This window comes from Nonomuraea sp. NPDC059007 (assembly GCF_042740555.1).
Classification (GTDB): Bacteria; Actinomycetota; Actinomycetes; order Streptosporangiales; family Streptosporangiaceae; genus Nonomuraea.
The window spans coordinates 130,866-185,884 of the sequence record NZ_JBHYJD010000019.1 but is presented as its reverse complement, the minus strand read 5'-3'; the positions used below and the strand labels follow the sequence as shown (position 1 = coordinate 185,884).

At 62.5% G+C, this 55,019-nt stretch carries 70 protein-coding genes and 2 pseudogenes (2 of these 72 cut by a window edge); 34 read left to right on the top strand and 38 right to left on the bottom strand.

Going from position 1 to position 55,019, the window contains the following annotated elements; translation table 11 throughout:
- Both ACFWY5_RS29990 and ACFWY5_RS29985 read left to right on the top strand, forming a co-directional pair.
- A protein-coding gene (locus ACFWY5_RS29990; RefSeq protein ID WP_379635880.1) for a glucarate dehydratase family protein crosses the window boundary here: on the top strand, positions 1-95 show its 3' end. 1,177 nt of this gene lie to the left of the window's left edge; the window shows 95 of its 1,272 coding nt (coding positions 1,178-1,272); its start codon lies beyond the left edge, outside the window; it ends in the stop codon at positions 93-95.
- A gap of 55 nt (positions 96-150) precedes the next feature.
- Positions 151-1,284 carry a hypothetical protein gene (locus ACFWY5_RS29985; RefSeq protein ID WP_379618242.1) on the top strand — a complete coding sequence of 378 codons (1,134 nt, stop codon included), beginning with the start codon at positions 151-153 and terminating at the stop codon, positions 1,282-1,284.
- Between the two features lie 562 nt (positions 1,285-1,846).
- On the opposite strand, the gene ACFWY5_RS29980 is transcribed toward ACFWY5_RS29985, so the two are convergent.
- The 3 genes from ACFWY5_RS29980 to ACFWY5_RS29970 form a co-directional block, all read right to left on the bottom strand.
- On the bottom strand, positions 1,847-2,338 hold the full coding sequence (locus tag ACFWY5_RS29980) for a DUF402 domain-containing protein (RefSeq protein ID WP_379618240.1): 492 nt from the start codon (positions 2,336-2,338) through the stop codon (positions 1,847-1,849).
- 11 nt (positions 2,339-2,349) lie between these two features.
- Entirely contained in the window at positions 2,350-2,991 is a 642-nt protein-coding gene (locus ACFWY5_RS29975) for a response regulator (RefSeq protein ID WP_379635878.1), read from the bottom strand.
- Between the two features lie 197 nt (positions 2,992-3,188).
- Positions 3,189-4,310 (bottom strand): sensor histidine kinase, encoded by a 1,122-nt coding sequence (locus tag ACFWY5_RS29970; RefSeq protein WP_379635876.1) that lies wholly within the window; start codon positions 4,308-4,310, stop codon positions 3,189-3,191.
- Positions 4,311-4,444: 134 nt separating this feature from the next.
- On the opposite strand from ACFWY5_RS29970, the pseudogene ACFWY5_RS29965 reads away from it, so the two are divergent.
- From ACFWY5_RS29965 to ACFWY5_RS29955, 3 genes and pseudogenes are all read left to right on the top strand, one after another.
- Positions 4,445-5,086 (top strand): annotated as a pseudogene (locus ACFWY5_RS29965) (ABC transporter ATP-binding protein); the annotation flags it as partial.
- A 74-nt stretch (positions 5,087-5,160) separates the two neighbouring features.
- On the top strand, positions 5,161-5,925 hold the full coding sequence (locus ACFWY5_RS29960) for an ABC transporter permease (protein WP_379635874.1): 765 nt from the start codon (positions 5,161-5,163) through the stop codon (positions 5,923-5,925).
- Between the two features lie 84 nt (positions 5,926-6,009).
- Positions 6,010-6,768 (top strand): ABC transporter permease, encoded by a 759-nt coding sequence (locus ACFWY5_RS29955; protein ID WP_379635872.1) that lies wholly within the window; start codon positions 6,010-6,012, stop codon positions 6,766-6,768.
- 115 nt (positions 6,769-6,883) lie between these two features.
- Here ACFWY5_RS29955 and ACFWY5_RS29950 read toward each other — a convergent pair whose 3' ends face one another.
- Together ACFWY5_RS29950 and dapA are read right to left on the bottom strand one after the other, a co-directional pair.
- Positions 6,884-8,569, bottom strand: a complete 1,686-nt coding sequence (locus tag ACFWY5_RS29950; RefSeq protein WP_379618230.1) for a ribonuclease J — start codon at positions 8,567-8,569, stop codon at positions 6,884-6,886.
- Positions 8,570-8,623: 54 nt separating this feature from the next.
- On the bottom strand, positions 8,624-9,541 hold the full coding sequence (gene dapA, locus ACFWY5_RS29945; protein WP_379635870.1) for a 4-hydroxy-tetrahydrodipicolinate synthase: 918 nt from the start codon (positions 9,539-9,541) through the stop codon (positions 8,624-8,626).
- A gap of 1,100 nt (positions 9,542-10,641) precedes the next feature.
- Here dapA and ACFWY5_RS29940 point away from each other — a divergent pair.
- From ACFWY5_RS29940 to ACFWY5_RS29930, 3 genes are all read left to right on the top strand, one after another.
- A complete protein-coding gene (locus tag ACFWY5_RS29940) occupies positions 10,642-12,198 on the top strand; it encodes a recombinase family protein (RefSeq protein WP_379635868.1) in 1,557 nt (518 codons plus the stop codon).
- Positions 12,199-12,394: 196 nt separating this feature from the next.
- Positions 12,395-12,544 carry a hypothetical protein gene (locus ACFWY5_RS29935; protein ID WP_379635866.1) on the top strand — a complete coding sequence of 50 codons (150 nt, stop codon included), beginning with the start codon at positions 12,395-12,397 and terminating at the stop codon, positions 12,542-12,544.
- 625 nt (positions 12,545-13,169) lie between these two features.
- On the top strand, positions 13,170-13,493 hold the full coding sequence (locus ACFWY5_RS29930) for an HNH endonuclease (protein WP_379635864.1): 324 nt from the start codon (positions 13,170-13,172) through the stop codon (positions 13,491-13,493).
- 9 nt (positions 13,494-13,502) lie between these two features.
- On the opposite strand, the gene ACFWY5_RS29925 is transcribed toward ACFWY5_RS29930, so the two are convergent.
- Positions 13,503-13,631 carry a hypothetical protein gene (locus tag ACFWY5_RS29925; protein WP_379635862.1) on the bottom strand — a complete coding sequence of 43 codons (129 nt, stop codon included), beginning with the start codon at positions 13,629-13,631 and terminating at the stop codon, positions 13,503-13,505.
- Between the two features lie 264 nt (positions 13,632-13,895).
- Between ACFWY5_RS29925 and ACFWY5_RS29920 the strand changes: the two genes are divergently transcribed.
- The 23 genes from ACFWY5_RS29920 to ACFWY5_RS29810 all read left to right on the top strand — a co-directional run bounded on the left by ACFWY5_RS29920 (position 13,896) and on the right by ACFWY5_RS29810 (position 33,840).
- On the top strand, positions 13,896-14,120 hold the full coding sequence (locus tag ACFWY5_RS29920; protein ID WP_379635860.1) for a hypothetical protein: 225 nt from the start codon (positions 13,896-13,898) through the stop codon (positions 14,118-14,120).
- A 22-nt stretch (positions 14,121-14,142) separates the two neighbouring features.
- Positions 14,143-15,693 carry a terminase TerL endonuclease subunit gene (locus tag ACFWY5_RS29915; RefSeq protein WP_379635858.1) on the top strand — a complete coding sequence of 517 codons (1,551 nt, stop codon included), beginning with the start codon at positions 14,143-14,145 and terminating at the stop codon, positions 15,691-15,693.
- Positions 15,694-15,773: 80 nt separating this feature from the next.
- A complete protein-coding gene (locus ACFWY5_RS29910) occupies positions 15,774-17,246 on the top strand; it encodes a phage portal protein (protein ID WP_379635856.1) in 1,473 nt (490 codons plus the stop codon).
- A 72-nt stretch (positions 17,247-17,318) separates the two neighbouring features.
- Positions 17,319-17,891, top strand: a complete 573-nt coding sequence (locus ACFWY5_RS29905) for a hypothetical protein (RefSeq protein ID WP_379635854.1) — start codon at positions 17,319-17,321, stop codon at positions 17,889-17,891.
- A gap of 18 nt (positions 17,892-17,909) precedes the next feature.
- Positions 17,910-18,911, top strand: coding sequence for a hypothetical protein (locus ACFWY5_RS29900; protein WP_379635852.1), 1,002 nt, complete (start codon positions 17,910-17,912; stop codon positions 18,909-18,911).
- A gap of 26 nt (positions 18,912-18,937) precedes the next feature.
- Positions 18,938-19,522, top strand: coding sequence for a hypothetical protein (locus ACFWY5_RS29895; RefSeq protein WP_379635850.1), 585 nt, complete (start codon positions 18,938-18,940; stop codon positions 19,520-19,522).
- A 23-nt stretch (positions 19,523-19,545) separates the two neighbouring features.
- A complete protein-coding gene (locus tag ACFWY5_RS29890; RefSeq protein WP_379635848.1) occupies positions 19,546-19,911 on the top strand; it encodes a hypothetical protein in 366 nt (121 codons plus the stop codon).
- Positions 19,904-20,233, top strand: coding sequence for a hypothetical protein (locus ACFWY5_RS29885; RefSeq protein WP_379635846.1), 330 nt, complete (start codon positions 19,904-19,906; stop codon positions 20,231-20,233). Before ACFWY5_RS29890 ends, ACFWY5_RS29885 begins: the two co-directional genes overlap by 8 nt.
- A 117-nt stretch (positions 20,234-20,350) precedes the next feature.
- Positions 20,351-20,677 (top strand): hypothetical protein, encoded by a 327-nt coding sequence (locus ACFWY5_RS29880; RefSeq protein WP_379635844.1) that lies wholly within the window; start codon positions 20,351-20,353, stop codon positions 20,675-20,677.
- Between the two features lie 73 nt (positions 20,678-20,750).
- On the top strand, positions 20,751-21,332 hold the full coding sequence (locus ACFWY5_RS29875) for a hypothetical protein (RefSeq protein ID WP_379635842.1): 582 nt from the start codon (positions 20,751-20,753) through the stop codon (positions 21,330-21,332).
- A gap of 45 nt (positions 21,333-21,377) precedes the next feature.
- Complete coding sequence (locus ACFWY5_RS29870; protein ID WP_379635840.1) at positions 21,378-21,653, top strand: hypothetical protein; 276 nt, start codon at positions 21,378-21,380, stop codon at positions 21,651-21,653.
- A 74-nt stretch (positions 21,654-21,727) separates the two neighbouring features.
- On the top strand, positions 21,728-22,066 hold the full coding sequence (locus ACFWY5_RS29865; RefSeq protein ID WP_379635838.1) for a hypothetical protein: 339 nt from the start codon (positions 21,728-21,730) through the stop codon (positions 22,064-22,066).
- 7 nt (positions 22,067-22,073) lie between these two features.
- Positions 22,074-26,102 (top strand): hypothetical protein, encoded by a 4,029-nt coding sequence (locus ACFWY5_RS29860; RefSeq protein ID WP_379635836.1) that lies wholly within the window; start codon positions 22,074-22,076, stop codon positions 26,100-26,102.
- A 43-nt stretch (positions 26,103-26,145) separates the two neighbouring features.
- A complete protein-coding gene (locus ACFWY5_RS29855; RefSeq protein WP_379635834.1) occupies positions 26,146-27,045 on the top strand; it encodes a hypothetical protein in 900 nt (299 codons plus the stop codon).
- On the top strand, positions 27,038-28,621 hold the full coding sequence (locus tag ACFWY5_RS29850; protein ID WP_379635832.1) for a hypothetical protein: 1,584 nt from the start codon (positions 27,038-27,040) through the stop codon (positions 28,619-28,621). Before ACFWY5_RS29855 ends, ACFWY5_RS29850 begins: the two co-directional genes overlap by 8 nt.
- Before the next feature lie 5 nt (positions 28,622-28,626).
- The gene (locus ACFWY5_RS29845; protein WP_379635830.1) at positions 28,627-29,841 is read left to right on the top strand and encodes a hypothetical protein; all 1,215 of its coding nucleotides are present in this window, start codon (positions 28,627-28,629) and stop codon (positions 29,839-29,841) included.
- A gap of 8 nt (positions 29,842-29,849) precedes the next feature.
- On the top strand, positions 29,850-30,857 hold the full coding sequence (locus ACFWY5_RS29840) for a hypothetical protein (protein WP_379635828.1): 1,008 nt from the start codon (positions 29,850-29,852) through the stop codon (positions 30,855-30,857).
- Between the two features lie 15 nt (positions 30,858-30,872).
- Positions 30,873-31,901 carry a hypothetical protein gene (locus ACFWY5_RS29835; protein ID WP_379635826.1) on the top strand — a complete coding sequence of 343 codons (1,029 nt, stop codon included), beginning with the start codon at positions 30,873-30,875 and terminating at the stop codon, positions 31,899-31,901.
- Between the two features lie 3 nt (positions 31,902-31,904).
- Positions 31,905-32,126: a hypothetical protein gene (locus tag ACFWY5_RS29830; RefSeq protein WP_379635824.1), complete on the top strand. Its 222-nt coding sequence runs from the start codon at positions 31,905-31,907 to the stop codon at positions 32,124-32,126.
- A 43-nt stretch (positions 32,127-32,169) separates the two neighbouring features.
- On the top strand, positions 32,170-32,898 hold the full coding sequence (locus tag ACFWY5_RS29825; protein ID WP_379635822.1) for a peptidoglycan-binding protein: 729 nt from the start codon (positions 32,170-32,172) through the stop codon (positions 32,896-32,898).
- Between the two features lie 10 nt (positions 32,899-32,908).
- On the top strand, positions 32,909-33,307 hold the full coding sequence (locus ACFWY5_RS29820) for a hypothetical protein (RefSeq protein ID WP_379635821.1): 399 nt from the start codon (positions 32,909-32,911) through the stop codon (positions 33,305-33,307).
- A gap of 3 nt (positions 33,308-33,310) precedes the next feature.
- Entirely contained in the window at positions 33,311-33,541 is a 231-nt protein-coding gene (locus tag ACFWY5_RS29815; protein WP_379635819.1) for a hypothetical protein, read from the top strand.
- Positions 33,542-33,552: 11 nt separating this feature from the next.
- A complete protein-coding gene (locus ACFWY5_RS29810) occupies positions 33,553-33,840 on the top strand; it encodes a hypothetical protein (protein WP_379635818.1) in 288 nt (95 codons plus the stop codon).
- Between the two features lie 749 nt (positions 33,841-34,589).
- On the opposite strand, the gene ACFWY5_RS29805 is transcribed toward ACFWY5_RS29810, so the two are convergent.
- The 20 genes and pseudogenes from ACFWY5_RS29805 to ACFWY5_RS29710 form a co-directional block, all read right to left on the bottom strand.
- The gene (locus ACFWY5_RS29805) at positions 34,590-34,928 is read right to left on the bottom strand and encodes an Lsr2 family protein (protein ID WP_379635816.1); all 339 of its coding nucleotides are present in this window, start codon (positions 34,926-34,928) and stop codon (positions 34,590-34,592) included.
- Positions 34,929-34,956: 28 nt separating this feature from the next.
- Positions 34,957-35,217 (bottom strand): hypothetical protein, encoded by a 261-nt coding sequence (locus tag ACFWY5_RS29800; protein ID WP_379635814.1) that lies wholly within the window; start codon positions 35,215-35,217, stop codon positions 34,957-34,959.
- A 2-nt stretch (positions 35,218-35,219) separates the two neighbouring features.
- A complete protein-coding gene (locus ACFWY5_RS29795) occupies positions 35,220-35,828 on the bottom strand; it encodes a hypothetical protein (RefSeq protein WP_379635812.1) in 609 nt (202 codons plus the stop codon).
- Positions 35,829-35,832: 4 nt separating this feature from the next.
- Positions 35,833-37,356, bottom strand: coding sequence for a DUF3987 domain-containing protein (locus ACFWY5_RS29790; RefSeq protein ID WP_379635810.1), 1,524 nt, complete (start codon positions 37,354-37,356; stop codon positions 35,833-35,835).
- 79 nt (positions 37,357-37,435) lie between these two features.
- Positions 37,436-38,182 (bottom strand): hypothetical protein, encoded by a 747-nt coding sequence (locus tag ACFWY5_RS29785; RefSeq protein ID WP_379635808.1) that lies wholly within the window; start codon positions 38,180-38,182, stop codon positions 37,436-37,438.
- Entirely contained in the window at positions 38,179-39,024 is an 846-nt protein-coding gene (locus ACFWY5_RS29780; RefSeq protein ID WP_379635806.1) for a hypothetical protein, read from the bottom strand. The genes ACFWY5_RS29785 and ACFWY5_RS29780 overlap by 4 nt, the downstream gene beginning before the upstream one ends.
- Before the next feature lie 62 nt (positions 39,025-39,086).
- A complete protein-coding gene (locus ACFWY5_RS29775) occupies positions 39,087-39,386 on the bottom strand; it encodes a hypothetical protein (RefSeq protein WP_379635804.1) in 300 nt (99 codons plus the stop codon).
- 142 nt (positions 39,387-39,528) lie between these two features.
- Positions 39,529-39,867: a hypothetical protein gene (locus ACFWY5_RS29770; protein ID WP_379635802.1), complete on the bottom strand. Its 339-nt coding sequence runs from the start codon at positions 39,865-39,867 to the stop codon at positions 39,529-39,531.
- Positions 39,864-40,067 (bottom strand): hypothetical protein, encoded by a 204-nt coding sequence (locus ACFWY5_RS29765; RefSeq protein ID WP_379635800.1) that lies wholly within the window; start codon positions 40,065-40,067, stop codon positions 39,864-39,866. Before ACFWY5_RS29765 ends, ACFWY5_RS29770 begins: the two co-directional genes overlap by 4 nt.
- Complete coding sequence (locus ACFWY5_RS29760; protein WP_379635798.1) at positions 40,060-40,446, bottom strand: hypothetical protein; 387 nt, start codon at positions 40,444-40,446, stop codon at positions 40,060-40,062. The genes ACFWY5_RS29765 and ACFWY5_RS29760 overlap by 8 nt, the downstream gene beginning before the upstream one ends.
- Positions 40,447-40,708: 262 nt before the next feature.
- Complete coding sequence (locus ACFWY5_RS29755) at positions 40,709-41,110, bottom strand: hypothetical protein (protein ID WP_379635796.1); 402 nt, start codon at positions 41,108-41,110, stop codon at positions 40,709-40,711.
- Between the two features lie 94 nt (positions 41,111-41,204).
- Positions 41,205-41,612: a hypothetical protein gene (locus tag ACFWY5_RS29750; RefSeq protein ID WP_379635794.1), complete on the bottom strand. Its 408-nt coding sequence runs from the start codon at positions 41,610-41,612 to the stop codon at positions 41,205-41,207.
- Between the two features lie 98 nt (positions 41,613-41,710).
- The gene (locus ACFWY5_RS29745; RefSeq protein ID WP_379635792.1) at positions 41,711-42,061 is read right to left on the bottom strand and encodes a hypothetical protein; all 351 of its coding nucleotides are present in this window, start codon (positions 42,059-42,061) and stop codon (positions 41,711-41,713) included.
- A gap of 510 nt (positions 42,062-42,571) precedes the next feature.
- Complete coding sequence (locus ACFWY5_RS29740; protein ID WP_379635790.1) at positions 42,572-42,766, bottom strand: hypothetical protein; 195 nt, start codon at positions 42,764-42,766, stop codon at positions 42,572-42,574.
- Between the two features lie 981 nt (positions 42,767-43,747).
- The gene (locus ACFWY5_RS29735; RefSeq protein WP_379635788.1) at positions 43,748-44,770 is read right to left on the bottom strand and encodes a methyltransferase domain-containing protein; all 1,023 of its coding nucleotides are present in this window, start codon (positions 44,768-44,770) and stop codon (positions 43,748-43,750) included.
- Between the two features lie 113 nt (positions 44,771-44,883).
- Positions 44,884-45,840: an MvdC/MvdD family ATP grasp protein gene (locus tag ACFWY5_RS29730; RefSeq protein WP_379635786.1), complete on the bottom strand. Its 957-nt coding sequence runs from the start codon at positions 45,838-45,840 to the stop codon at positions 44,884-44,886.
- Positions 45,840-46,097, bottom strand: coding sequence for a hypothetical protein (locus ACFWY5_RS29725; RefSeq protein WP_379635784.1), 258 nt, complete (start codon positions 46,095-46,097; stop codon positions 45,840-45,842). Before ACFWY5_RS29725 ends, ACFWY5_RS29730 begins: the two co-directional genes overlap by 1 nt.
- Positions 46,098-46,264: 167 nt before the next feature.
- Positions 46,265-46,477, bottom strand: coding sequence for a DUF397 domain-containing protein (locus ACFWY5_RS29720; protein ID WP_379635782.1), 213 nt, complete (start codon positions 46,475-46,477; stop codon positions 46,265-46,267).
- The gene (locus ACFWY5_RS29715) at positions 46,468-47,010 is read right to left on the bottom strand and encodes a DUF5753 domain-containing protein (protein ID WP_379635889.1); all 543 of its coding nucleotides are present in this window, start codon (positions 47,008-47,010) and stop codon (positions 46,468-46,470) included. Before ACFWY5_RS29715 ends, ACFWY5_RS29720 begins: the two co-directional genes overlap by 10 nt.
- A gap of 84 nt (positions 47,011-47,094) precedes the next feature.
- A pseudogene (locus ACFWY5_RS29710) lies at positions 47,095-47,289 on the bottom strand (helix-turn-helix domain-containing protein); the annotation flags it as partial.
- Positions 47,290-47,470: 181 nt separating this feature from the next.
- Here ACFWY5_RS29710 and ACFWY5_RS29705 point away from each other — a divergent pair.
- The 3 genes from ACFWY5_RS29705 (at position 47,471) to ACFWY5_RS29695 (ending at position 48,781) form a co-directional block, all read left to right on the top strand.
- Positions 47,471-48,037: an ATP-binding protein gene (locus ACFWY5_RS29705; protein WP_379635780.1), complete on the top strand. Its 567-nt coding sequence runs from the start codon at positions 47,471-47,473 to the stop codon at positions 48,035-48,037.
- A gap of 191 nt (positions 48,038-48,228) precedes the next feature.
- A complete protein-coding gene (locus ACFWY5_RS29700) occupies positions 48,229-48,405 on the top strand; it encodes a hypothetical protein (protein ID WP_379635778.1) in 177 nt (58 codons plus the stop codon).
- Between the two features lie 70 nt (positions 48,406-48,475).
- A complete protein-coding gene (locus ACFWY5_RS29695; protein ID WP_379635776.1) occupies positions 48,476-48,781 on the top strand; it encodes a hypothetical protein in 306 nt (101 codons plus the stop codon).
- A 313-nt stretch (positions 48,782-49,094) separates the two neighbouring features.
- On the opposite strand, the gene ACFWY5_RS29690 is transcribed toward ACFWY5_RS29695, so the two are convergent.
- From ACFWY5_RS29690 to nrdJ, 12 genes are all read right to left on the bottom strand, one after another.
- The gene (locus tag ACFWY5_RS29690) at positions 49,095-49,652 is read right to left on the bottom strand and encodes a deoxycytidylate deaminase (protein ID WP_379635887.1); all 558 of its coding nucleotides are present in this window, start codon (positions 49,650-49,652) and stop codon (positions 49,095-49,097) included.
- A gap of 230 nt (positions 49,653-49,882) precedes the next feature.
- Positions 49,883-50,026: a hypothetical protein gene (locus ACFWY5_RS29685; protein ID WP_379635774.1), complete on the bottom strand. Its 144-nt coding sequence runs from the start codon at positions 50,024-50,026 to the stop codon at positions 49,883-49,885.
- Positions 50,026-50,214 (bottom strand): hypothetical protein, encoded by a 189-nt coding sequence (locus ACFWY5_RS29680; RefSeq protein WP_379635772.1) that lies wholly within the window; start codon positions 50,212-50,214, stop codon positions 50,026-50,028. Before ACFWY5_RS29680 ends, ACFWY5_RS29685 begins: the two co-directional genes overlap by 1 nt.
- Complete coding sequence (gene thyX / locus ACFWY5_RS29675; RefSeq protein WP_379635770.1) at positions 50,211-50,918, bottom strand: FAD-dependent thymidylate synthase; 708 nt, start codon at positions 50,916-50,918, stop codon at positions 50,211-50,213. Before thyX ends, ACFWY5_RS29680 begins: the two co-directional genes overlap by 4 nt.
- A 104-nt stretch (positions 50,919-51,022) precedes the next feature.
- Positions 51,023-52,867 carry a DNA polymerase gene (locus tag ACFWY5_RS29670; RefSeq protein ID WP_379635768.1) on the bottom strand — a complete coding sequence of 615 codons (1,845 nt, stop codon included), beginning with the start codon at positions 52,865-52,867 and terminating at the stop codon, positions 51,023-51,025.
- Positions 52,868-52,934: 67 nt separating this feature from the next.
- Positions 52,935-53,441, bottom strand: a complete 507-nt coding sequence (locus ACFWY5_RS29665) for a hypothetical protein (RefSeq protein ID WP_379635766.1) — start codon at positions 53,439-53,441, stop codon at positions 52,935-52,937.
- Positions 53,442-53,557: 116 nt separating this feature from the next.
- The gene (locus tag ACFWY5_RS29660) at positions 53,558-53,776 is read right to left on the bottom strand and encodes a hypothetical protein (protein ID WP_379635764.1); all 219 of its coding nucleotides are present in this window, start codon (positions 53,774-53,776) and stop codon (positions 53,558-53,560) included.
- Positions 53,763-53,894 (bottom strand): hypothetical protein, encoded by a 132-nt coding sequence (locus tag ACFWY5_RS29655; RefSeq protein ID WP_379635762.1) that lies wholly within the window; start codon positions 53,892-53,894, stop codon positions 53,763-53,765. Before ACFWY5_RS29655 ends, ACFWY5_RS29660 begins: the two co-directional genes overlap by 14 nt.
- Positions 53,895-53,904: 10 nt before the next feature.
- Positions 53,905-54,054 carry a hypothetical protein gene (locus tag ACFWY5_RS29650; protein WP_379635760.1) on the bottom strand — a complete coding sequence of 50 codons (150 nt, stop codon included), beginning with the start codon at positions 54,052-54,054 and terminating at the stop codon, positions 53,905-53,907.
- Positions 54,047-54,181 carry a hypothetical protein gene (locus ACFWY5_RS29645; RefSeq protein ID WP_379635758.1) on the bottom strand — a complete coding sequence of 45 codons (135 nt, stop codon included), beginning with the start codon at positions 54,179-54,181 and terminating at the stop codon, positions 54,047-54,049. The genes ACFWY5_RS29650 and ACFWY5_RS29645 overlap by 8 nt, the downstream gene beginning before the upstream one ends.
- 25 nt (positions 54,182-54,206) lie before the next feature.
- On the bottom strand, positions 54,207-54,416 hold the full coding sequence (locus ACFWY5_RS29640; RefSeq protein WP_379635756.1) for a hypothetical protein: 210 nt from the start codon (positions 54,414-54,416) through the stop codon (positions 54,207-54,209).
- Between the two features lie 11 nt (positions 54,417-54,427).
- Positions 54,428-55,019 carry the 3' portion of a ribonucleoside-triphosphate reductase, adenosylcobalamin-dependent gene (nrdJ, locus tag ACFWY5_RS29635; RefSeq protein ID WP_379635754.1) on the bottom strand. 1,466 nt of this gene lie beyond the right edge of the window, so only the last 592 of its 2,058 coding nucleotides appear in the window; its start codon lies off the right edge, out of view; the stop codon is at positions 54,428-54,430.

Below are 55,019 nucleotides of genomic sequence, written 5' to 3'. Positions count from 1 at the left end.
AGCAGTACCTGACATGCGGACTCACCTCCCGGGACGACACCGGCTACATGCGACGCTTCGACCCCGAGTTCGTGGTGAAGCGAGGCCACTGGTGACCACCCCAAGGCCACTCGTGACCATCCCAAGGCAGTCGACGGAGAGGAACCCCCGGTGAACATCGCCTACCTCTACCCCTGGGACGTCGTAGGCGACCCCACCGCCCCCGGCCGCATCGCCGACCTGGGCGTCGAGGCAGTCGCCCTGGCCGCCTCCTACCACTCCACCCGCGCCGCCACCCCCTACCACCCGAACCACCGCGTTCTGGACGTAGCCCACTCAGCCTTCTACCTGCCGGTTCGCGAGGAGGCCTGGGGCCGTCTGGTCCCCGCCTCCCCCACATGGACAACCCCCGACGCCTACCTCACGGCCCGGGACGCCCTGAAGGCGGCCGGCCTCAAGGTCCTGGCCTGGACCGTCCTCACCCACAACTCCTTCTTGGGCACCAAGCACCCAGGCATCGCCACCCACAACGCCTTCGGCGACCTGTACCCCCACGCGCTCTGCCCCGCCCACCCCGAAGTCGTCGACTACTGCGAACGTCTGGTCCGCGAAATCCTCACCGTCGGCGAACCCGACGGCCTCATCCTCGAATCCTGCGGCCCCATGGGCTTCGGTCACCAGAACATGCACGAGAAGACCGCCGGCGCCGACTGGAACGGCCCGCTTGGCGACCTCCTCTCCCTCTGCTTCTGCACAGCCTGCGCCCCCCGCTACCCCGAAGGCACCCAAGAGCACATCAAACAAGTCGTCGACACCCAGCCCAACCCCGTCACGACAGAACAGGCCCTGGCCGACCACGCTCAGGCCATCAAAGAGGTACGGCTCAGCCTCTCCACCCACCTACGCCAACACCTGATCACCGTCGCCCGCGAGCTCTCCCCCGAAACCCCGATCACCCTCCATGCCAACCCCGACCCGTGGGCCGCAGGCGCCTTCGCGGCCCTCCCCAACGGCGAACCCGGCGCGGACGTCCTGGTCGGCAACTGCTGGGGCGACCCCACCTCCGACGCGCACCGCCTCACCACCCTGGCCAACATGGCCACCACACGGGCCAAGACCACCACGGCCCCCCAGCGGATCGGCGCCTACGTCCTCACACTCCCGCCCCGCCCAGCCGACGCCACGGTCCTAGCCGACCAGATGGCCACGTACGCCAAGGCAGGCGCCACCGAGTTCCACCTCTACCATGCGGGTCTCGCCTCCCCCGCCCGCCTGTCCGCCCTCCGCAAGGCCCTCAACCGCTGAACAACACCACCAAGCCCCCAGCCGCTTCGCCCCTGCCCGCCTATATCCCCGCAGGCCAAGCAACCCCGGCCAACCGGCACGGGCCAACTCGGCACGGGCCAACTCGGCCCGGGCCAACGGCCCCACCTAGACAACCGCGGCTGGCCCACGCTCTGCCCCAGACAGCAAGTGCAGCCGGATGGCCGGGTCCGGCCGACCAGCACAGGCCAACAGCCGGAGCCCTGCGCTGACCAGCGTCGATCGGCCGGCAAGCAGCCAGGACCACCGACCGTGACCGGTGAAACCCGATCAGCCGGTCACCCCGCGCGGAGCAGCTCAGGCCCCAGCCAAGCGAGCGACCGACACCGAACAGGCGGTGCCCAGCACCCAAACACAGGTGACCCGGTCAGCGCACCGACCTCGCACAGGTGACCCGCAGTCGCCAACGCGCAGAGCTCAGGCGCCCAGCTCTGCCAAGCGGACCGAACCCACGCAGGTACCTGACGATAGCCAATCCACGCAGCCTCGGCCCCGCAGGCACACGACCAGCACTCCAGCCCCGAATCCCTGCAGGTGGCCAACCTCAGCCCGTGACCTGGCTCATCCATCGCTCATGCGCCCCACCGAACGGCCCCTCGCCCTCGGTGACCGCCTTGAGTACCCACCGGGCCGACTCCTCAGCCGCCGCGATCACTTCAGCCGGATACCCGAACCGCACCTGATGCTCGGCGAACTCATCCTCATCATCCAGATAGATAACCCCGGTCCGCTTCTTCACCACGTCGAGATCCAGATCCACCATGGTCACGATGCCGTCCCGCCATTCAGGCACCGTCGTGACATCCACATAGATGGCGGTCCGGTGCGGTTCGGCGTTGAACAGCGCCACCCACCACTGATCCCGCGGAAACAACATCACGAACGGCTCTTCCCACACCACCGGCGGCTCGTGTCCCTTCGCCCCGACGGTTCCGGCCCCGGCGCCCACCCAAACGCCGTGGGCGTCTTCCCCGAGCCGTCGGGCCGCATGGTGCCAATGGAGCGAACCATCAAATTTCCGGAATTCCACCCTCATGTCACGTGACGCTATCGTGCCGCTCCGACGAGGCCGCTCTCGTATGCGGCGATGACGAGTTGTGCCCGGTCACGAGCGTCCAGCTTGGTGAGCAGGCGACCGATGTGTGTCTTGATCGTGGCCAGGCTGAGGTGCAGGTACCCGGCGATCTCATGGTTGGAGAGGCCTCGCGCGATCAGCGTCAGCACTTCCCGTTCCCGTTCGGTGAGCCCGTCGAGCCCTTGGAACGCGGGCGCGGCAGGCGTCCTGGCGAACTCCTCGATCAACCGCCGCGTGATGGTCGGCGCGAGCAGCGCCTCTCCCGCCGCCACCACGCGGATCGCCGACAACAGTGCGGCCGGAGGCGTGTCCTTGAGCAGGAACCCACTGGCCCCGGCCCGCAAAGCCGCATACACATACGCATCAAGGTCGAACATCGTCACGATCAGCACCCTGGCTCCGCCCCCGAGCCGCCGGGTGGCCTCAATACCATCCATTTCCGGCATCCGCACATCCATGAGGACGACATCCGCCTGCACCACCGCGGCCAGCGTCACCGCCTCGAGCCCCGTGGCCGCCTCGCCGACGACCTCCAGGTCGGGCTCGGAGTCCACGAGCAGCCGGAAGCTCCCTCTGAGCAACGCCTGATCGTCGGCCACCAGCACCCGGATCACGGACTCTCCCTGCTCACCGGCCCCGCTCGCAGAACTCCCCACCCCGGCAGCCCGTCCCCCTTCGGCAACCTCACGCACTGAGCGACTCGTCTCCTCCCCGGACCCTCCAGCCAACTCTTCGGACGACTCCCCCATGCCCACGCCCGACCTGTGCTCCATGGGATTCCGTGCGGCCGACCGCGCCCTGACCGCCCCGCTCATGGAATCTCCCCATACGGCAGGGCCGCCCGCACGCGAAAGCCCTTCGCTCCCGGCCCGGCCTCGAAGGCTCCGCCGTACATCATGACCCGCTCCCTCATTCCGACCAGCCCGTGCCCCGCACCCGTCGCCGGCAGCACACGCCAGCCGGGGCCGTCGTCCGTGACCTCGATGCGCACCTCCCGCCCGTCGGCGGCCACCGACACGCGGGAGCGAGCGGGGGCCGCGTGTTTGACCACGTTGGTGAGCGCTTCCTGGACGATTCTGTAGGCCGACAGACTCACTCCTTCCGGCACTTCACTGACATCACCGACATCGAGCTCGACCTCGACGCCGCCGAGCCGGGCCCGTTCGGCGAGTTCGGGCAGGCCGTCCAGACCGGGTGCCGGGCCGAGGTCGGGTTCCTCGGCGGAGCGCAGCACCCCAAGCACGTGGCGCATCTCGACCATCGCGTTTCTGCTGGCCGTCTCGATCACGCCCAGCGCTTCGCGCGCGTCTTCAGGGCGGGTGGAGAACACGTGTCTGGCCACGCCCGCCTTGACCGCGATCAGCCCCACGCTGTGGGCGACGACATCGTGCAGTTCTCGGGCGATGCGCAGCCGTTCCGCTGTGACGGCTTGTTCCGCTTTGCGCGCCGCGTCTCGCGCGGCGAACGCACGGCGCTCGCGGATGGCCAATCCAAAGGTGAACGTGGTGCAGACCGCGGCGAGGCTCGACGCGGTCTCGCCCATGACCCAGGTGACGCCGCCCGGTACGCCGGCGATGAGCAGTGTGACCAGGACCAGGACGCTGAAGATCGCGATGGAGTTGATCGGCAGTCTTCGTGAGGAGGCGGAGGCGACCAGATAGGCGGCGTAGGCGGGCGAGACGTACGCCAGGCTCGGGAAGCCTGTCATGATGGCGAACACGACCGTCGGCGTCACCACCGCGAACACCGCGAGCGGCCACACCCGGCGCACCGCCAGCGGCACGGCGAGCGCGAGGGGCAGCGCGAGCCGGATCCAGCCGGGTGCGTCGGCGTCCGCGGTGTCGGCCAGGTAATACAGCACGCACACCCATGCGAACGCGCAGTCGAGCGCGATGAGCTGGGCGCGGCTGAGCCGCCTGGCGAACAGGTCCACGCGAAGAAAGGTATCCGGAGGTCAGGCCGGGCGCGTCATCCCACGGTCTGACTCTGCGAGCCCCGAATGACACCGTGGTCTGACGGATCCCAGTCCGATGTGCGAACGGCCCGCCGTACCGCACCCTTGATCGCGTGATCGAACTCAGGCAACTGACCAAACGATACGGAGACACGCTCGCCGTCGACGAGCTGAGCTTCCGCGTCGAGCCGGGGCACGTGACCGGCTTCCTCGGCCCGAACGGCGCGGGGAAGTCGACGAGCATGCGGCTGGTGCTCGGCCTCGACGCGCCCACCTCTGGCCAGGCGCTGGTGAACGGCGGCCGCTACGCCGACCTGCGCCGCCCGCTCCACGAGGTGGGTGCGCTGCTCGACGCCGGCGCCGTGCATCCGGGCCGGAGCGCCTACAACCACCTGATGTGCCTGGCACTCAGCAATGACATAGGTGCGCGCAGGGTCGCGCAGGTCCTGGAGCTGGTGGGCCTGAGCGGCGTGGCGCGCAGGAAGGCGGGCGGGTTCTCGCTCGGCATGAAACAACGGCTCGGCATCGCGGCGGCGCTGCTGGGCGATCCGGGGGTGCTGATGTTCGACGAGCCGGTCAACGGCCTCGACCCCGACGGCGTGCGCTGGATCCGCGGCCTCATGCGCGGGCTGGCCGAGGAGGGCAGGACCGTCCTGTTGTCCAGCCACCTGATGAGCGAGATGGCGCTGACCGCCGACCGCATCGTCATCGTCGGCCGCGGCCGGCTCGTGGCGGACGCGACCGTGGCCGACCTCACCGCCGGATACCCCTCTCTCGAGGAGGCGTACATGGCGCTGACCGCCTCCAGCGTCGAGTACGGAGCCGCGCGATGAGGGCGGTCCTCGCGTCGGAGTGGCTGAAGCTGCGCTCGGTCGGCTCCACCGGCTACGCGGTCGGCGCGGCCGCGCTCACGATCGTGCTCGGAATCGTCTGGACCCTCTATGTCGCGAGCCTGGCCGACGCACGCGGCTCGATCAGGGCCGCGGCTCCAGAAGCGGGATTCCTGCCACTGGTACAGGTCAGCCTGGCCGTCCTGGGCGTGCTGGCGATCACCTCGGAGCAGGCGAGCGGCATGCTCAGAACCAGCCTGGCCGCCGTGCCGCGGCGTGGACGCCTGCTGTTCGCCAAGGCCGCGGTGGTCGGCGGCGTGACGCTCGCGGCGGGCACCGCCGTCCTGATCGCCACCTACACCATCAGCCGTCTCATCGCCGGCGACCGTGCCCTCGGCTTCAACGACATCGGCCTGCTCGACGGCCTGCCCACCGTGCTGGTCTCCGCCCTGTCGGCCGCGGTGCTGGCGCTGGTCGGCCTGGGGCTGGGCGCCGCCACCCGCTCGACGGCCGCAGGCATCGTCTCGGTCGTCTCGCTGCTGTTCGTGCTCCCCGGCATCGCCACCCACCTGCCCGCTCCGTGGAACACGCGCTTCGCCTCGATCATGCTTCCCAACCTGGTGCCGCAGATCGCCGGCGACCGCCTGTCCCGCCGCCTCGGTGACGGCGTCCTGCCGCCGTGGGCTGCGCTGCTCGTCCTCATCGCGTACGGCGGCGCCGCGCTGCTGGCCGGATACCTCCTGTTGAGGAGGCGCGATGCGTGAGCCGGTACCACCTGGCGAGCGGGCAGGACCCGTGAGCCGGAGATCCCGCCCGGAGCACGCGTGCCCAGGAGAAAGGAGATGTGGATGAGTGTGCTGGCCGCCGAATGGCTCAAGGTCAGATCGGTCCGCTCCAGCCATCTGATCGTCGGCATCGGGCTGGGTTCCGTCCTGCTCGCCGCAGGGCTGGCCTGGATGGCGATCGGCATGTATGACGACGCGTCGCCGTCCATGCGGGGCAGCGCCCGTATCGCGGAACTGGAGGAGGTGGTGGTGATCGTTCCGCAGTTGTGCCTGGGCATCCTGGGCGTGCTGTCGTGGACGTCGGACCGCGTGCTCCAGACCAGCCTGACCATCGTGCCGCGCCGCTGGCCCGTCCTGGTGTCCAAGGCTGCTGTGGCCGGCGGGCTCGGGCTCGTGGTGGGCGCGGTCACGGTCTTCGGGACGTTCTTCCTGTCCCGCGGAATGCTTGACGGACGCTACCCGGTGAGCGGCTTCGCCGAGTCCTGGCCGATTCTGGTGCCGACCGGCTTCTCCGTGGCGGTCTTCGCTCTGCTCGGGGTCGGGCTGGGCGTGATCATGAGGTCTGCGGCCGGAGCGGTGGCCGTCCTCGTCGGACTTGTCTACGTTCTTCCGATGATCAGCGGCAATCTGCCCGAGCCGTGGAGCGAGCGGCTGGGTTCGGTGATGATCGGGGCGCTGCCCAGGGAGATCGCCGGCGCCTCACTGGCCTCGTCGGTCTACGGAGAGCTGCTTTCCCCGGTCGCCGCCGCGCTCGTCCTGGCGGCCTATGCCCTGCTACCTCTGCTCGCGGGTGCCTGGTTGTTAAGGCGTCGCGACGCCTGACCGGCGTCGGAACACCCGCACGACCTGACCACCGTCAAACTCGAAGCAGAAGGACACAGGCATGGCCCGAGGAGCCGGGCAGGGGTACGGCGTCGCCGTACCCCTGGAGAAGGTGCTAGACCTCCACCACGACCGGGATGATCATCGGACGGCGACGGTAGGTGTCGCTCACCCAGCGACCCACCGTGCGGCGCACCACGCGGCGGATCTCCTGCATGTCGACGACCCCGTCGGCCGCCTTGGCCTCGAGGGCCCGTTCGATCTGCGGGATGAACTCGTCGAACTGCCTCGGGTCGATCCCGGAGCCCCTGGCGTATATCTCCGGGCCGGCGGTCAGTTTGCCGGTCTGGGAGTCGACGACCACGACCACCGAGATGAAGCCCTCGTCGCCGAGGATCCTGCGGTCCTTGAGCGAGGTGTCGGTGATCTCGCCGACGGACGAGCCGTCCACGTAGACGTAGCCGGCGTGGACGGCACCAACGATCTTCGCCCGGCCGTCGATGAGGTCGACGACGACGCCGTCCTCGGCGATCACGATGTGATCGTCGGGAACGCCGGTGAGCGAGGCCAGCCTGGCGTGGGCACGCAGGTGGCGCCATTCACCGTGGACCGGCATGAAGTTGGAGGGCCTGGTCAGGTTGAGCACGTACAGCAGTTCGCCCGCGGCGGCGTGTCCCGAAACGTGCACCTTGGCGTTGCCCTTGTGCACGACGCGAGCGCCCCAGCGGGTCAGGCCGTTGATGACCTTGTTGACCGCTGTCTCGTTGCCCGGCACCAGCGAGCTGGCCAGCAGCACCGTGTCGCCCTCCGCGATGCGGATGGGGTGGTCACGGTTGGCCATGCGCGACAGTGCCGCCATCGGCTCGCCCTGGGAGCCGGTGCAGATGAGGACGACGTCCTCCGGCGGCCATTCCTCGATGTCGCGGGAGTCGACGATCAGCTCCGGCGGCACCTGCAGATATCCGAGGTCACGGGCGATGCCCATGTTGCGCACCATGGAACGGCCGACGAGCGCGACCTTGCGGCCGTACTTGGCGGCCGAGTCCATGACCTGCTGCACGCGGTGGACGTGGGAGGCGAAGCTCGCCACGATGACACGCTTGTCCGAGGTACGGATGACCTCGTCCACGACCGGGCCGATCTCGCGTTCGCTGGTGACGAACCCGGGCACTTCGGCGTTGGTCGAGTCGGACATCAGCAGGTCAACGCCCTCGGAGCCGAGCCTGGCCATGGCGCCCAAGTCGGTCAGCCGGCCATCGCTGGGCAGCTGGTCCATCTTGAAGTCGCCGGTGTGCAGCACCAGCCCGGCGGGCGTGCGGATGGCGACCGCGAGCGCGTCCGGGATCGAGTGGTTGACGGCGAGAAACTCGCAGTCGAACGGCCCGAAGCGGTCGCGCTGCCCCTCCACGACCTCGATCTTGGCGGGCTGGATGCGATGCTCGGTGAGCTTGGCCTCGATGAAGGCAAGCGTCAGCTTGGACCCGACGAGCGGAATGTCGCGCCGCTCGCGCAGGAGATACGGCACGGCGCCGATGTGGTCCTCGTGGCCGTGCGTCAGGATGAGCGCCTCGACATCGTCGAGCCGGTCCCTGATGTATTCGAAGTCGGGCAGGATCAGATCGACGCCCGGCTGGTCGGGCTCGGGGAACAGAACCCCGCAGTCGACGATCAGCAGCCGGCCGTCGTATTCGAAGACGGCCATGTTGCGGCCGATCTCACCGAGACCGCCCAGCGCGACGATGCGCAGGCCCCCGTCGGCCAGCGGCGGCGGGTCCGGGAGTTCCGGATGCGGATGGCTCATGGTCTACCCGCCTGGAGACGTAGTGTTCGCAAAACTTCCTTGTCCTCCCCGTTCCTATGTATCTGTCAACTTCACCCCGCCGGCCACCAGGCAGGCCCGCAGCTCGGCGATCTGCTTGTCGTCCGCTTCCACGAGCGGCAGCCGTACCGGGCCCACGGGCATTCCGACCAGGCCGAGAGCGGCCTTGGCCATGATCGCCCCGCCGGCGCGCAGCATGATGCCGTCAACCACCGGAATCAACTGGCGGTGGATGGCGCGCGCTTGCTCGGCATGGTTGTTCCGGAACAGCTGGATCATCTTGGCCAGCTCCGCGCCGACCACGTGCCCGACCACGCTCACGAACCCGGCCGCGCCCACCGACAGCCACGGCAGGTTGAGCAGGTCATCCCCCGAGTAGAAGGCCAGGTCGGTGGCGAGCATCACCTGACCGGCGGCGAACATGTCGCCCTTGGCGTCCTTCACCGCGACGATGCGCTCGTGCTGCGCCAGCCGGATCAGTGTCTCGGTGGCGATCGGAACCCCGCTGCGGCCCGGGATGTCGTAAAGCATCACGGGCAGCTGGCTCGAGTCCGCCACCTGCGAGAAGTGTCGGTAGAGCCCCTCTTGCGGAGGCTTGTTGTAGTACGGCGTGACGACGAGCAACCCGTGGGCGCCCGCCCGCTCGGCCGCCTTGGCCAGCTCGACGCTGTGGTGGGTGTCATTGGTGCCCGCTCCGGCAAGAACGGTCGCCCGATCACCCACAGTTTCCAGCACCGCCTCCAGGATGCGAGTTTTCTCCTCATCCGAGGTGGTGGGGCTCTCGCCGGTCGTCCCACTGACGATCAGTCCGTCATTGCGCTGCTCATCGACCAGGTAGGTCGCGAGCCGCCGCACAGCGGCATAGTCGACGGCGCCGTCCCGAGTGAACGGCGTGACCATCGCGGTCAGCATGTGACCGAAGGGGGCGTCGGTGGTTCCATTGGGCGAAGCCATAGTGCGAACGCTACCTGGATTCCCCAAACGCCACCGACAGCGCCACCCCGATAGTGGCCTCTGCTGGGGTTTGAGGTCTATCCGTTACGCCAGCGTGTGCTCTCCCTGACGTCCCTCATCTACCCAACTGCACCCATATATTACGGCAGAGCCAAGTGAACACCTCCCGCCGACGCGGGCGCGCCCCGATCATCCGCACGCTTCTCACGTCGGACGTGGTAACCCGCCGTAACGACGCCCCTGACCCAGCCAAGTGGTTCACCGCAATCCAGAGGCACATCCTTGTCCATATCTCTTCGAGCAAGACAGCCGCACCCGGCAATCCCTGGCCTGGCCGGTCTGGCCTGAGCTGGTTCGGCTGGGTCCGGTTTCAGCCTCGCCCGACTGGATATTGGCCGAGGCTTGGCCTGAGTGTCACTGCTAGATGGCCGGCCTGGCATGCCACTTGAGGGCGCGTCCTTGCTACGCGGCCCGCGTGGCTCGGACTGCTAGCCGCGAGGCTGCCCGTTGGCGGCCGCCGTCTGGCTGGCGTTCTTGCCGACGCCGCGACCCCCTGGGCGCTGGCGAGGTTGACGCCTCGAGCGAGAGCAGTACCTCCACACCTCACAGCCCACAGCCCACAGCCCACAGCCCACAGCCCACAGCCCACAGCCCACAGCCCACAGCCCACAGCCCACAGCGACAGATTGTCCGTAGCCCACAGCTCATGGTGTAGAGCCCGAGCCCATCCCCAGGTGGGCACCACCGCCCACGACCAGGAACAGGTTCTGATATGGCTATCGCTTCGTTCACGCGGCTTGGCCGAATCCGCAGGTCATGGCGTGATGCCGTCTACCTGCTGGTGCAAGCGGCCCTGGACCGGTTCCGGTGCCTGGTCAGGGGTTGCGGTTGGTGGTGGATGTTTGTGGCCAGGGTGGGGGTGGTTACCGGGGGCCCGTATCGCCACATGGAGGGTTTCGGCAGCGCGTCCGGTCGTGTCCTGGAAATGGAAGAGGCCGCCGATATGTGCTCGGGGGTACACGTTCAGGACACACAACCATCCAAACCACCCATGACATGCACATACGGTGCATCACGGTACAGCGGTCTGGAAGGTTGGCATGGCAGGTCTCAAGCTAGTCGGGGTCATCCGTCAGTCCCGAACCCAAGGTGACGACATCAGTGACAAGATCCAGATGTCCGTCATCGAGGACGAGGCGAAGCGCAACGGTGACGAGATCATCGGGTGGGCAATCGACCTCAACACATCAGCCAGCGTCTCCCCGTGGAAGCGCAAAGAGCTTGGCCCTTGGCTCCGGGGCGAGAAGGGGCCGTACGACGGACTCATGGCCTACAAGCTCGACCGCTTCATCCGGTCCATGCTCGACTTCGCCAAGGCCACCAAGCAGTTTCAGGACGAGGGAAGGGTCCTGATCGCGGTCCAGGACCGCATTGACCTCTCAACCCCCATCGGCAGAGCCCTGGCCTCGATCCTGGCGATTCTGGCTGAGCTTGAGCTAGAGAACATTAAGACCCGGAACCGGGACATGAAGCGCCGCCTTATGTCCAGCGCGCGTTGGGCTGGTGGACCGCCGCCCTACGGATATCGCATCGTCCGCAAGAACGGCGAATCCCACCTTGAAGTGGATGACGCTCTCGTTCCGACGATTCTCATGATGGTGCGGCTCGTAACGGATGGTCGGTCCTTTGATTTTGTGGCCAGGCTTCTGGAAGAACAGGGCGAACCCACGCCCAAGGACCATCACCGCGACCGCGATGGCGCGGACTGGCCAGAGAAGAAATCGAGCTGGCACCCCGTGACCGTAGGCAAGATCCTGACCAACCGCGTGCTCATCGGCGAGCGTGAGAGCAAGGGGCAGATCTTCCGCGACGAGATGGGGTTCCCCGTCAAGCTGTACCCAGCCATCCTGACCGAGCAGGAATGGAAGGACCTCCAGGCGGCCATTCACTCCGTTCCTCGGCGCGGACGGAAGGCGGACAAGAGGCACGATCGGGCGGAGCTGAATGGCGTCGGCTTCTGCCCGCGTTGCCACCTCGCCTTCCATATCTCGGGTGGCACCGTGCATAAGACTGGGCGGAAGGCCGGAAAGCAAGACCCGTACTACTACCGCTGCGCCTCGTACCGGCTCCCCAAGGACCAGTGGTGCAACAACCGCGTTCGGGCAGACCTCCTGGAGGCGACGCTTGAGGACGCCCTGCTGAGCCTCTACGGCGATGACCCCCGCCTCCAGCAAGACACGACCTCAGCCGATCATTCCCAAGAGCTGGACCGGGTGATGGAGGCTATTCGGAGCCTTCGACGCGAGAAGGACGAAGGACTGATCTTCGAGGACGAAGAGGAGGAGTACTTCGAGCGCCTGCATCGACTGACCGCCCGACGCAAGGAACTCCTGGCCATGGTCGAGGCGAGCAAGCAGGGGCCGACGTTCCGCAAGACCGGCCAGACGGTCAGGGAGTACTGGGGGACGCTGGATCGCCTGGCCCGCAACGAGTTCTACCGGGAGATGGGGGTCAAGATCTTCTTCGATCGCGGAGAGACGTTCCCGGATGGCAGCCGAAGCGAAGGCTTCCCCCGGCCCCACATCGAATGGGGCGAACTTGAGAGGCTTCACGAAATCATCCACGGTGGCAAGCTCGAAACCCTGAACACCCTCTAGCCGTGTACACGGCCTAGCTGGGCAAACAGGCACATTTCGATTGACAAGGGCAAGGGCAGGACGTAGCGTCCTGCCCTCTCTGTTGCGAGATGGGCAGGCATGGGCGACCAGATCATTTGGGCCTGGCGGGGCATCCAAAGCCGGCGAAGTACTGTGGACGATGAGAGTAGAGAAGAGCAGGTCAATGGAGCAGCAGATGATGACCTTCAGTTGCGACCAGATGACGGGCCAGGAGTACATGAGGCGGGTCCAGGAGGCGAAGCTAGCCGGAGGAGACCCGACGATCTACATCCCCAACATCGTCTACGCGATGGTCACGGAGGGCTACCCGATCACGTTCGAGTAGCAGGCGGGGCCTGAGTGCTCGTACCACCCAGGTCCCTGCCTCAGGGCAGCCATGCAGACCCCGGCCAAGGGCCGGGGTTCTGCGTTGCGCAGGGATGACCCCCAGGCGGCCATGAGAGGCACGCTCGTCGGCGTTTTGGCACTTCCTCAACTCATGCAGCGGACACGCCGCCCCAAGGCCCCAAGGGGCCTTCAGGGAGGTGATCAAACCGTTATCAATCAAGATGGTGTCCTCCAGGACACTCCTCCCTCTATTGGTTTAAGCCGAAGGGGGTAAGGGGGTTGGCTCTGAAGCCAACCCCTATTACCTAATAACTAATAGAACCACCTAGTTCTATTAATAAGCGGCCGACAGGCCGCTAATAACTAGTCATTCGCTAGTTCCACCAAGACTTGATCCCCGTGCCGTCCTACTCCCGGCACGGTGGTCATGGGGTACCCGAGACCACCAAACCCCCTGGCCCGCTACGGCGGGCAACCACCTCTAGAGGTCTTGGGTACTCCGCCAACATCAAGGGCGATCCAGCTAGGCCGACAGCTCACGGTCGGCAAGTTCTGGGCTGGACAGCAGTGAGCGGGTTGGGTGCATCACTGCAACATCCCCGAAGGGATGATGAGAGAACACATTGCCACGAGCTAAAGCCATCTGTTCAACGTCCACTTGCCGGAAAGTAGTCGTATCCGAGGGTAAATGTCAGGACCACAAGCGTCCCGCTTGGCAGAACACCTCAGCCCATAACAAGCATCGTCCGCGAGACTGGAAGCGCCGTAGAGCCTTCGTCCTCGCCCGCGATCGGCGTGAGTGCTACATCTGCCACCAGCCGAAAGCCACCGAGGTTGACCACGTGATCCCGGTGAGTCGCGGTGGCTCCCACGACTACAACAACCTTCGGGCCGTCTGCCCGCTCTGCCACCGCTTGAAGACGCTCTCCGAGCGTCGCGCCCCATGACCCTTCACGCTACGTCGTCTCCGTGGTGAGACGGACAACGAGCCAGGTCAGACGATCACTGAGCCAGTCAGCCCGGTTCCGGATCAGCTCCAGCTCGTCGGCAATGTCGTTGAGTTCAAGAAGGTGTTCGCTGTGCATGCGAGGACAGTCGCATGCATCCCAACTACGAAGTCAAATCCTTGACGGGAGGCATAGATGGCTGGTAGGGGACCGGCGCCGAAGACGAATGCTGTGCGGCGCAATACACAGCCGTCTGTGCCCATCTCGGGCGAGGCTCCCGACGAGGCGCCCAAGCTGCATAAGCGTGCTCGGTACTCCGCGGCGACCCAACGTTGGTGGGATACCTGGGCTTCTAGCCCGCAGGCCGAGGCATTTCTTGCTTCCGACTGGGAGCGGCTACAGATGCTCGCTCCCCTCGTTGAGGCGTACTGGGAAGAGCCCAAACCTTCGATCCTCGCTGAGATCCGGCTGAACGAGGAGCGCCTTGGAGCAACGATCCGAGACCGCCAGGCGCTCCGGATGAACATCACGAACGAGCCCGGCCCCAAGGCCGGCGAAGTACCCACCCTGCCTGACGAGAACGTGGTCGACATGGAGCTGTTCCGGGAGCTGAACGAGGCGGGCTAACTGAATTCTGGGAGGTGGTTCCTTGCAGACCGGGAACCTTCCCGATCTAGCTGTACCTCCTCAGCGATCACTCGGGTACTCGATCCTGCGCTGGGCGCAGGACTACATCCTTCAACCGGATGGTGAGAACGCCGGTGAGCCCTGGCAGTTCACGACCGAGCAGAAGAAGTTCGTCATTGCGCTCTATGCCATCGACGAACACGGCAAATGGCTCTACTCCACGGCGGCCCTTCGTCGCTCGAAAGGATGGGGCAAGACACCGCTTCTGGCGGCCCTGAGCATCATCGAATTCATCGGCCCCTGCCGATTCAGCCACTTCGACGCCAACGGCTTCCCCGTGGGCAAGCCGGTGGCACTCCCCCTTGTGCAGCTCGCCGCTACGTCGCTCGACCAGACCGCGAACACGCGGGACATGATCCGCGGAATGCTCGCCGAGTCTCCTGCGGAGGAGACGTACGGCATCGAGATCGGCAAGAACATCATCCAGTTTCGGGATGGGCGACCTGGCCGAATTGAGCCGGTCACCTCGTCGTCCCGAGGGCTGGAAGGTGCTCGTCCGACCTTCGTTCTTTGCGACGAGACCCACCACTGGATCTCCAGCAACCAGGGCATTTACGTCTGGGAAGTCCTTGACCGTAACGTCCGCAAAACCTCCGGCGCTGGTAGCCGCTTGGTCGAGACGACCAACGCCTACAACCCCACCGAAGAGAGCATCGCTCAGCGGACGCACGAGGCCGTTCTAGCCGGTGCCGAAGGCATCCTCTACGACTGCATTGAGGCTCCCGCTGGCTCCGTGGATCTGAAGGACGCCGAGAGCATCCGAGCAGGTCTGAAGGTCGCCTACAACGACTCATATTGGGTGGACCTGGATGGCCTGGTGAAGGCCATCCAGGACCCTCGAACAACCGAGGCCAACGCCTTCCGCTTCTACCTGAACAACATCAGGGAAACGGCTGACACGTGGATTGAGCGCCACGTATGGGATGAGTGCTTCCACGAGGACGACCCGATCAGGCCAGGCGACCAGATCGCCCTTGGCTTCGATGGTTCGGTCAGGCATGACTCGACAGCTCTAATCGGTGTACGGCTGCGCGACGGCAAGTTGTTCGTGGCTGGGCTGTGGGAGTCGGACGGCTCCCAGGGCTGGGAAGTCGATGTGCTGGACGTGGATGTCCGCGTGGCCGAGATGTTCAAGCGGTATCGCGTCGAGTGGATGTACTGCGACCCGTATTTCTGGCAAACCACGGTCGGCCAATGGGCCGTTGAGCATGGCGACAATTACGTCTTTGAGTTCGCCACCAACCGCGACAAGCCCATGAGCGAGGCGGTTGAGCGCTTCCACACCGACGTTTACGGCCAGGCCCTCAAGCACGGCGGGGACAAGGACCTCACTCGTCATGTGATGAATGCCCGCACTCGGGAAACCCGCGTGGGCTACGTACTTCAGAAGGAATCTCCCAGGTCCAAGCGCAAGATTGACGCCGCTGTCGCGTCCGTCCTGGCCTGGGAAGCCAGAGCCGATGCCATCGCTGATGGCCGACTCAGGCGGCGCAAGAAGATCCTCGGCCTATAGGGGATCTCCATACAACTAAATAACAACTGAATACATAATCGAATAATAACTGAATAATAATTGAATAGCGGTGGTGTCTCTTGCCCACTCCGGGGATTACGTCCGCCCCGGTCACGCCCATTGAATGGATTACGTGGCTGGAAGGCCGACTCACGGCCCGCGCGTCCCAGGTACGGAAGTACCGCACGTATTACGACGCCGAGGAGACAACACTTGGCTTCGCTCAGACGAAGTTCAAGGAAGAATTCGGATATTTGTTCCGGGAGTGGCGGGACAATTTCTGTTCGATCGTCGTTGACTCGCTCTCCGAGCGACTGACGGTGCAGGGCTTTCGGCTTGGCGACGACCCTGAGGCCGACTCCGATGCCCATGAGATCTGGCAGCGGAACTTCCTTGATGCCGACTCGAACGCGGCTCATATCGAGGCTCTGACCGCTGGTGAAAGCTACCTGGCCGTCTGGGGCCACGAGGACACGGCCAAGCCCATCATCACGCCGGAGACGGCTGATGAGGTGGTGGTCCAGTACGCCCCCGGTTCCCGTCGCAAGCTGGATGCCGCGCTCAAGCGCTACTGGGATGACTGGGGTACCGAGCACGTCACGTTGTGGACGCCGAAGCTCGTGTACACGGCCCAGCGTGGCAGTACGTATGACTCGTGGACCGAGCCGCGGCCGGCAAAGAATCCCCTCGGCGTGGTTCCGATCGTTCCCCTCGTCAACCGGCAGCGCCTTGGCCGCAAGAAGCCCTTCTCTGAAATCGCCCCCATCGTCCCGCTTCAGGACGCCGTCTCGAAGATCGCGGCTGACGCGATCGTGGCCTCGGAGTTCGGAGCCTACCCGCAAAGAATTTTGAGCGGCATCGAGATTCCGGAGGACGAGGACGGCAACCCGGTCGCGCCGATCAAGGCCGCGATTGACCGGATGCTGCTGTTTGAGGATGAGAACGTCAAGTGGGGTCAGTTCGCCGCCGCTGAACTTCAGAATTACGTCCACCTGATCAACCTGTTCGTCCAGCACATCAGCACCATCAGCCGTACTCCCCCGCACTACCTCTTGGTCAACGGCGGCCAGGCCCCCAGCGGCGAGAGCATCCAGTCCGCGGAGGCAGGTCTTGTGGCCAAGGCCCGCGAGAGGATGCTCCACTTCGGGGAGAGCTGGGAGACCGCGATGCGGTTGGCCTTCCTGGTCAAGGGCGACAAGGCCAAGGCGGAAGCCTGGCAGGCCGAGACCATTTGGGCTGACCCCGAGTTCCGCAGCGAGGCGCAGCGCGCCGACGCCATGGTGAAGCGGGCTCAGGGCTTGGGCGTTCCTCAGCGTCAGCTCTGGGAGGACGCGGGCTATACGCCTCAGCAGATCGCCCGATTTGAGGACATGCAGGACGAGGAGTTCAAGCGAAAGCTTGACCAGCAGAAGCAGATGACCGATGCCATGCCTCAGCCTGCGATGCCGGGTGCCCCCGGCGCCGCTGGAAAGCCTGCCCCCAAGGGCCAGGCCGCAGCCATGAAGAAGCCGCAGGGCAACTCTGGCAACAACGCACGGAAGATCGCTGCCTGACATAGGCGCCGTTTTGTGAAGCCCCACGGAATAGGTGGGGCTTTTCTATTTCACCCGACATGGGAGTTAACGATGGATGAGCTGAACAACGACCCGGCTGCCGAAACGGCAGAGGTTGAGACGACTGAGACGACGGACGTAGCCGACAAGGCGACTCCTGACGCCGAGGTCGAGAAGTGGAAGGCGCTCTCACGCAAGTGGGAGGACCGCGCCAAGAACAGCGCGAAGGAACTGGACGAGATCAAGCGTGCTTCGCTGACGGACGCGGAGCGGGCTCTTGAGGATGCCAAGGCTGCCGCTAAGGCCGAGGCCCTTGCCGAGTTCGGCGGGAAGCTCGCCGAGGCCGAGCTGCGTACCCAGGCCGCCAGGGCTGGCGTGGAGCTGCCTGACTCGATCTCCCGGTTTGTGAACGTCTCCGCCCTGCTCGACGACTCTGGCCAGCCGAACGCGGCTGCCATCTCCGAGTTCGTCTCGACGCTTGCCCCGGTCACCCCGGCGTTCCCCAACGTCGGTGTTGGACCTCAGAACAACGGCGGTGGTGGCGTTCCGCAGCTCACCTATGACGACATTCGCCGGATGAGCCCCTACGAGATCGACAAGGCCCGTGTCGAGGGCCGTCTCAACGCTCTTCTTGGCCTCCAATAATTCTCATCAGGAGTACCTATGCCTTTTGCCGTTACTAACGGTGTTCATGTTCAGACCGGTCAGGGCTTCATGCCCGCAGCGCTCAAGACCTTCATTCCCGAGGTCTGGGCGGCCAAGTTCCTCGTTGACCTGGAGGCGACCGCGATCCTGTCGTCTCCCCTCATCGTGAACCGTGACTACGAGGGTGAGTTCCAGGGTGCTGGCGAGACCGTTCGTATCCCTCACACCCTCGACACGGTGACCATCCAGGAAGGCGAGTTCAAGGCGTACGACCGCATCGGGGCGCCGGACAAGGCCGACCTGGACTCCGTCACCATGCGAATCGACCAGTCGCGTGTCTGGCACTTCGAGGTCGACCCGCTTCACCAGAAGCGGACCCAGGACGGCATCAACCTGACCGCCAATCTGATCAAGGACGCCGCGTCCAAGCTGGCCTGGTCCATCGACAAGCACGTTGCCGCGACCCTCGTCTCTGCCATCAAGGGCAAGGACAAGAACAACGCCGACGCTGCCCACTGGGGTCAGATCAAGCAGTTCGCTCCCCCGACTGACGGCGACACCCTGTACAACACGCTCGTTGACATGCGGACCCAGCTCGACATCGACAACGTTCCTGAGGCTGGCCGGTTCATCCTGACCGGCCCGAAGGAGTACGCCTACCTGCTGAAGTCGGACAAGTTCATCGACGCTGCCCAGTACGGGGCCGGCGCGGTGAAGGTCACCGGCGAGGTTGGCCGCATCCTCGGTATGCCGGTGGTCATCTCCAACACCGTTGGATCGCACCTGGACACCGCCACCCCGGCCAAGCGGGGCGTCAAGCCGACCCCGGCTCACGGCAAGGGCATTCACGTGCTCGTCGGTCACCAGATGGCGACCACCTTCGCGGGCGAACTGGCCGAGGTGAAGCCCTACGAGCCGGAGGCAGCGTTCACGCACGCCGTGAAGGGTCGGTACTACTTCGGCTGCAAGGTCCTTCGCCCTGAGGCGATCGTCACCGCGGGCAATGTCGTTCTTACCTAACCCATTGTGGCACTTAATTAACTGAGTTGGAGGTCAGGTATCTCCTGACCTCCTTCGCGAGGAGGAGGTGGCATATCGCATCGCTCGTTCCAATCGAGCGGTTCACTGCGGCCACGGGAGCCACGCTGGAGCCTGCCGAGCTGGCCAAGGCACAGGTTCTCCTGGAGGACATCTCCGCCCTGGTGGTGTCCTTCACGGGTCGGGACTTCCAGTGGCACGCCGATGCCGAGATCACCGTCTGGGAGCCGAACTTCTGGTCGGTCCCGCTGCCCTGGTCGGTCCGGCCTGTGCACGCGGTCAAGAAGGTGACCTGCAACAGCGAGCCCGTCACCGCCTACAAGTACGAGGCCGGCGAAGTACGCGCGACCGAGTACCCGTGGCTGGGGCCTGTGACGGTAACCCTCGATTACGGGTACCAGGCCGTACCGGCTGACGTTCAGGCCGTGGTCCTGGTCGAGACGCTTGCCCGGTTCAACAGCGAGCCCGGCATCGCTCAGGAACAGATCGGCGACATCCTCACCGGCTTCCGCTCCAGCATCCCCACCCTCAGCCGAGACGCCCGACGCGCCTTGCGCCGCTACCGGCAGTCTGTTGGGGTGATCCGCCTGTGAGGCGCCCGCGGATTCGTCGGGGTATGGAGCTGATCGAGTTCGGATACCCGAAGTTCCTTGGCTATGTCTACGACCCGGTCACGGAGACCGAAGTCCCGACCTGGGATGAGACGGATATTGACCCGCTCGTTTCCTACCGGCTGCCCGTCAAGCCGGTTTCCACTCGCGATTGGGAGTCCTACGCGACCCTCTCTGTGGTCAGCGCCTACTTTCCCCCGGACGCCCACTTCGCTTTCCCCCCAAACCCGATTGATCCCACCAAGAAGATCTCCATTCGCATGCGCGGGCGGATCGGCTGGACCATCGAGGGCGACCCTGAAATCTGGAAGCTCGGGAACAGCCCCCACATCAAGGTCAACCTGAAAATCCTGGGGCCGAACAATGGCTAACGAACTTCGCGTAGAGGCTGACTGGGGCAAGGTCAATGAGCTGGTTGCCCAGAGCGATTCCTACTTCCAGGAAACTGAGCGTGTTGTTGAGTCCATCGCTGACCTGACTCGACGATGGGCCAGCCAGTACAGCGATTCGGGAGAGTACGCCGAGTCATTCACTGCGGTCATGTCACTGAATCGACTCCTCCAGCCCGTTGGCTACGTCTACGCAGACAAACACGAGATGGTCAACGAGTTCGGATGGACGGACGTTAAGGGTGTCCACCACCAGGGCCGTTTCGTCTTCCAGCGCGCCCTGAGGGCGCACCGAATCAAGTAAGGAGGATGGGATTCCCTGAAGGTTGATCCAATCTCCCTGACCGTCGTATGGCTGGCTGCGCAGCTCAAGAATCCTGCCACAGCAAAGCCTGTCGTCGTCGCACAGGATCGCACCACATTGGTTGCGGACATCGCCAAGGGGCCGTATGTCACCGTCGAGCTTGAAGGGCTTGAAAGGCGCGTAGAGCGCCGCCAGGACTCCGCCCACATGGTGTTCAACATCCTGGCGAACAACCGGGTAGACGCCCTTGGCTATGCGCTCTATGTGCGGGAGATCATTCTGGAGAAGTTCCCGCAGACTTCTCACATGATCAATGCTAAGCCCGACAATATCGCGTTCGTTCTGGACGTGACAGAGAACATCGGCCTCTCCGACCTGACCGAGATGGAAACCAACTACATCCGCTTCATGTTCTCGGCACACATCTACATCACGCAGAACTAACTAACGCTTCCTAGCCGCCCGCACGGCATGCGCCGATGCGGGTTCTTTTATGCCCAAAATCTAAGGAGTTTCTTTGGCGGCTAACACGCCTAGCACCATTCGGTTCGCCCCGAAGGGTCGCATTTTTGTTGCGCCTGTCGGTTCCAAGGCCCCGGAGGATGTGGCCACTCCTCTCGATGCCGCGTGGAAGGAGCTGGGCTACATCAGCCCGGACGGCGCGGAGCTGACCCCCTCCGTCGATTCGCAGCCCGTTGAGGTCTGGCAGTCGGCGACCCCCGTGAAGTACGTCGTCAACAGCGCAGCGTGCCAGCTCAAGTTCACCCTGCTCCAGTTCGACGCCGACGCCACGGCTCTGTACTTCGGTACCACGTGGGTGAAGGCGAAGAAGGAGGACGGCACCGAGGTTCCCAACGTCTTCACGCTGGACCTGGCCTCCACTCCGGAGCTGGCGGAGAAGGCCCTTGTCGTCGAGTGGGGCGACGCCAATTCCGTCTCTCGTCTCGTCATTGAGCGCGGCATGGTTTCCGAGCGCGAGGGCCTGAAGCTGACGCGTACTTCCGCCCAGTCCCTTGGCGTCACCTTCGACGCTCTCGATTCGGATGGCCGGCTCGGCTACATCCTGACCAACGCCAGCGGTATTTCCGCCGCCGCCTAATCGGCGTTGTTCGTCTCATCTAAGTTCGTTTGAAAGGGGAATTCCATGTCCAACTCTCTTGAGGCCCAGAAGGCCGAGGCCAACGGCGACGAGATCATCGTTCCGTTTGGTGACCACGTGTACACGGTGCCGGGGCCGCTGGATTGGCCGTTTGAAACTCTGGACCTGCTTGGTGATGGCAAGGTTTCCAAGGCCGTTGCCGGACTGCTGGGTGATGAGCAGCTTGAGACCTTCCGAAGCACTAAGCCGACCGTGCGCGATGCGGTCGCGCTGATGGAGTCCATCGCGGCGGCTTCGGGTTCGGGTGAGCTGGGAAACTAATCCTGCTCGCCCGAGTTCTCAGGGAAAACCCCGACGAACTTGAGGCGGATCTACTCCGATTCTTCGGCGTTGACGTGGTGGATCTATGGCGGCGGAAACTCTCCTTCCGCCGCCTCACCATCTTGGTCATTCGCCTTCTGAACATGCCGGGTGAATCGTCGCTGGCCGAAGCCCAGTTCGGCGAACGAGCCCGATGGGGATACCGGGAACATCTGCTCGCGGACGTGATTGATCAGCTCAAGGTTTCCAACTGGCTGACAGTCCAGGTGAACAAGGCCGAGGGGTTTGAAAACCCCTATCCCGACCCCCATCCCCGCCCTGGTGAAACACGAGCGAGCATCCCAAGCAATGAACAGGACTTCGCATCTCCTGAGGAGGTGGCAACCCTGTTCGCCCGTCTCGCAACAGGGTAGGTGACAATTGGCCGATCCCAACATCAAGGTTGGCAGCGGTTATATCGAAATTGGTCCCAAGCTCGTCGGCTTCAACCGCGAGCTTACGAGGACTATCGCCCGGAAGCTCAAGGCTTCCGGCTCGGCTGACGTCGTGGTCAGCCCCGTTCTTCACGAGAAGTTCGAGGAGCGCCTGAAGCGGAAGGTCAAAGCCGCGATCAAGCGCGTTGGCCCCTTCTCGGTTGAGATCGAAGCCAGCCTCAACGTCACGAAGATCCGCCAGACCGCCACCGCGGCAAACGAGGCAGCCCAGCAGGCAGTACAGCGTGGCTACCGCGATCTCATCAACGATGTACGCGACAGCTTCAGCCAGCTCTCGAACTCGATCGCCGCTGGTTGGGTCAAGCTCACAGACCCGCAAGTACTTCGCCGGCTGGGCGAACTCAAGACCGGGCTCAATGTCCTCTACCGCGATCAGGAGAAGCTGACCCAGGGTCAGTTCAACCAGGTCCGGGCTGGCCTGGCCGAGATCGAGCGCATGCATGCCCGCATCGACCGGGCGCGCAACCAGACCGCTGGCACTGACCAGCTCGTCACCCGGCTCAACGCCATCCGGCAGGCGGCCCGCCAGGTAGAGGTACAGGTACGGTCGGGCTTCAAGTCCTTCCGCGACCCCTCCGTCCTGCGGTTCCTGTCGGAGATGCGTCAGGAGATCACGCGTCTGTCGAGCGGTTCGGGCAAGATGAACCCGCTCCAGCTCAGCGCGCTCAGCAGTTCCCTGGGCGACGTGGACCGGGTCATTTCCCAAGTCACCAAGCAGATGGAGGACGGTGGCCGCAAGGCGGCCGACGGCTTCGTGTCCGCCTTCCAGGGTGGCATTGGTGGCGCCTTCGCCACAGTCATGCGCTTCGCGGTTGCCAACTTCCTGGTTGGCCTGGTTGCCGTCCTCGCAGCGGCGCCCCTCGTGGCCAGCGCCCTGTCCGCTGTCGCGGGCGTGGTGATGGCACTCGCGTCGAGCGCCGCCTACGCGGCTGGTTCGCTCCTGGCCCTTCCCGCTGTCTTCGCAGCAGTCGCCCAGGCGTCCGCCGTGGTCATGGCGGGCTTCTGGGGCATCCAGGATGCCCTGTCAGCGCTTCAGTCCGCAGAGGACCAGTCGGGTGCCTCCGCCCAGGCAGCCGCAGCGGCTCGGGAGGCAGCCGCCGAACGAGTGGCCGATGCCCAGGCTCGGCTTGCGGATGTCCAGCTCGCCAGTATCGAGCGCGTGGAGTCTGCCCAGGCCCGGCTTGCCGAGGTCCAGGAGCAAGCCGCGGAGCGCGTTCTCGCAGCTCAAGACCGTCTTGCCGACTCACAATCGCGCTTGGCCGAGGCCCAGGAATCGGCCCTCGAACGTGTTTCTTCTGCGGTTGACCGGCTGGCCAGTCAACAGGCACGCCTGGTCGACCTCCAGGAGCAGGCCGCACGACGCATCGAGGATGCCCAGGCCAGGGTCATCGAGGCCCAGGAATCCGGGGCCGAACGCGTCGCCTCCGCTGAGCGCCGCCTCCAGGATGCACATGCCCGCACCCGCGACGCCCTTGACGACCTCAACCGGGCTCGTGCCGAGGCCAAGGAGAGGCTGGAAGACCTCCGCCTCGAATTGGAAGGCGGGGCGATCGATGAAGAGGAAGCCCAGCAGCGAATTGCCGAGGCCGCCCAAGAGCTGGAATTGGCGCGGAACAATCCGAATGCTACAGCCGAGGAACGCCGAGCGCTTGAGCTTAAGCACAAGCAGGCCATTCAGCGACTCAAGGAAATCCAGGAAAAGAATGGTGATCTCCGGGAGGAGATGGACCGTTTCAACCGGGATGGTATTGAGGGCACCGACGATGTCATCTCCGCCCGCAAGCGTCTCCAGGATGCACAGCAAGACGAGCTGGACCAGGAACGCGCACTGGCCAAGGCCCGCGTTGAAGCCGTTGACGGCGTTCGCTCCGCCGAGGACGCTCTTGCCGAGACGCGCCGAGATGCGGCCCGTTCTGTCGCCGATGGATTGGCCGATATTGCCCGAGCGGAACGCGATATCGAGCAGGCCCGACGCGATGGACAGCGCGGGATTGACCAGGCACTCAAGGCGATTTCCGATGCGGAACGTGACCTTACCAAGGCAAGGCAGGAAGGCGCGCGTAGCGTCGCCGAGGCCGAGGCCGCGATTTCCAAGGCACGTGTTGACGGAGCCAAGGATGTCGAGAGGGCACAGCGGGAGCTGGCCCGAGCGCTTGATGATCAGAGGGATTCGCTCAATCAAGTCTCAGCGGCTTCTCGTAATGCCGAATTGGCACTTAATCAATTGTCTCCGGCTGGCCGGTCGTTCGTCCTCTTCCTCCACAATGAGCTGCTGCCCAAGATCCGGGAAATTCAGTGGGCGATTCAGGATGCATTCCTTCCACCCATTGAGGAGGCGCTTCGCAAGAGTGGCCCTCTGCTGGATGTACTCAAGGATGGCCTCACGGAAACGGGGGGAATTCTTGGAGATCTGACAGGCAAGTTTATCGAGTTCATGAGTTCGGATTTCTTCACCGGACGTGTGAAGTCCATCATGGACACGAACAATGAGTTGTTCCGTGAACTCGATGGCGTAGCCGAGGATCTGGCCGAAGGTCTGCTTGTCCTTGCTGATTCTGCTGCCCCTTTCCTGAAGTGGGTCGTCAAGCTCGTCAAGGAATTCGCCAACTGGTTCTCCGAAACCATGAAGCAGAAGGAGGCTTCAGGGCAGCTCAAGACCTTCTGGACCGAGGTCCAGAAGACGCTTGAAATCGTCATTCGCATTGCCGGAAACCTCGGGCGAGCACTCGCGAATATCTTCGTCGAGGGCAAGCCAGCAGGTGACTCGATTCTTACCCTGATCCAGGACCTCACCGGCAAGTTCGCCGACTGGACGGGGAGCGTCGAAGGAAAGACCTGGCTGAAGGACTTCTTTGCAAGGGCCGTAGAGGTCGCAAAGGAAATGGCCAAGCTCGTCGAGGACATCGTCAAATGGTTCGCCGACATGAGCGATTCCATCGACGTCGCCGACCTGGTCAGGACTTTCCGGGAAGAGATTCTTCCGCCCATTAGGGGCCTGGTGGATATCGTTGACAAACTCCTTGATCTGCTCGGCCTCCTCAAGCCCGCCTTTGACGCACTCAACGCCCCCATCCAGCTCGTCAGCGGAGCCCTCAAGCTCGTAACCGGCGACTCGGAAGGCGCGGAGGAAGCGTTCAAGTCCATGGCGGATTCCGCCGCCGAATTCGTAGCCGAACAGCTCGACAATTTCGGCATCAAGGTACCTCGTTCCTACGAGGAAATGAAGAAGTCAGCCGAGGATGCCGCCAGGAGCGTCCGCAAGTGGTGGGACGAAACGGTTGCGTCGGTCAAGAAGAAGATCGGCGAATTCCTCGACAGCATCCCCCAGGCTTTTGAGGACCTGAAGGCCGCTGGTTCTCGCAAAATGTCCGAGATCATCCAGAATATCAAGGACTGGTGGAACCAGCTCCCCGCCTGGGTGCAGCAATTCTTTATCGCCTTGGGCCAGACGATCCGCATGAAGCTCGGTGTTTTCTACGACATCGGCAAGGAAATCCTTCTGGGACTGTGGAATGGACTGGCTTCACGCTGGGACGCATTTGTCGACTGGATCACCGGTGGAATCAACAATGTCGTCGATTGGATCAAGCGCAGCCTCGGTATTGCGTCTCCCTCTCGGGTGTTCAGGTCCATTGGCCAGAACATCGGCGACGGCCTCGCCCTCGGAATCCAGTCCACAGAGAAGTCTGTTTCTAAGGCGGCTTTCCGCCTGGCATCGACGGTAACAGATTCCTTTGGCGTCCCGGAATTGCAGTTCACGGCCCGTGGTAGCGCTAGCAGCGGATATCCGAACGCTTCTGTTCTCCAGTCGGCTCTCATGCCCTCCACCCTCAAGGTATCGGACATTCCGGCCCCTGCGCGGTCGTACAACGTCACGCTCAACGCGGCCCCGTCCATTCCCTCGGAAAAGCAAGTTATCAATGCGCTCGCGTACGCAGACGCGCTCTATGGATAAGGCGGTTTGATTGCCGAACTGGCCACGAACGCAAGTGCAGTGGATGCCCCCGGTCGCCCGACCGGGGGTCTCCCCTTTCTGGGACCTATCCACCGGCAGCGACGGCATCTACGTCCTGCCGGGCGCCAAGGGGTTCGACGCCCCTCCGGTCCAGTTCCTCTATGACGAGATGCCCGCGCTCGACGGCGCGTATATGCGCCACACCCGCAGGGAGAGCCGGGAACTGTTCGTCCCGATCTACTTCGAGGCCCCCGACCGTGGCGGCCTCCTGACGCTCAAGCGTCAGCTCCTCGCCTCGCTTGACGCCTCGCGGGGACCGGGCAAGCTCAAGCTTGTCGAGGGCGACGGGTCTAGCCGCTACATCAACGCCTACTGTGTCTCCGGCCCGGAGGGCGACGAAGGCAAGGACCAGTCGGGCTTCGTGTGGGCGAAGTACGGCTTGATCTTCCGAGCCCTCGATCCCTTCTTCTATTCCGGCACCTCGGTTGAGGTGAACTTCACCGCAGGCGACCTTGAACTGAAGCCCTTCTTTGCCGGCCCGAACGTCCCGTTCCTGGGCCGCCCCCTGATCAACCGGACCCACAGCCTCAACGGCAATAGCCGGGTCACGATCACGGGCGACGTGGACACCTGGCCCTCCTGGCACATCCACGGTCCGGCCTCGGACATCGAGTTCATCCGTCAGGTACCAGATGCACCCGATCAGCGCTTCATGCTGAACCTCAGCCTGACGGCTTCGCAGTCGATCATCATCGAGACGCAGCCAGGCCGGAAGTCCGTCCGCGACCGAGACACCGGCGAAAACCTGTGGCGGCACCTGGGGCCGAACCCCGCCCTGTGGCCCATCTCCCCCGGCGTCAACGACGTGACCCTGAACGTCAACAACGTGGGTGCCGAAACGGTCGTCACGATGGCGTACACCCCGAGGTACCTCAGTGCCTAAGTTCCGCGTGGAGGCACGCAACAACCGCTATGAGCGCGTCGGGGTCGTCGAGCAGTACCTATCCCTGGACGTCATTTCCCGCTTCAACGGTGTGGGCGCCTGGACGCTGGTAGTCCCCGCGGACTCCCAGGCCGCCGAAGTCCTGCAACCGGGTGGCGGCGTCATCATCTGGATTGAGGGCCTGGACCGGCCCGTCATGTCCGGCCCCATCACCTCAGTGAATCAGAGCTGGTCGAAGGACCAGCCGGGTAGTGGGCAGATCACCTACACGGGCGTCTCGGACGAGACGATCCTGTGGAGCCGGGTGACGTTGCCCGTCCCCGAGGCCGACATCATGAACCAGACCGTTGATCGCTTCACCATGTCGAACACGGCGGCAGCCGCCCTCTACACCCTGGTCAACAAGAACGCTGGCCCGCAGGCGCGAACTGACCGCATCGTGCCCAACCTGGACATGGCTCTCCAGTCCTTCGGTAGGCACGTCGATGTCTCGACCCGATTCGATGTTCTGGGCGTCAAGCTGCAAGAGCTGGCCGCCGCGACAGGACTCGGCTGGCGCTTGCGCCAGGGAACCGCAGACCGCCTGACCTTCGAGGTATTCACACCCCGTGTACACGACCAGGGACAGGTTCGATTCTCCCCCGGCGAAGGCACCCTTGCCTCGTTCGAGTACGGACTTACCGCCCCAACAGCCACACGATTCGTCGTGGCGGCCCAGGGAGAGGGGAAGTACCGATGGTTGACGCAGTACGACGAGGGAACAGCCAAGACCCTCAATAACACCAATCCTCAGGTCCAGTACTCAGCCGGCGATTGGACGTACGTACCCAACCGCAAGGTGGGCGACTGGTTCAACGACATCCACCGCAACACCAAACCGGGCGGAACGGCGACGTTCACGTTCGAGGGCACAGGCGTGGCGTGGCTTACTGAGCGGACCGGCATCGCCATCACCGTTGAAGTGTTCTTGGACGGTGTTTCTCAGGGGGTCAAGTCGGTCGGCTCTCCGTCCGGCACGCAGTACCAGGCGATCGGCTGGCAGGTGGCCGATCTTCCCTACGGCACTCATCAGCTCAAGCTCGTCGCCGTCTCCGGCGCGCTGATCGTGGACGGCTTCAGGATCACCGGCCTGCCCTCCGTGGCGGGTGAGTGGACTAACACCCCGCTTGAAACGTTCATCGACCGGCGTGACATCCCGATCATGCGGGGCAACGACGGCAGCCCGATCAATCCCGAAGTCGGGCAACCGCTCGACCCCCAGGCCATCACGCAGCTTGACCAGGCCGCCGATGAAGCAGTCATCGAGGCCGCGGCTAGGGCTCAGCTCTCGATCACCCCCATTGACGTACCCAACCTGCGCTACGGCATCGACTACGAGGTTGGCGACGTCGTGACGGTCGACCTCGGCACCAAGCGAATCACTGACGTCCTGCGTGAGGTCCACCTGAAGGACGGGGCGGAAGGCCCGTCCGTCCAGCCGGTCATTGGCACCGAGGGCGCCTCGGCAACCCCCGGCCTGTACCGCGAGATGCGGAAGCTCTGGAACTCCCTGCGCAAGCTCGAAGCACGAAGGTAGGCATTTTGGCTGAACGAAGTTTCCCATTCGACGGGGGCACTGGCGGCATCGTTACCGAGGCCGATTGGTCGGCTATGGCGTCGGCCTGGCAGCGGGACGGCGTTATCGCCTCCGACTGGTCAGACACCTCACTGACCGTCTACTCCGAAGGCGAGGCCGGAAAGCTCAAGGTGCGCCCCGGTAGAGCCACGCTCAAGGGCTTCCACTACTCCTTGGACGCCGATCACGCGATCAACTACTCGTTGAACGCCGATCCGTCCAAATATCGATGGGATCTTGTCGTCCTCCGGCTCGACACGGGAACCAACCAAATCACCCTGGCAGTTGCCGAAGGTGTTCCCGATGGGTCAGCGCCCGCGCCATCGGCCAACGAGATCCCGCTTGCCTCGATCCTGGTTCCGCCCTTGAGCGCTCCGGTCCCTGCGGGTTCCTCGAACGTCGTGGAGGAACGGCGACTCTACGGACAGATCGTTGAGCGGATCTACGACGCGAGTGGGACCTACCAGCCGAACTCTGCTGCGCCTCTTGGGTCCTTGCAGAATCGCGTGACCAGTGTCGGTACCTCTCGGATGTACCTCAAGTCGAAGGCAAACCAGTGGGGTCAGCTCCTCACGCAACCTGACGCCGATGCCCGGTACGCCCCTATCGGGGGCGGCGGAGGTGGAGGCGTGACGATCTGTACCTCCACCACACGCCCGGCCTCGCCGACGCAGGGCCAGCAGATCCTTGAGACCGATACCCAGGCGACGCATATCTGGTCGGGATCGGCATGGATTCGTACCTCGCCGTACACCGAGCGCATTCGCCTCTGGACGACTGATCACGACATTGTCATTGGCACGGCAGGGACCACGGTCAACCACCCGTACAAGTCCTTGCTGCACAGGAACGCAATCAACGCCAACGGGTCTGCGGGGGCGTACACCGGCTTCACGGTGCCCACCTCGGGCTTCTATCAGATCTCGTACTCCGGCCTTGCCTACAACACGGCAGTGAAGCTCATGCCCGTGGCGTATCTGAATGTCGCTGGCGCCATTGAAGCCTGCTCCGCAGAAGTGGGCGACGACACGATGTATCAGACGGGTCATTACGGCATGTCGATGTCCGTGGTGCTGAATCTCCTGTCGAATCAGACAGTGACCACCACCATCACCTCCATGAATGGCACGGGCACGCTGAAGATGTATTACACGAGCCTCCAGGCTCACCGAATTGGATAGGAGACGACGTGACTGAGCGTTCCTATCCGTTCGACGCTGGCGATGGCGCAGCCATCAATGAAGCGCAATGGTCGTACTTGGCCGGCGGATGGCAGGACGACGGCGTAGAGAGTCCAGGCCCGTGGAATACCGCCCTTCGGGTGTCGGCCACGGGCCAGCCCAACACGCTCCGCGTCACGGCGGGGCACGCCAAGCTCGCTGGCATCCATTACCACCTGGACGCCGACCTGACGGCGCTCTACGACTCGAACGCGACCAGCCTCCCCCGAGTTGATCGGGTCGTGCTCAGGTTGGATCGTGAGGCAAACCGGATCACGGTTGTCGTGAAGAAGGGGGCGCCCGCGGCCTCCCCGGTCCTTCCGCCTGTCGATCGCTCGTGGAACTCCCCCGAGATCCCGCTTGCCAGTGTGACCGTAAAGGCGAACACCAACATCGTCGTTCCGGCTGATGTGGTGGACTGCCGAGAGTTCACCTCGAACGGCGTACAGGTCCTCTCGACTGCGGCGGCATCAACGGGCTCGCGTCAGCTCGTCGAGGGCCAGATGGGCTATGACCCCACAGCAGGCAAGTTCTACGCCCAGGAGAAGACCCAGCGCATCCAGATCGGCGATGCGACGAAGGCGGAGCTGGCGAACTACGCCACCAAGAATCACACGCACAGCTACATGCCGAATACCGTCACGTCGGGGTCGGTCTCCGCAATGTCCGGCTGGTCGTCTGCTGCCAGGTGGACCAAGATTGGAAATATCGTTCAGGTCGCTGGTCGGCTCAGCGCGACCCAGGACAACCCGTCCACGTCGAACGTATTTACATTGCCGCTTGAAACGATTCCCGTGCTCAGCGGTGTGGAGTTTCCCGCCGTTGACCCCTCTTACGTTGAGACCGCAATTGTGACTATCTACGCGGACTACAACGGCGGCAGCTCCCCACAGCGCACACTCGGCCAGATCTACCACAAAAAGCAGCTCACATCCGGCATGGGCTTCCTCTTCAACATCACGTACATCACGCCCTAGCTTGGCTGGAGTAGCATGAGCGAATTTTCTTATCCATTTGATGGCGGCGAAGGCTCCTTCATCACTGAAGAGCAATGGTCGCGAATGGCTGCATCTTGGCAGGACAACGGCGTTGACGCCGAGGGACCTTGGAACCCGGATTTGAAGGTGTCTAAGGGGCCACAACCCTATTCGGTCAACGTTGAGCCTGGTCAGGCGAACCTCGCAGGGTTTCGCTACCAGCTCACGGCACGGCAGACGATTCCGCTTTCCGGGAATGCCACAGCGTATAGCCGGATTGACCTGCTGGTCCTGAGGCTGAATCGCGAGATCAATCGGGTCTCCCTCGCAGTACGGCAAGGCGCCCCTGCGGCCACGCCGGTCGCCCCCAACGCCAACCGCACCTGGGCCGAACCCGAAATCCCGCTTGCACAGTTCAAGGTTTTGCCGAATGCCAGCTCTGACAGCGTCCAGGAGATCAAAGACGTTCGCGAGTATGTGGGGCGCCGCATCCTGGTATTCCCACATGATCCGATCCCGCGCGGCTCGATCGTCTATCAGCCGGAGCAGGATCGCTTTCTCGCCGTAAAGTCAACGGGTTCTATCGAGCTAGGAGCACCGCCCGATCTCTCGGGCTACGTCACCATCCCGGCAGGCGATGACCGTTGGGCTGCTAAGAATCACAGGCACGTTGGAACAGTCTCCGACCATTACTTCGACACGGGCCTATTCACGCCCGTATCAACGAACTGGCAGCACGCTCCTGTTCAGTCGTTCGCACTGAGCACGGGCACTTATCTCTTTCAACTTACGCTTTCCAATGCCGGGAACCCGATCAATACCTCATGGGGACTGATGGTACGACTTCAGTCAGCAGACGAGCTACTCCTGATCGGTGACCAGAAGATCTCACCTAGCGGCAATGGCGGCATTCAGCACGGCTTGACCTTTGTCGCCAACGACGGAGGCCACGCTGGAAAGAGCCTCAAAGTCAGCGTCGCCGCATATCAAACGACCTCATCCATTCAAATCTTTGGCAATCTGCGCCAGGTCAAGCTGGGGTAGCCCATGACAGAGGAACCCGGCTTCACCGTCACCCTCCGCGAAATCTACGAGGAGATGAGGGACCTAACTACCGAGGTGCGCACCCTCACTTCCGAATTGAAGGAATCGCGGCGCACCGACGACGACCACGAGCGACGCATTCGAGTACTCGAACGATGGATGTGGGGCCTCCCTGTCTCCATCCTCGCTGCGATTGGCTCAGTGATCGTCGCCTTTACCAAGTAAGAAATCTACGAAAGGGGACCGATTGCTAAGGGCAATTGACGTCGTGAACGAGGCCCTGCGGTACGAGGGGTACCGTGAGACCGCAGGCAACAAGACCCAGTTCGGCAAGGAATACGGATGGAACGGTGTCGCCTGGTGCGCCATCTTCCTGGCCGTCGTCACCAAGCGCGCATACGCCCGAACGGGCTCCCCGGAGCCGAAGGCCGACGCCGCCGAGCTGGTCCCGTGGACGGCTAGCTGCCTGAATGCGGTCGCCTGGTTCAAGGCCCGTGGCCGTTGGTCCCAAACCCCTCAGGTTGGCTCCTTCATCTTCTACGGCCCTGGCGGCGGAACGCACGTCGAGCTGGTCACCAAGGTCACTGCCAACTCCATCGAGACCGTTGGCGGCAACACAGGCGGGTCCTACGCCGGAAGGTACTTCGACGGCAACGGCGTGTACACCAAGACCATCAGCCGAAAGAACTCCCGGATCTACGGCTACGGCTACCCGAAGTACAAGGCCGCGGCGAGTACTTCGCCGACTGATCGACCGGGGGCCGGCGAAGTACCCAACTTCCCCGGCAAGTACTTCCGGCTCGGCGCCACGAGCCGCTTCCTCGTGAAGTGGCAGCGGCGCATGGTCCAACGCGGCTGGCAGCTCGCCATCGATGGCGTGTTCGGCCCCGAGACGCTGAAGGTCGTCAAAGCATTCCAGGCCCAGAAGGGCCTAACGGTTGACGGCGTGATTGGCCCGAAGACATGGACCGCCGCATGGACAGAACCGATCAGCTAGGAGGCTGACCTTGGCCGTATTGGGCCACCGAACCTACCTCTACACCGTCGAGATCTACCGAGATGGCGTCAAGGGCAACGCTGGCGAGACCCAGACCCACGCCTGGGAGATCACCGCTGAGGACTCCGACGACGCGGACCTGAAGATGTCCACGCGGGCAGACGAGACGATCCGACCTCTCATCGACTCCTACCGTGTGGCATCGGTCGCGGTACTCGTGCCGAAGGACCCCACCCACTACCACGTGCACATCCACAGCGGGCAGACTCCCGCCTCCGTGGTCGGCTGGGGAACCGCATGGGCGACGCTGGGCGACGCCGTGAACGACGTGCGCGGATCCCTCGGTGCTCGTGGTGACGGACAGCGCGTTGCACTCGTCACGTGCGAAGACCCCTCGTGCTGGAGCTAACCCGTGAATCAGCCCGACAAGGAACCATCGCTCGCTGACGAGCTGCCCGAAGGAACCGCCTTCACGATGCACGGCGACAGCACGTACACCGAGTACTACATCGTGATCAGGACTGGCGTGCTCGGCATCCTCGCCCAGGAGTACAAGCGCGCGAATACCACCTCCCCCTTTGCGAAGAACCGCGACCGGGTTCTCATGCCCTGGACCAGCGGCCCCTTCTACCTCATGACCTGATTGGAGAACCCATGAGCACCTACTTTGACGAGATCCCCGACACCCCCACTGGCGTCGACCCTGAGGTTGAGGCCAAGCACCAGGTACGCGCCGACGCGCGTAGCCGTTCCTGGCGCTCCCTTGGCCAGGGTGCCCTTGTTGCCGTCCTGCTTGCTGTCTCCGGTGTCGTGTACACGGCCTTGAACTCTGGTGAGCTGCCTGACTGGCGCTTCCTGGGCATTGCCGTGCTCCAGGCCGCTGGTACGGCCCTGGCCTCCTACGTTCACCGCGTGCTGAACGGCGAGGCGCTGCCCGCCTAACTGGACTTGGCCAGCCCCCCTTTCCTGGCCAACAAGAAAGCCCCCTCCCATTTTGGGAGGGGGCTTTTTGGCGTTTCAGTACCGGATCACGTTGCCGTACTCGTCTATCCGGAGCATCATTCGTCGCTGCTTGTTGCTTACCGCGATTATTAACCAGACCGGGAGCCAGAGCCCACATGTGAAGAATGTCAGCAAGAGATGAAGTACGTGATTGGTCGGCTGGCCTTGGTAGAGCACTGCCATGTAATCGCTATGGGACTCCACTCGCCAACCCTGAGAGACGTTGTGCGCAACTGCGTTCGCGAGAGCTTGCCGGGGGTCAGGGCGATAGGGAGCCGGGTACATCGTCACACCTCATGTCATCTGGGAAGCGAGGTGACGATAGCGCCCATACCCGAGCCCGCTCAAGGCCCGTGTACACAGGCTGAACAGCAGAAAGCCCCCTCCGCCTGGAGGGGGCTCCTGAGTCCTGCTAACTGATCACTCCTCCGCTGAGAGGACCAATGCCTTGCCGTGGTCCTCCAACCAGCGGGCCACTCGACTGAAGTCCTCGACCCGTCTCCCGACTTCAGTCGGGTGGGCGACTACCAGTACGTCAAAGGTGGCTTCCACCTCGGCCAACTGATCCACAAGTGTGTCCGGCCTCTCCCATTGCAAGACGCCCGTCACGGTGAATCCGCTGTCATGCGCGAAGTCGAAGGAGGTATATGTGCCTGCGCGTCGGAGGTAGATGAGCGCACGCTTTGACATCAGTGGGCGGCCTCGTACTTGGCCACCACGTCAGCCGCGATCCTCCCTCTCTCGCTGACGTTCAAGCCGTTGTCCTTCGCCCAGGTGCGGATCTTGGCGGACTGGTCACGGCTCAACTTGGCTCGCGCAGCAGCTCCACCACGACGGCGCAGGATAGGCTCTCCCCTAACCTCGCGGGCGGCTTCGATGAACGGCGTAAGCGCCTTCTCTAGCTTGGTGGAGTTCTTGGCCCCCAAGTCGATTTCGTAGCTCTTGCCGTTGAATCCGAAGGTCACCGTAGCGGCCCCCTCAGAGCCGTCGATGTCGTCGGTGATCTTCTCGATAATCTGCTTAGCCATGGGTTCTACTCCTTGTGTCGGTCGTAGCCTAGCGGGTGACGTACTTCCAGAACTGGCCGGACTCCACGAAACGGGTAACCGTCCTGTCCGCATGCTCCTGGTCCTCAAGTGGCCAAGGGAGGTTGTGAGTCGTCTTGGCCCACCAGCGGCCTGCCTCAAAGACTTCCAGCCTTACAACTTCAGGTCCGCGATCCCACATCAACTCAAATGAGTACTGCCCTGCGGCCCATGTGTACTCAACCGAGCCATCAGCATAGGGCGCGTGCCGCTCAATCTCGATGGTTTCCACCGCTATCCTCCATTTTCCACAATCATCTCTACACCGTGTGGGCATCGCGGGTACCCATACCTCTCAATTCGTTCCCGCGTGCCCCGCACCTGATAGTCACATTCCGTACAGTCTGCGGCTACAAGCTTGATGTGTCGGTTTTTCTGCTCCTTGGGGCCGCTTGTCTTACCACCTGGCCCGACAAGGAACGTGTTGTGCGGGTACGGTCCCAGTGCGTCGGCCAGGGCCGCCAAGGCGGCGTTCAGCTCGTCCGTCTGATTGCCGTACGACGTGAATGGAGCCCGGAACCCGAATACCTTGGCGGTCTTCATGAACGGCCCCTTGTGGCCGTTCTGGCAGTTGTCAGCAGCATGGATCAGCTCATGCAGGAGAATCACCAAGACCTCTCCGGGGTCGGACTTTGCCGGGTGCATGAAGATCTGATTCACACCGCCATCACTGGCGGCAGCCGCCCAGCATTCCCCCACGACCTTCTTGCTCTTGAGCCCCTTCGAGGAGAAGCCCACCCCCACCAGGACCTTGTCTGGCAGGGGCATGCCGACCTCTTCAAACCACGGACGGAGAGCTTCGACGGCTCGCTGAAGCCAGGTCTCCCGAGTGTCAGTAGCCATCGGCTCACCCAAAGAGGTTGTCGAGCGGGTTGGACGGGCGAGCCGGCGAAGTACTGCGGGCAGACTTCTCCCTTGGCCGGCGAAGTACTGGAGTACTCGCCGCGGAACTCCTCGCGGCTGCCATCGGCGCTCGCTCGGGCTCGGGTTCTGGCTTGGGCGCCTCCGGCTCGGGCGCGGAGGCGTGGCCCGCGTTGGCCAGCTCGACGGCGGTCAGACGGTAGGTGATGCTTCCAGGTCCGCTCTTGGCCTTGCGGTGAACCTTCTCGACCACCTTGGAGCCCAGCGCCGCACAGGCGTCCTCAACAGCTTCCTTGTCGGCGTTGAGCTTGCGATACAGGGCTGTTGAGCGCATGCCCCTGGGGCCAGCCTTGCGCAGCTCCCGCATGACCCGATCCACGATTTGCTCGGAGGCGTCTCGGGCATCGCCCTCGATGCCCATCAGGGTCTCTTCGCCCTCACGGGCCTGGGCAGCCATGACGAACTTCACCGAGGCGAAGCAATAGCGCGCGAACGCCTCTCCGGCCTTCAGGTCGTCCACCTCGATCGCGGTTCTCTGGTCAGCCAGCGCATACAGTGCGGCCAGCCGCTTAGCCTGCTCCAGCGCCCGCGCGCCGAACTTTCGCATCAGCTCGCCCTGATGTCCCCGATCCAGGACGCCATAGACGCTGCGCTCGTAGTAGCGCCAGGCGTCTTCGGTGTACTGCATCTCGATCTTGCCTTGGTGCTTAGCGAACCGCACCGCCCGCCCCAGGTCTTTGGCAAGCCGGTTGAAGTCGGCTTCTCCGAGCTGGCCGCCGCGAGGCAGGGAGCGGGATTGGTGGACGAACAAGAAGGTGAAGCGGTTGAAGGTGCCCCCAGACAGCTCCGATGGGCTCAACTTGGCCTGGAACTCATCCGGGGTGATGTGCGCGGTGATCGCAACGTGGGGACGTCTGAGCACGACCTTGCCCCGCTTCATGGTGTGGGTCATGAGGTCGCTGCCCTCCCATGACATCCGGACAGCTTCCCCGTACTTGCTGGACATCTTCATCTTGTCCATCGCGTCGGCCCATTCCTCCTTCACAAACAGCATGGGGAAGCTGGGAAGGGGCTGGCAGGTTGCTGGGTCCAGTTCGCCCGAGTCGCCAGGGCTGCCTGTCTGCTCGTCGATCCAACCCGCTGCGCGGGCGCTCTCGGCGATGCCTTCGATGAAGGCTGGGGCGGAGTCGGGGAAGCCAAAGTAGTAGCTCTGATCAACGAACTCCTCAGACACACGCTTGTACACCGCTGCCGCTATGCGTGTGCCGGTGCCCTTGCGCCCGTCCCCGGTGATGCCACACAGCAGCGGCCAAAAGGTCAGTGGGCGTTTGGATGGCCCATCCAGCCGAACGTGTGGCCCGCCGCCGATCGCGGCGCTGTAGTAGCTCATCAAGGAAGCCAGGATGCCCACCGGATCGCCCTCGCTGTGGGGCGCAAGCTCGTTGGTGATCCGTCCTAGCAACCCGTGGAAGATGGTCGGCTCAGGCTGGGGCCTGGCATCCACGTCCATATGTTGTCTCCTCAGGAAGGTAGTCAAGCCGTACAGCCGGGCAGGGGTGGCATGACCTCTGCCCTACTGCGCGTCCTGGCTAGAACCCTGGGTATTGGCCGCTGACCTTCGTAGGGTCGAGGGCATCCGGGAAGGCCGTGCAGTACTGCTCCACCACTCCAGAGCTGATAGGCCCTTGTGTCTGGTCCGGCCGAAGCAGGCCATTCTTGATGGCCCACGAGCGCACCCGCGGTTTGTGCTCAGCCAGCAAGTTGGAGTGTTTGTAAGCCGAGTAGGGGTACCGGAACTCGCCTACTGACGTTGCGTGCCGGGCACTCCCCGGCCTGGGAATCTGAGGGATGCTGGCCAGCTCCGCCCTAACCTCCGCTTCGGTGAGCTGGTCAGGCTCCTCGGGCTCGTCGTCCTGGCCCTCGTCCTCCGGCTCACCATCTGTGTTCTCAGCGTGGTCAGCGCACGAACCGCACAGGCCGTCGTACCCCTCGTTGTCGTCTAGGGGTTCCTCGCAGCCGTCTCTCCGGCACAGCTCGGGCTCAGGGTCGACGTCCCCCGCCTGGTCCGTCCCTGACCCGGCTTGGTCCTCCACACCGCGAGGCACGTTCATACCTCGCTCAAGGAACAGACCCTCAAGGCCAGTCATCTCGTTGCCGGTCGCCAAGATGAACTTCTGCACATTGGTCAGGCACGGCTCGTAGCACGCTTCACAGGTCTCAATCGCTCGGTGTCCCTCTCCGGGAAACGGAACCTTGAGCTTGCCGTCAATAGGCGTGTCCACACCCTTGAAGATCTTGCAGATTCCACAGATATAGGCAACGGTTACAACCTTCACTTGGCACCTTCCATTTCGTAGTTCCTCAGACTTTCAAGCACCAACACACGTCCACCAAGGACAGTGAACTTGGTTCCCCGGTAGGTTTCGTGGCGCTTCACAGTTGCGCCCTCGATCGTGTAGTACTTGCCCGGCTTATAGTGCGAGCGAGTTGTGAACCACTTGTAGGCGTTACCGAACTCATCTACGAACTCATATCGGAACGGCTGCCGGTTCTCCATCTTGGTATGCACCTGGGATAGGCGAGCATGGACGTTGCCCAGCTTGTCACCAGGCCGCCCTACCCATTCACTGTTGACTCGGGCGCTCTTCGCTTCGTGCCGCCGAAGTCGCGTCGGCCCGTCACGGTGGACGACGATCGCACAAGAAACATGCGCGATCGAGTCGGGTGTAACCAGGCCAGACTGACTAAATGCCTGGAGCATTGCTTTCATATGGACAGCGAAGCCCCACGTTGCCGGGAATTCCTGCGCCAAGATCCAGGCATATGCCTCGTTGGCCCGCTTCACATCATGCGCATGGATCTCTAGGGGCTCCGCACCTTCAAACACTTGACGCACACGACGCGTGGTAGCAATGTCAGCGACCTTGTGTTCCTCATCTGCCGCCACCCATCCGTATCGCCGAATGACCGACGCCGCCACAGCTAGAACCGTGATCGGATGGTAGCTGACTGCCCGCCTCTGCGGCGTCCAGCAGCGAGGGCATAGCCCCCATCGGCCTTCAATATGCATCCATCCGTCCGCCACCATGGCGGCGGTCCAATCGGCCCCAGGAGGCAGCGCCTCCTTGCGGCTGTATTCTTTCAAGCACGTTCTACAAGCCCGATCGTAGGTATGCATTTATGTCACCTCCTAGGTTGACTGCCCGGCACGCAGTCACACTCTGCGTGCCGTACAGCCTCCTAGGGCATCTCGGAAGCGAACTCGCCAATCAGTGACTCAAAGACGTTGATGTACCCGCCATCATCGGTGTCGTGGATTTCCTGAATCCAGCGATTGACTTCCTCGTCATCGAACAGGTCGATATCGGGAAGTACAGGCGTGCCAAAGTAGGTCTCAGTCCTATCCGGATCGTCCATGCAGGCGAGAATCAAATGAGCCAGCAGAGTGGACTTAGCGTCCTGCTCCGTTCGTGCCGTGAAGATGGTCAGGTCATGCCCTTCCCAGTAACCCCAGTCGAGGACGCCGATGAACACGCGCATGTTGGCAATCGAGTCAGACAAAGTCACTCCCCAAGAAAGACAGAGTCGCAGTCACATAGGGTTTGGAAACGCCCATCACGAGTGCGCTCAATCTCACACTGACAGTCAGGGCAATACGAGTGAATCCATTCGCTTTCCATGGCTAGTTCCCCTCATTTCGAGCGTCGGCAATGGCCTTCACAACCAGGGCCTCAAGCGCATTCCAGTCTTCACGCTCTTCGCTTATATGCCATGGATAGGCCACTCTCATGACCTGATAGAGCGAAAGTCGAACTCCGTTCATTTCCCCCCTGATCACCTCGCGTCGCATAACCGAGTCAGTCAGGCCCAGTGCAGTTCTCATTGCGTCATACTCACGGGCAATAGCTTTGATCAGCCCGTCTATCTGCTCAGCATGCTTCCGACTCATCTGCCGGTGAAGCGAGATGACATCTTCGCCCGTGTAGGTTCGTCCACACCTTGCATTACCTTCAGGCGTCATTTGAACTCAACCTCAATCTTGCTGTTCCACCCTTCAAGCCGGTCCTTGCCGTTGTCGTCAATGGTCGGAATGACAATCGACGTTTCCGGCCATTTGGGGTGCGGGAAGGGCTCGGCGGTCACGTACGTCCATTTGCGAGTACCGATCACTCGAATGTGGTCACCCTTGCGAACGTCAGCAATCGGCTTGACCTCAGCCATTCGAGGCTCCAGGCAGTGAGGCGAAGTATTCGCGAAGCACATCCGCGTACTCGCGTCCGTAGGATGAACCGCTAACTGTGGAGGCGTTCCGCTCCCAATAGCTTGCGACCGTTAGGGCAAGCGCCATCAGCGAGCGCATTTCGGGAATCCCGAAGATCTCGTCAAGGGTCCTCTCGTGGTCCGCGTGAGTGATCAACAGATCAGCAACACGGGCGAACGCCGCCATGTCGTCAGCGAGCATCCGCTGATCCTCAGTCAGGGAATCGCGCAACTCCTGCCCGATCACACACTTGCGGGCAAACTCATAGACTGCGCTCTGACCTTGTGGGAAGAGTTCCTTCTTAGGCGTGATCTTCATTGCCTTGATGGGCTCTGGCATGTTCACTGCTTCTCCATTCATCGGCTTTGGCCATCGATCATGATTCGGTCGGTCAACAGGGTGCAATCTCCTGCGCTAGGACCCTTCTGAGCCCACACAAAGTAGGACTCCACGCCTCCAGTGGTGTGGGCAATGTTCCGCCCATACTCGAATGCTTGGTCACGGTTGCAGGCGTGGTATTGGCGAGTCTCACTATGCATCCCCCAATCCAGCTCAACGAAGTAGTTGGACGGTTCGCCATAGCAAGGGTCAGGACAGTCCATCAAGCAGCCTTTCCGTACATGCGTCGCCGTTCTTCCCCGGACTCGATCAGCCGGTGAATCTCGCGGGCAGTCTCATCATCGAAATCGTGGATGTGGCCGGAAACCTCCACACGCTTGCCTGTGTAGTTGTCAACGATGTAGGACCCATCCACGTGATAGAAGGCGGTGGCGTTTCCAATCTCCTCCAGGCCCTCGTTAATGAGAATCTGGGCAACAGCCTGCGCAATAGGTAGCGGACGCCACACCGTACAATCGAAATCGGCCCAATCGCCGTGACTGTCCGCGTACCACTCAATGTCTTCCATGCTCCAGTCCTCTGACTCCGTGTCGTCCTGAGGAATGTCCCCGTCGCACACGTCATCCCAGTGAAAGTAGGTCTTGTGGATCGCCACATCGGGCATGCCAGTACTCCTGTCGAATGATGAGAGATCGATTGGCAGAGACAGGCTCGGAGTCGGGCGCGTGCGTGTACACGCGCCTGAGTGCCCAACCGGCCTAGGCCGCGAGGTTGTCTTGACGCCACTTAGCTGAGTAGCCCACGCCCACGGCCCGCGCGATTGTGTCGGGACTCCCGCCCCAGTTGGCAGCCAGCTCCCATTCCTCATGCTCGGACACCTGAATGGGGAGAGCGTTGTACAGGGCCTTCCACACCGAATCGAAGTAGGCAGGCAGGATCAGGAACGTCTCATCCAATGCACCCGACGCCGTGACGCTGATCTCCATCAGGTCGGACTCAACGAACTGGCGACCATCAGGGGTCTCATAGAACCCCTCTGTCAGGTGCCACTCATCACCAGCCGGTTCCTGGTCAGAGTCCCACTCGACAAAGGTGAAGTCGGTGGCGAGTCGGAACAGTTCAGGGTCAAGGGCTTGCGTGGACTCAGACACAACGCCGTACGTCATGGGGAACCGCCTTCCGCGGATTGAGGGCATGGGGGCGCCTGGGACGGGCCTACTCCGGCCCAGGCTTGAGTACTTCGCCGGCGAGCTGGTACGGCCTACTACGCCGCCGTGCGACGCTGATCCGGGTGGATGCCGAGCAGCGCCCACACATGCGCCGTGCTCAGGTCATCAATCACGTGGGCAATGTCGGTGTCAGGCGGGTAGACCTCGCGGAAAATGGACCGCCGCCCCGGCAAGCGATCCCAACCGATCAGTTCGGCCATGACCTCATCGGCCTTGACACGGACGATGTAGGTAGTCGTCTCGGAGTACTTGAGTCGGAACATGGTCACCTTAGGAGACTCGGTAATCTCCCATGCCTCATGCCCTCGGCCCTCAATCTCGACAGGTGCCCAACGCGAATTCCTTGCTGGGAACCCCAGCGGGACAAGGAACTGAATCATGGTCATGGCTACTCTCCTCGGATGGTTAGTGAGAGAACTGGATTGCAAATGCGAGTGCGGTAGTGAGCGGCTTGGGTTCGCCACGGCCCCATGCAAAGCCTGATTGCTTGCATGCCAGACATGCGTACGCCGTCTTGCCGTCGCCCCATGCGCCGAGATACTCAGCGGGCTTGGTCTTGCCCCAGAGCATGCACAGAGTGCAGTTCACCGGAAGTTCTTCCCTTCTCAGACAGAAGTACGGATGTAGCGGTGGAGTCTCCACAGGAACACCACGGTTTCTTCGTCATGGGTCTCAGAGGTGATTTCCCGGATTACGTCATCCGCCAGGCCGTCAAGGATCGTTCCGGTTGAGGCGTAAGCGGCGAATCTGTAGCCGTCCGTACCTGGCGACTGAAACCACGAGGCAATCTCACGCGGGCTGTGAGTACGCATGATCGGGCCTTTCTATGATGAGAGACTGTGTACGCGTCCCTAGGTGCTTTGCTGCGTACGGCGAACCCGCTAGGGACTGACGACTCACCTACTCGGAGTCGTCTCTTGCTCCAAGAACCCGGTTATGTCGGTGTTCCTGTCGGCCGGGAGGGTGATGATCACCCTCAACTTGCCGTCCGATTCGTCAAAGACAACGGTCTGGTATTCGTCGGCCTCAATCTCGACCAACTTCACGACCTTGCCGTCCTTGGCAACGGACTGACGGATATTCCAGTTCATGACTCTTCTCTCAATTGATGTAGTGCCACATCAGGGAAAGAAAAAGGCGGAGGATGATCGGCTCTAACTCCGCACTACCGGCCTAACGAGAGTCCATATGTTGTCTCGTCTTACGTGGCCACTCAAAGTACGAATGACCCTAGGTCAACCAGCCGTACTTTGTTCCGATGTGACCTAACAACTGTCGGGAGGAACGGCGTTTGGTTCTTCCGCGCCACATGCGCGGGCAAATGTGCGTGCGAACACGTCATAGCACTATGCAGTTCTCAAGTAGCCGTCGCAAAGGACGTGCAGCCCACGCCTGTATCGGCGGTCTGCCTGGAGGGTCAAGGGCCTCGGGCTCCCCTTACGAGCGCATGCTCAATAGAGCACTTGGCGTGTTCCGCCCTGCGCTTCCCTTCTCCCGACTACGCGGGGGGCCTCTCGCGATCATCCGTACCACCTACTTTCGTTCCGTCCCCTTCGGGCGTAGCCCTAGCTTACCAACAATTAATAGAGTGCCACAACCCAGATGAGTCTACGTTACCCACTCGTTATGTCCATGATTTGAGAGAATTCGTCTCACATAGAGAGATATCCCATTTATGTAGTATGGGATATTATGAGCGCTTTATTCGATATGCACGTATAGTGCTTGTTTAGCGCACTATGGGCTAGATGACTGCTATATCATCGTAAGTACTATATATACTATATGTACGCTTTGCACGTTATGCGTATTTAGTGCGCTATATACCGGATAATCCTATTAATACTATTTGTGTATTATGTCCGATTTATGATGATTTCATACGTTATCAAAGCGTTACACTGGGGGTATTGGCCACAAAGTACTCCAGGGGCTCGCCTGGGGCTGCTTCCTCTGAATAAGTACGGGTCTGGGACTCCCAGTAATCAGTACTCTACACAAAGGTACCGCAGGTCAGAAGTACTTTGCCGGCCTTCAGAGCCGCGGGGCCGAGTAGCCAAAGTTGCGAACAGCTAGACAGCTACCGGCCGGTCCGGAGTATCCAGCCAGACCCATTGCCTGTCTGGAGTAACGGTGATGCCATATCGCTGTACCTCGGGCTGGCCGGAGGCACGCCACCAGGCATGCGTCTCTTCGACGACGGCCCAGAGGTCCTCTGGGCCACTGTAGGTGACCTGCGTGGGCTCGTGGAGGGACACCTCTGCCCAGGAGTCCCCCGAAACGATGGTGAATGTGTCCTCTCCGGGGTAGACGACGAGATTCGGAATGCGCTGCCAGATGCTTAGGGCAAGGCCGGGTGACATGGCGCTGCTTCCGCCGACGCGGGTCTCTCGCCCGTGGCATGTCGTCTTGTCTATGGAGACGGCGCTAGAGGTACCCGGCGTTCCTACCTGGGTACGCGCGGACATGAACCCCACCGGACACGCCAGGAGGTTGCCGCTGGCAGTTTGATCGCCGCCCACTTCAAGCTTGGCGAGAGCGCCGGACCACGGCGCCCCACCGTGGCGCAGATCGCAGACGATGACACCTTTCGGCTTGACCTGCTGTACCCAGTTCAAGGGGATCTGGTCGAAGGCGACAGTCGCAATCAGGCGGTCGAAGGGGGCTCCCTCAGGAAAGCCATTACGCCCATCTCCAACTGCGAGAGTTGGATGAAAGCCCGCCTCCTGGAGCCGTGGACCCGCCAGGGCCACGAGTTCTGGATCGATGTCGATGCTCGTGACGCGGTCGGCACCGAGTCTCTGAGAGAGGAGGCCGGCGTTGTACCCGGTACCCGTCCCTACTTCGAGTACGGTCATGCCGTCGTGTACGTGGAGGTCCTGCAACATGCGGAGCATGAGCGACGGTGCGGTACTAGAGCTGGTGGGCCACGGCCAGCCGTTGTACTCGATGAACTGAGTCACCAACGTCTGGTCGGAGTAGACGGCGTCTAGGTAGCCAGGGGTCTCGGGGGTGAAGTGTGTGCCCTTGCGTTCGTCCTCTGCGTCCATGCCGGTGTGCAGGTAGAAGTCAGGAATGAAGAGGTGGCGTGGCACTTGGGCCAGTGCGTCATGCCAGGCCGAGTCCGAGAGCGCACCGCTTTGTGAGAGCTGCTGCGCTAGGCGTTTTGCGTGGGAACGCCAGGGTGCGGAGCTGCTTGGGTCGTGCGTCATCGGGCGTTGCCCTTCATGAGTAGATCGGCGATGGCTTCGGCGATGGGGAGCTGAGCTTCCTCTGCGATCCATGCCCAGGCCCCGCTTGGGTTGACCTCCAGAAACCACCATGAGCCGTCTGAGTCTATGGAGAAGTCGAAGGCTCCGACCTCGATTTGGAGGAGCGCTAGGAGCGCCTGGCAACGCTGACGCACCAACACTGGGATCTCGGTGGCCTCGTAGGTCAGATGGCTGTACCCGGTGGTCCAGTCCTGGCGGGCGCCTGGATGGCGGGTGTGGATCGCAACGCCTAGGCATGTTCCGTCGCTGGTGGCGACCACGCGGGCATCAAATGCCTTTTCGACGTTGTGTTGGAAGAGGTGGGGCGCGACGTTGATTCGCTGATCGATCGTGCTGGAGTCAATAGCGGTCGTGTGGATCAGCTTGACCTGGTTCTCCTCGCTGATGATCTTATGCATGATGGTCTTGTAGACCGCTCCGTTGGGTTGCGCGGTCACGAATCGCCGCGCCTGGTGGAGTTCGTTCGTCAGCAGGGACGCAGGTACGGCGAAGCCCACGGCTGCGGCTGATGCCATCTGGTTGATGCGGTATTCAGCGTCGGCAGTGTGGGAGGGGTGGGATACCCAATGGGCTGGTAGGGATGCCAGCAGGCCGCCGAGACCGAATCTTGTTTCGATGGTGGCGAACCTTCGCTCCGGCTCGCTGAGGTTGGCGGGGAAGCTGTACGGCTGCGACTGGCGGTAGTAGATCGCCGAAATGTCTTCGAGGTCGATGACGGCCTGGGGAGTTGTTAGCGCCCCCTTCCAGCCCTGCGGGGTCAGCTCGGCCGTGAGGCCAGCCTGGGCGGGGAACCAAGCAGTGTCGAACCACTGTGGGACCTCTCCGCGGCTGGCTAGGGCGCGGGCGACGTGTTGAGCTTCTGAGGATTCCTCGCTGGCGAGGATGAGAATCATCAGTCGGTCACGGTCACAGTCGTTGTGTCGTTCTCAACCTTTCCATCGACGTTGTTCTTGGTCGGCCTGCTCTGAGTAGAGGTTTTGGTGGGCTTCCCGTGCTTGTCGGTTGTGGGCGGGAGGGTCGTCACGGTGGCACAGTCCATCCCCCAGGGACGGTCGACCGTGGGGGCTTCGGCGGAGAGGGGGACGGTGTGTCCGGGGAGGCCGATGGGGAATCGGTCACCTGCTCGGGTGAGTGGGGTGTTGTCGACCATAAGGGATCTTTCCTCCTTAATCGGGACACTCGCTCTGACAGTAGGCGGCGACCGGTGGTTGATCCAGATGTGGGACCTGTCCGACGTATGACAACTTGAATATGTGTGATGGAACGCAAAAGACCCCCGGCTGTCGCACCGGGGGTCTTAGTGGGGATTGGATGCGTCTAGAAGTCGAACTCGCCGTTCTTCGCTCCATGAACGAACGCGGCCCAGACTTCGCCACGGACCACAAAAGGGGCCTGGTCAGGGGCTTCTGTGTCACGGATACCGACGTGTCCATTGGACAGTGGCGCTACCTCAAGGCAGTCACCGCCGTTGGTACCCGATCGTTGTGCCTTGCGCCAGGCCGCGGTCTCCAGCTCGGATGTCAGGTCCATTTTTCCACCAACCACTTCCGGATCAACTCGGCCGATGCGGTACGCGGAAGGGCTTCTGCCCTGATGGCGTCCAGCTTCATCGTAGCCTGGGTGACCACGCTGGAATTGCTTGTTACAACCGGTTCTCCGGCCGTCTCGAAGTATACCGCCTGTGTACGCCTGACGGATGACTGCGCGATGGCGATAGCACCGTTCAGACCGGCGCTCGCACCAAGGGGGACGATCTGAAGTGCGATGTGTGGTGTTTCGATAGCCTCCGACAAGCGCTCCAACTGCTCCCTCATGACCTCGGTACTCCCGATCGGCCGGCTGAGTACTCCTTCGTCGAGGAGCACTCGGAAAATCGGGGGGTCAGTGCGGGTGAGGATCGCTTGCCGAGCCAGCCGCGATTCGACGAGTGCGTTGACTTGCTCGGGACGGGTACCCGGTTCGCATCGAAGGAGAACCTGCGCGTAGGCCCTGGTCTGCAACAGGCCGGGAACGACCATCGGCGCCCAACTGAAGAGTGCTGTGGCGGCCTCCTCCTCTTCCAACCAGCCACGAAACCACTTCGGCGCCTTGTCCCTGGGGTTCGACAGTGCAGCCCATACGTCCCGCAGTCCTGGTCCGAAAACCCTTTCGACTCCGTCCAGAAAGGGGGGCGTAGGGGGCCTCTTGCCCAGCTCAACGGACCCGACCTGACTAACTGAGTATCCGGCTTGTTGCGCAAGTTGCTCCTGAGTAAGGTCCGCCGCTTCGCGGAGTCTACGCAGCTCAGCGCCGAAAGCGGCTGCTCTGCTCTTGGTTGGATCAAGTGCGCGAGGCGCAGGCATTTCGCCCTCCGGTTGGCCGGTCCCACATCATCCCGCGTATGCCACACCCATCTATCCGACAGGTTGCCGCATGAGTGTCCCCCGAAGTCTGCCCACAAAATACCTCCTAGACAGCATTCTATGAAGAGGCAACGAGGCCAATGCGGGTACCGGACACCGGCATCTCACATCGGCCCGGAGAATGCTTGCGATACGTGCGGGGGGACTTATGGGACAAACACGACAGGCGGTGAGTCGAGTGCCCCCACTGGCACAGCGTGTTGGAGTCGAGGATGAGGACCTGGTCGTCATTGGAGCGGAACGCCTTGTTCGCTCTCTTATGGCTCCAGGCCACGGCCGAGATGCCATTACTAAGTGGGTTGGGAATGACTGCCCGGCCCTCTTCGCGCTGACGCTGGTGACGTCGGAGCTGCTTACCAACGGCGTTAAGCATGCTGACCTCTGCACCAAGAATCGCTGGCTTGATCTCCGGCTGCTTGAGGGCTCGGACGACTTCTGCGTGGAGGTCACCGATCCGGGGTCTCAGGCGTCGTTGCCGTATCTCATCCCGTTTCAGTCCAAGGACCAGAGCGCACGCATGGAGGGTGGTCGTGGGCTCGCCCTCGTCGATAAATTCTCCAAGGGGCGCTGGGAGACCTATCTCGTCTCCGGCTCAAACCATCGGGTCGTCCGATGCCTGATTAGCATCGATCCGTCCGAAGACGACATCGGATTGGATTTTGATCTCTTTAGCGGTTTCCCCGCATAGCCCTGGCATATGAGCAGGGGCTCGTCACCCAATACCAGGTGCTCATATGCCCTTCCCCTCGGCTATTGGTCATGAGCCGAGGTTGCCCCTGCCATGGCACCGCGCAGCCGCCATGGCAGGGGCTTAAACCACCACCACGATCCCCGAGAGGTGATGTTGTGCGCCGTCATCACCTTTTCATGCTTACCCCGGTGCTGATCACCGCCGCCTACGTGGGCTGGATCACCGCCACGCCTGACAGCATCCCCGTGCCCATAACGGTCGCGGTGATTATCGGAGGGCCGAGCCTTTTTCTCGGCGCGGTGCTCGGGAGCCGATGGAGAAACCGCCGCCGCGCAGCTCGCCGCCGTTCGCTGTTCGGCTCTTGAATCTGATCGACCGCCGCCACAAATGGCCGGCGTCCCCCTTCCCTTCCCGTGACTATCCTCGGAGTCGACCATGCCCGAACCCATTCCAACGGCAATCGCCGACCAGGCCAGCGTCTACCTCACCGAGCTTGAGCAGCTACTGGAAGACCGGGGCCTCCTCGCCCGAGTGCTGACCGAGGTGGGACGGCTGCCGCGCCTGAGGGTGATCAATCCAGAGGCGACAACGCTGGTTGAAGTTCTGTCAGCGGCACCGCGAGAGGGTACGTGGTTCTTCTGGTGGTCCTGGGCGGCGCCGATCGTCGAGGTTGCCCACCCCGATCGCGCAGCCGAACACATCGGCCGAGTTCTCGCGGTAGCGTCCCCTCGTGCCGCCTGACTCCGTATGAGCCCTAGTGGGCGAGCTGAATGACTTCTCGGGACCAACGCGACGGCGCGGGTGCGCAGACCTGCCCTGTCGCATTCCCGAGAGCGGGTGACCACGACTACCACATGCAACCGCGGACGTGGTCACCCTCGGATGGCTGACCGGCAACCGGGGGTGCGTCCAGGAGGGGCCGGTCAGCCATCCCCCAGGACGTTCAGGCGCTTCCCCTTCTGCCTGAACGTCTGGTCGGGTACGGCCTTCCGTACCTCGAAAATGCGTAGAGCCCTCAGCATGCCTTCCGCTGAGGGCTCTATGTGTTGTGTTCTCAGAGATCCATAGGCGAGTACTTGCCGTTAGGGGTAACCACTAGCGCGATACCAGCTCCACGAATGAGCCTGGCGCAGCCCCCACAGGGAGTTGCTGTCACGTACAAGGAATGGGTCCTCGTTAGGGCTACTCCGGCATAAAGCAACGCATTGGCTTCCGCGTGCGTGGAGAGGCATGTGCCAGGACCGGTGTCGTAAGAACTTCCAGGCTCAACACTAGACATGGCCCTCGGGCAATCTCCCGCCAAGCAGCTCGGGCCGCCGATCCAGGTCCCGTTGTATCCAGTACTTACGATGCGTCGATACTGGTCGACCACGACGGCGCCCACCTGTCGGCGACGACAGTCACCGCGGGCTGCCACGGCCTCCGCGATGCCAAGGAAGTACTCGTGCCAGGCAGGCCGGCTAAGTACTTGGCCGGGCTTGGGGCGAGGGTTGATCGTGTACTGGTTCCCCTCGAAGGTCACTACCTCAACCTCGACTTCATCGGCCCAGGCGCAGCAACGCGGACAGTCCTCCTGGCACTCGTCGTGCTGCTCTCTGCTGACGCACGCCATACAAGCCCGTCCGTCGCAGTTCAGACACTCGTCGATCCGCTGCCAGGAATGACCAAGAAAACCGCCGCATCCGTCGCCCAGTGGCGGCGTCTCGTGATCGTGCGTCGCCTTGCAGGTGACGCAGAGCCAGTACCCGATGGGCTTGTCTTCGGGGTTCGAGGGGAACCCCCCGGCCTCCGCAGAGGCCAGGGAGTCACGGAGCAGGCTGCCGGGGATGTATCCGCCCCAACTCACCTGCGGGCTGCCCGCTTCTTGCGCTGGATCTCGACCCACTCGGTTGCAACCTCGAACCACCAGAGGAAGGCTGGCATCAGCATGGAGAGTGCTAGCAGCAGCGCTACTGTGAAGAGCAGCGCACCAAAGAATTCAGCCATTAAAGGTCTCCAATCCGGTCTTCAAGGACTTCGAGTTCGTGAAGGACATAGACGGCTTGCTGTGCACGGTGAAAGTCGCGATACAAGACTGCCCGTTCGCCTTCGCCACGCCAGTAGTTGAATCGTTCGCCCAGAATTGCTCTGATCTCACCCGAGATTGCCGTCTTCGAGGCTTCGTTGGCACTCATTCAGCATCCTGGATGCCGTACGGCTTCTCGGGGATGTCTGCGAAGGTGTTTGGGGCTAGCCTTCGCAGCTCATTGAGCAGATGTCCGGCCAATTCTCGGATCTCAGCGTCCGCCTGGGCGCTCCATCGCTGTTTCAGGAAGTCACGCCAGGCCCTCATGTTGCCGGAGACCACGATTTTCGTCTCGACACCGCCAGGAAGGACCGCTCTTGCAGCCTCTCGGGCCTGTTTACCAGTCACGTACCTGCGCTCCAGCACTCGAACAAGGTCCTCATAGGCGGCAAGCATGTAGTTGTACTCTTCGTGAAGTTCGTATTCATGGTCCAACCCTCGAATAGCTGGAGGGATAACCATTTGAGAGTCGTGCATATCCACATACCGCTGTGACAGCTCCGAGAAAGCCAACCAGCGGTGCCGGATAAGCTCATGGGTCAGATTCCGGCTCACACCTTCGATATAGAACGTCGCAGAGGCGTGGGCTGCGATGGACTCATGTCCCTTCTCATGGATGGTTGAGCGGAGGTAGTCGGCGTTCTCCCTCGTCTCGGGGTTGGGCTTGTTCCAGCTCTGGTAGCAGGCTCGGCCCGCAAACTCGGCGAGGTCATCGGCCTCTGTGCTTGCCCAGCCGGGATCCCAGGCGAACTCAGTTGCCTTTCGCATGTTGTAGAGGTCTGCGGTTGTCGAGCCAATAAGGGTGACCTGCACGTGTCCTACTCCAAACTCTCTTAGTGAAAACGCTCAGCGAGTGATGAAATCCTGCGAGGCACAGAGAGCGCAGGGACATACCCACTCGGCATCAAGCTCGTCCATCACGCGGCCATCTCGTACAGACTCCCCCATGATCGGCCTCCAATCTCTGGATCGGTTGGAACTTCCACGCCCCCGAGCGTGGCTTTCATACATCGGGCAATCATTAGAGCGCCCGTCTCTGCGTGCTCTACGGGGAGCGAAGCAACGACTTCGTCATGAATGAGCAGGCGCAGATAGGGTGTCAGCCCCTTCTTGTCCATCCGGATAAGACCTCGCCCTAGGACGTCCCGGCTACTCGATTGGATGTCGTAGTTCAACGCGCTGTAGGCGCGCTTTCGATCTACATAGAGCCTTCGGCCCGTCATGGTCGTGATGTAGCCGTATCGACGGGCTTCGCTTTGTAGCTGGTCGGAGTATCGCTTTACACCGGGGTACGCGGCATCGAATCCAGCAATGACCATTTGTGCAGTTGCCATGTCGATGCCGGTTTGCTCAACAACAACCTTTGGCCCGCCGCCGTAAACTCGACCAAAGTTTACGACCTTGCTAATTTTCCGGTGTTTCTCATTTGCGTCTGGGCCGAATGCTGCCCTAGCGGTCATCCAATGCAGGTCCTCGCCCTGGGCGAAGGCGCGGCGCATGGCCTTGTCTCCGCTTCTGGCGGCCAGGACCCGCAGTTCCATGGCCGCGTAATCGACCGAGGCAATGACGTGTCCTTCGTCGGCTACGAAGCAGTGCCGTACGAATGCGTCTCCGGAGGGGAGCGTTTGGGCCGGGATCCCGGTGATGCTCATGCGCGCCGTGCGGGCTTGCATGGTGTTGATCGAGGCGTGACACCTGCCGTGCTCGTCGGCGTTGGCAAGGAACGCCTCGAACCAGGTCTGTCGCCACTTACCGGCCTTCTTGGCTTCCTTGACCGCAAGCGCGAGCTGGTTGCCGTTCGCGGCCAGGCGGCTAAGAAGCTTGTCGTCCACCTTCGGCTGACCGGTGTCGGTCTGCTCGAACTCCTGATGCCCCAGGTAGATCAGGGCCTCGGCAACCTGCTGGTTGCTGTTGAGGTTCCAGTCGTCGGGGTCTTCCCAGGGCAGGAATTCGGCTACCAGCTCTTCGAGTTGGAGTCGCCAGTACTCCTCTTCTAGCCTCAGCCGCTCGGCGGCTGCCTCGGTGTACTCCCGATCGAGGAGGAAGCCGTTCCGGCTGATCTCGCTACAGATACGAGCGATCTCGTGCTCGTACCGGATCAAGCCGCGGGCCGACTCCGGTACTTTGCCAGCCAGGATGCCTTTGAGCCGGTAGGCGAGAACCGGGTCCATTCCGGCGTACATGTTGTAGCCGGTGTGATCGAGCGGGACGGCCTGCCAGAACTCGTCCTTGGTCACGCCCAGTTGCCTGGCCATAAGGCCAACCGAGCCCTTGATGTCCTCGGCGATCTGCGGGTCGATGTATGCCCCGGTCAGCTTCTCCAGGGAATGGCCTACGCCTCCTTCCTTGGAGTCGCGGGAGTCGACCAGCCGGGAAAGGATCATCGTGTCCGTGGTCTTCGCCCAGGTGTCGCCGAGCGGGATTCCGAGGACCTTTTCAGCCCCTTGGAGATCAAAGGTCGCGTTGTGGGCGATAAGGCCGTCAGCGACCTCCAGAGCCCGCCTGGCGTAGTAGCGGGCCTTGTCGCTCCGCTCGACCGGCAACACCCAGCTCTCGCGTGCGGTGCCGAATTGCGCGAGGCGCCAACGGAAGTCGCGGGCGTACACGTTCGCGCCTGTGGTCTCGGTGTCGAAGCCAAGCACCGGGTTGCGCTTCACGAACTCCACGAAGCCGTCGAGGTCTTCGTCTCGCTCGACGATGTTGATCAGTACTTCGGACCCGTGTACACGGGCTTGGAGCTGGCGAATAGTTCCTCCCTCCACGGGATGGGGCCGACCCGAAGGTCAGCCCCATCAATTTATGAAGTGCCACAAAGGGCGGAGCTAATCGCTACTTGGTCCACTGGAAGAAGTCACAAGCCTCGGGGTCCTTCCAGTCATCGATCTTCTTCTGACACTTCCATGCCTTGCACTGCTTACCGGCCTGACTCTTCCACTCGTCGTAGCCAGCAGGCTCACCGCAGTTGCAATCAGGGCCGTTGGTGGGTGGCGGGGTGGATGCACGACGCTGAGGAGCGGTCTGCCGCTGACCGCCGACAGGTCGACCACCACCACCGGCCTTGGCGGCGGGGCCGTAGTACTCGGCGAACTTCTTCGCCGCCTTGCTGGTCAGCTCGAACAAGCCCTCTGTCTCCGCCTCGGTGACGAACTGGCGGTACTCCGCGGCCGAGCCAGCTCGCACCACGAGCCAGGGGGCATCAAAGCCACCCCCGGCCTTGAAAGTACCGGTGTAGGGGGCATCGCTGTCGCTGCTCAGGGTCTTGCGCTCCTTCGGCGTGGTGGTCTGGGCTTCGTCGGCAGGCTCGTCAGCAAAGGGGTCAGCAAAGGGGTCAGACAAGGGCACTCCTTACCAGTGGGTGATCATGAAAATGAGGGCGATGAGCTGCACGATAAAGGAGAAGAAGAGCAGGCAAACCTTGATGCAGCCCGCGAGGAGGTTCTGATCGTCCTTGCTCACTTGAACAGCTCCAGCACGTAGTCAGGCCGGACGGCCAGGCCGATCCGAAGGTCGTCGAGCAGCGACGTCAGGTTGAAGATGGCGTCATTGGCCTTCTGCGTCCGCACCTCGTTGCCGATTGGGTAGTAGGTGAGAACGGCAAGCAGGTCCGTGGCCTCCTGCTCGTTCATCTCCAGCGTGATCTTGCGGTCGGCGTAGGTGTCAGTGACCTTCAAGGCTCAACCCCTCCTCCTCGAAGTACTGAAGCAAGTCCTCATCGCTCCATCCGTCATCCTCAAGGCAGCACATGATCAGGTCGTTCTCGTAGAGGTGATCAATCGCCATGTCGATCATCCGGTCATGATCAGTCATCCAGGGTCAGCCCCTCGTCATCGAAGAAGGAAACAAGGTCGTCATCAGTCCAGCCGTCGCAGTCGCGGCAGCATGTGAGGTAGCCGTGGTCTTCGAGGTAGATCACCGCGGCCTCCGCCTTTGCCGAGTACTCGTCATTCACTTTCGGCGGCCTCCAGCTCGCGCCCGAGCTTCAGCAGCTCGGCGTCGGACATGATGTCGGTGAACACAGCACCATTGCCTTTCAGGTGGGCGCGGCCTCTCTCGATCAGCTCGGCCTCGTTCGGCATCGAGGCCGGCGAAGTACTCGGGTTCTTAGCGGGCATTGAAGGCAGCCTCCATCTGGGTCTTGAACAGGGTGTTGGTCAGGTATCCGGCCTTGATGTCGTCGAAGCCGACTTCGAGGAAGGCGTCGTATGCCTTCTTCAGCGCGCGAGCCGCTTCCGTGTACGGGTCATCCGGTGCTGCAAGGCCCAGGAAGAAGGCCACGTCCTTGTGGAAGCGCTCAGCGTCGAACTCGCCCATGTCTTCACTCCTCATCGGATTGGGCAAATGCCGTTGCTGCACTCTTCGTCGATCGAGTCGGCCACCTGGATCACGCGGTCTCGCGTGAGGGCATCAAACTCGTCGGCGCTGATGCGCTCGTAGGGGCTCTGGGGCCGGGAGACCTCGGGGAACACGGTGGTGCCCTTCAAGGTCGGCAGGAACTCAGTGAGTGTCGTTGCCAGAGCCCTCGGGTTGGTCGTCCCTGGGTCGATGTTGGCCGTGAAGCTCACGGCGTTGTCGGCCCAGTACTTCTGAATGGTCTCTTGGAAGCGGAACAGCTCCTCAGGGGTCAGCTCGTTAGCTGCCTCCACGATGCTGGCGTCGAGGCCAAGGGCCTCCACCTCAGCCACGAGCTTTTCCTTGGTCGGGATCTCCACGACCATCGTGTTGTCGGCGTACAGATCGGGCTCGACCTTGTACCCGTCCACTTTGTACTGCTCGACCCTGGCGACCTGGTCAGGGTCCAGGGTGGAGAAGCGGATGCGCCGGATGAAGTACCGAGAGAAGATCGGGTGAATCCCCTCGGTGACACCCGGCATCTTGGCGATCGTGCCGGTGGGCGCAACCGTGGTGACCTTGACG

Coding starts and splice junctions, on each gene's coding strand:
- ACFWY5_RS29980 (WP_379618240.1), bottom strand. CDS start 2,338: ATGAGGGTGGAATTCCGGAAATTTGATGGTTCGCTCCATTGGCACCAT.
- ACFWY5_RS29960 (WP_379635874.1), top strand. CDS start 5,161: ATGAGGGCGGTCCTCGCGTCGGAGTGGCTGAAGCTGCGCTCGGTCGGC.
- ACFWY5_RS29955 (WP_379635872.1), top strand. CDS start 6,010: ATGAGTGTGCTGGCCGCCGAATGGCTCAAGGTCAGATCGGTCCGCTCC.
- ACFWY5_RS29950 (WP_379618230.1), bottom strand. CDS start 8,569: ATGAGCCATCCGCATCCGGAACTCCCGGACCCGCCGCCGCTGGCCGAC.
- dapA (WP_379635870.1), bottom strand. CDS start 9,541: ATGGCTTCGCCCAATGGAACCACCGACGCCCCCTTCGGTCACATGCTG.
- ACFWY5_RS29940 (WP_379635868.1), top strand. CDS start 10,642: ATGGCAGGTCTCAAGCTAGTCGGGGTCATCCGTCAGTCCCGAACCCAA.
- ACFWY5_RS29935 (WP_379635866.1), top strand. CDS start 12,395: ATGATGACCTTCAGTTGCGACCAGATGACGGGCCAGGAGTACATGAGG.
- ACFWY5_RS29925 (WP_379635862.1), bottom strand. CDS start 13,631: ATGCACAGCGAACACCTTCTTGAACTCAACGACATTGCCGACGAGCTG.
- ACFWY5_RS29920 (WP_379635860.1), top strand. CDS start 13,896: ATGCTCGCTCCCCTCGTTGAGGCGTACTGGGAAGAGCCCAAACCTTCG.
- ACFWY5_RS29905 (WP_379635854.1), top strand. CDS start 17,319: ATGGATGAGCTGAACAACGACCCGGCTGCCGAAACGGCAGAGGTTGAG.
- ACFWY5_RS29900 (WP_379635852.1), top strand. CDS start 17,910: ATGCCTTTTGCCGTTACTAACGGTGTTCATGTTCAGACCGGTCAGGGC.
- ACFWY5_RS29890 (WP_379635848.1), top strand. CDS start 19,546: ATGGAGCTGATCGAGTTCGGATACCCGAAGTTCCTTGGCTATGTCTAC.
- ACFWY5_RS29885 (WP_379635846.1), top strand. CDS start 19,904: ATGGCTAACGAACTTCGCGTAGAGGCTGACTGGGGCAAGGTCAATGAG.
- ACFWY5_RS29870 (WP_379635840.1), top strand. CDS start 21,378: ATGTCCAACTCTCTTGAGGCCCAGAAGGCCGAGGCCAACGGCGACGAG.
- ACFWY5_RS29855 (WP_379635834.1), top strand. CDS start 26,146: ATGCCCCCGGTCGCCCGACCGGGGGTCTCCCCTTTCTGGGACCTATCC.
- ACFWY5_RS29835 (WP_379635826.1), top strand. CDS start 30,873: ATGAGCGAATTTTCTTATCCATTTGATGGCGGCGAAGGCTCCTTCATC.
- ACFWY5_RS29830 (WP_379635824.1), top strand. CDS start 31,905: ATGACAGAGGAACCCGGCTTCACCGTCACCCTCCGCGAAATCTACGAG.
- ACFWY5_RS29810 (WP_379635818.1), top strand. CDS start 33,553: ATGAGCACCTACTTTGACGAGATCCCCGACACCCCCACTGGCGTCGAC.
- ACFWY5_RS29805 (WP_379635816.1), bottom strand. CDS start 34,928: ATGGCTAAGCAGATTATCGAGAAGATCACCGACGACATCGACGGCTCT.
- ACFWY5_RS29795 (WP_379635812.1), bottom strand. CDS start 35,828: ATGGCTACTGACACTCGGGAGACCTGGCTTCAGCGAGCCGTCGAAGCT.
- ACFWY5_RS29790 (WP_379635810.1), bottom strand. CDS start 37,356: ATGGACGTGGATGCCAGGCCCCAGCCTGAGCCGACCATCTTCCACGGG.
- ACFWY5_RS29780 (WP_379635806.1), bottom strand. CDS start 39,024: ATGCATACCTACGATCGGGCTTGTAGAACGTGCTTGAAAGAATACAGC.
- ACFWY5_RS29775 (WP_379635804.1), bottom strand. CDS start 39,386: ATGCGCGTGTTCATCGGCGTCCTCGACTGGGGTTACTGGGAAGGGCAT.
- ACFWY5_RS29770 (WP_379635802.1), bottom strand. CDS start 39,867: ATGACGCCTGAAGGTAATGCAAGGTGTGGACGAACCTACACGGGCGAA.
- ACFWY5_RS29765 (WP_379635800.1), bottom strand. CDS start 40,067: ATGGCTGAGGTCAAGCCGATTGCTGACGTTCGCAAGGGTGACCACATT.
- ACFWY5_RS29760 (WP_379635798.1), bottom strand. CDS start 40,446: ATGCCAGAGCCCATCAAGGCAATGAAGATCACGCCTAAGAAGGAACTC.
- ACFWY5_RS29755 (WP_379635796.1), bottom strand. CDS start 41,110: ATGCCCGATGTGGCGATCCACAAGACCTACTTTCACTGGGATGACGTG.
- ACFWY5_RS29750 (WP_379635794.1), bottom strand. CDS start 41,612: ATGACGTACGGCGTTGTGTCTGAGTCCACGCAAGCCCTTGACCCTGAA.
- ACFWY5_RS29745 (WP_379635792.1), bottom strand. CDS start 42,061: ATGACCATGATTCAGTTCCTTGTCCCGCTGGGGTTCCCAGCAAGGAAT.
- ACFWY5_RS29740 (WP_379635790.1), bottom strand. CDS start 42,766: ATGAACTGGAATATCCGTCAGTCCGTTGCCAAGGACGGCAAGGTCGTG.
- ACFWY5_RS29730 (WP_379635786.1), bottom strand. CDS start 45,840: ATGATTCTCATCCTCGCCAGCGAGGAATCCTCAGAAGCTCAACACGTC.
- ACFWY5_RS29725 (WP_379635784.1), bottom strand. CDS start 46,097: ATGGTCGACAACACCCCACTCACCCGAGCAGGTGACCGATTCCCCATC.
- ACFWY5_RS29720 (WP_379635782.1), bottom strand. CDS start 46,477: ATGGACCTGACATCCGAGCTGGAGACCGCGGCCTGGCGCAAGGCACAA.
- ACFWY5_RS29705 (WP_379635780.1), top strand. CDS start 47,471: ATGCTTGCGATACGTGCGGGGGGACTTATGGGACAAACACGACAGGCG.
- ACFWY5_RS29695 (WP_379635776.1), top strand. CDS start 48,476: ATGCCCGAACCCATTCCAACGGCAATCGCCGACCAGGCCAGCGTCTAC.
- ACFWY5_RS29690 (WP_379635887.1), bottom strand. CDS start 49,652: ATGGCGTGCGTCAGCAGAGAGCAGCACGACGAGTGCCAGGAGGACTGT.
- ACFWY5_RS29685 (WP_379635774.1), bottom strand. CDS start 50,026: ATGGCTGAATTCTTTGGTGCGCTGCTCTTCACAGTAGCGCTGCTGCTA.
- ACFWY5_RS29680 (WP_379635772.1), bottom strand. CDS start 50,214: ATGAGTGCCAACGAAGCCTCGAAGACGGCAATCTCGGGTGAGATCAGA.
- ACFWY5_RS29655 (WP_379635762.1), bottom strand. CDS start 53,894: ATGATCGACATGGCGATTGATCACCTCTACGAGAACGACCTGATCATG.
- ACFWY5_RS29645 (WP_379635758.1), bottom strand. CDS start 54,181: ATGCCGAACGAGGCCGAGCTGATCGAGAGAGGCCGCGCCCACCTGAAA.
- ACFWY5_RS29640 (WP_379635756.1), bottom strand. CDS start 54,416: ATGGGCGAGTTCGACGCTGAGCGCTTCCACAAGGACGTGGCCTTCTTC.